This is a genomic window from Paracoccus albicereus (assembly GCF_024359525.1).
GTDB classification, from domain to species: Bacteria; Pseudomonadota; Alphaproteobacteria; order Rhodobacterales; family Rhodobacteraceae; genus Paracoccus; species Paracoccus albicereus.
The window spans coordinates 1-55155 of sequence record NZ_JAKZEU010000001.1 but is presented as its reverse complement, the minus strand read 5'-3'; the positions used below and the strand labels follow the sequence as shown (position 1 = coordinate 55155).

59 protein-coding genes, 2 tRNA genes and 1 pseudogene (1 of these 62 only partly in view) are annotated in these 55155 nt (G+C 64.6%); 43 read left to right on the top strand and 19 right to left on the bottom strand.

The features are described from left to right. Window positions 1-1607: the 5' portion of an aconitate hydratase AcnA gene (acnA, locus tag MLD63_RS00310; protein WP_255327843.1), read on the bottom strand. 1165 nt of this gene lie to the left of the window's left edge; the window shows 1607 of its 2772 coding nt (coding positions 1-1607); its start codon is at window positions 1605-1607; its stop codon lies beyond the left edge, outside the window. Between the two features lie 242 nt (window positions 1608-1849). Here acnA and MLD63_RS00305 point away from each other — a divergent pair, with 242 nt between their 5' ends. From MLD63_RS00305 to MLD63_RS00295, 3 genes are all read left to right on the top strand, one after another. Then, window positions 1850-2920 (top strand): DUF1223 domain-containing protein, encoded by a 1071-nt coding sequence (locus tag MLD63_RS00305; RefSeq protein ID WP_255327842.1) that lies wholly within the window; start codon window positions 1850-1852, stop codon window positions 2918-2920. A gap of 72 nt (window positions 2921-2992) precedes the next feature. Further along, a complete protein-coding gene (locus MLD63_RS00300; RefSeq protein WP_255327841.1) occupies window positions 2993-3892 on the top strand; it encodes an EamA family transporter in 900 nt (299 codons plus the stop codon). A gap of 20 nt (window positions 3893-3912) precedes the next feature. Continuing rightward, entirely contained in the window at window positions 3913-4506 is a 594-nt protein-coding gene (locus tag MLD63_RS00295; RefSeq protein WP_255327840.1) for an inner membrane-spanning protein YciB, read from the top strand. Here MLD63_RS00295 and MLD63_RS00290 read toward each other — a convergent pair. Together MLD63_RS00290 and MLD63_RS00285 are read right to left on the bottom strand one after the other, a co-directional pair. Beyond that, window positions 4503-5072 (bottom strand): retropepsin-like aspartic protease family protein, encoded by a 570-nt coding sequence (locus MLD63_RS00290; protein WP_255328463.1) that lies wholly within the window; start codon window positions 5070-5072, stop codon window positions 4503-4505. The two genes, MLD63_RS00295 and MLD63_RS00290, sit on opposite strands and share 4 nt — an antisense overlap. Window positions 5073-5077: 5 nt before the next feature. Continuing rightward, on the bottom strand, window positions 5078-5695 hold the full coding sequence (locus MLD63_RS00285; protein ID WP_255327839.1) for a MarC family protein: 618 nt from the start codon (window positions 5693-5695) through the stop codon (window positions 5078-5080). Between the two features lie 200 nt (window positions 5696-5895). On the opposite strand from MLD63_RS00285, the gene MLD63_RS00280 reads away from it, so the two are divergent. The 11 genes from MLD63_RS00280 (at window position 5896) to MLD63_RS00230 (ending at window position 12401) form a co-directional block, all read left to right on the top strand. Then, the gene (locus MLD63_RS00280; protein ID WP_255327838.1) at window positions 5896-6174 is read left to right on the top strand and encodes a twin-arginine translocase TatA/TatE family subunit; all 279 of its coding nucleotides are present in this window, start codon (window positions 5896-5898) and stop codon (window positions 6172-6174) included. 19 nt (window positions 6175-6193) lie between these two features. Next, entirely contained in the window at window positions 6194-6733 is a 540-nt protein-coding gene (gene tatB, locus MLD63_RS00275) for a Sec-independent protein translocase protein TatB (protein ID WP_255327837.1), read from the top strand. A gap of 1 nt (window position 6734) precedes the next feature. After that, a complete protein-coding gene (gene tatC / locus MLD63_RS00270; protein ID WP_255327836.1) occupies window positions 6735-7589 on the top strand; it encodes a twin-arginine translocase subunit TatC in 855 nt (284 codons plus the stop codon). After that, window positions 7582-8442 (top strand): ATP-binding protein, encoded by an 861-nt coding sequence (locus tag MLD63_RS00265; protein WP_255327835.1) that lies wholly within the window; start codon window positions 7582-7584, stop codon window positions 8440-8442. The genes tatC and MLD63_RS00265 overlap by 8 nt, the downstream gene beginning before the upstream one ends. Window positions 8443-8500: 58 nt before the next feature. Next, window positions 8501-9757 (top strand): FliM/FliN family flagellar motor C-terminal domain-containing protein, encoded by a 1257-nt coding sequence (locus MLD63_RS00260; protein WP_255327834.1) that lies wholly within the window; start codon window positions 8501-8503, stop codon window positions 9755-9757. A gap of 178 nt (window positions 9758-9935) precedes the next feature. Continuing rightward, entirely contained in the window at window positions 9936-10154 is a 219-nt protein-coding gene (gene infA / locus MLD63_RS00255) for a translation initiation factor IF-1 (protein ID WP_255327832.1), read from the top strand. Between the two features lie 4 nt (window positions 10155-10158). Beyond that, complete coding sequence (locus MLD63_RS00250; RefSeq protein WP_255327831.1) at window positions 10159-10749, top strand: Maf family protein; 591 nt, start codon at window positions 10159-10161, stop codon at window positions 10747-10749. Then, window positions 10746-11798 carry a ribonuclease E/G gene (locus MLD63_RS00245; protein WP_255327830.1) on the top strand — a complete coding sequence of 351 codons (1053 nt, stop codon included), beginning with the start codon at window positions 10746-10748 and terminating at the stop codon, window positions 11796-11798. Before MLD63_RS00250 ends, MLD63_RS00245 begins: the two co-directional genes overlap by 4 nt. Beyond that, window positions 11798-11968, top strand: a complete 171-nt coding sequence (locus tag MLD63_RS00240) for a DNA gyrase inhibitor YacG (protein ID WP_255327829.1) — start codon at window positions 11798-11800, stop codon at window positions 11966-11968. Before MLD63_RS00245 ends, MLD63_RS00240 begins: the two co-directional genes overlap by 1 nt. Before the next feature lie 79 nt (window positions 11969-12047). Further along, window positions 12048-12123: transfer RNA gene (locus tag MLD63_RS00235), tRNA-Phe, on the top strand. Between the two features lie 77 nt (window positions 12124-12200). Continuing rightward, the gene (locus MLD63_RS00230; RefSeq protein ID WP_255327828.1) at window positions 12201-12401 is read left to right on the top strand and encodes a hypothetical protein; all 201 of its coding nucleotides are present in this window, start codon (window positions 12201-12203) and stop codon (window positions 12399-12401) included. Here MLD63_RS00230 and MLD63_RS00225 read toward each other — a convergent pair. The 3 genes from MLD63_RS00225 to MLD63_RS00215 form a co-directional block, all read right to left on the bottom strand. Further along, complete coding sequence (locus MLD63_RS00225; protein WP_439957612.1) at window positions 12398-13825, bottom strand: UdgX family uracil-DNA binding protein; 1428 nt, start codon at window positions 13823-13825, stop codon at window positions 12398-12400. The two genes, MLD63_RS00230 and MLD63_RS00225, sit on opposite strands and share 4 nt — an antisense overlap. Continuing rightward, a complete protein-coding gene (locus tag MLD63_RS00220; protein WP_255327826.1) occupies window positions 13822-15051 on the bottom strand; it encodes a putative DNA modification/repair radical SAM protein in 1230 nt (409 codons plus the stop codon). Before MLD63_RS00220 ends, MLD63_RS00225 begins: the two co-directional genes overlap by 4 nt. A gap of 108 nt (window positions 15052-15159) precedes the next feature. Further along, window positions 15160-15654: a CAP domain-containing protein gene (locus MLD63_RS00215; protein WP_255327825.1), complete on the bottom strand. Its 495-nt coding sequence runs from the start codon at window positions 15652-15654 to the stop codon at window positions 15160-15162. 134 nt (window positions 15655-15788) lie between these two features. On the opposite strand from MLD63_RS00215, the gene MLD63_RS00210 reads away from it, so the two are divergent. The 3 genes from MLD63_RS00210 (at window position 15789) to MLD63_RS00200 (ending at window position 19245) form a co-directional block, all read left to right on the top strand. After that, on the top strand, window positions 15789-16607 hold the full coding sequence (locus MLD63_RS00210) for a TIGR00282 family metallophosphoesterase (RefSeq protein WP_255327824.1): 819 nt from the start codon (window positions 15789-15791) through the stop codon (window positions 16605-16607). A gap of 120 nt (window positions 16608-16727) precedes the next feature. After that, a complete protein-coding gene (locus MLD63_RS00205) occupies window positions 16728-18512 on the top strand; it encodes an SLC13 family permease (RefSeq protein WP_255327823.1) in 1785 nt (594 codons plus the stop codon). 7 nt (window positions 18513-18519) lie between these two features. Continuing rightward, window positions 18520-19245, top strand: coding sequence for a rhomboid family intramembrane serine protease (locus MLD63_RS00200; RefSeq protein WP_255327822.1), 726 nt, complete (start codon window positions 18520-18522; stop codon window positions 19243-19245). Here MLD63_RS00200 and mnmC2 read toward each other — a convergent pair. Next, complete coding sequence (gene mnmC2, locus MLD63_RS00195; protein ID WP_255327821.1) at window positions 19242-19940, bottom strand: tRNA (5-methylaminomethyl-2-thiouridine)(34)-methyltransferase MnmC2; 699 nt, start codon at window positions 19938-19940, stop codon at window positions 19242-19244. The two genes, MLD63_RS00200 and mnmC2, sit on opposite strands and share 4 nt — an antisense overlap. Window positions 19941-19981: 41 nt before the next feature. Between mnmC2 and MLD63_RS00190 the strand changes: the two genes are divergently transcribed. The 12 genes from MLD63_RS00190 to MLD63_RS00135 are packed head-to-tail and all read left to right on the top strand — an operon-like array spanning window position 19982 to window position 30938. Continuing rightward, window positions 19982-20983, top strand: coding sequence for an NAD(P)/FAD-dependent oxidoreductase (locus tag MLD63_RS00190; RefSeq protein ID WP_255328462.1), 1002 nt, complete (start codon window positions 19982-19984; stop codon window positions 20981-20983). A gap of 55 nt (window positions 20984-21038) precedes the next feature. Further along, window positions 21039-21608: a DUF4202 domain-containing protein gene (locus MLD63_RS00185; RefSeq protein ID WP_255327820.1), complete on the top strand. Its 570-nt coding sequence runs from the start codon at window positions 21039-21041 to the stop codon at window positions 21606-21608. Then, window positions 21605-22294, top strand: coding sequence for a sirohydrochlorin chelatase (locus tag MLD63_RS00180; protein WP_255327819.1), 690 nt, complete (start codon window positions 21605-21607; stop codon window positions 22292-22294). The genes MLD63_RS00185 and MLD63_RS00180 overlap by 4 nt, the downstream gene beginning before the upstream one ends. A 46-nt stretch (window positions 22295-22340) precedes the next feature. Further along, entirely contained in the window at window positions 22341-24626 is a 2286-nt protein-coding gene (locus tag MLD63_RS00175; protein ID WP_255327818.1) for a bifunctional salicylyl-CoA 5-hydroxylase/oxidoreductase, read from the top strand. Then, on the top strand, window positions 24623-25351 hold the full coding sequence (locus tag MLD63_RS00170) for an SDR family NAD(P)-dependent oxidoreductase (RefSeq protein WP_255327817.1): 729 nt from the start codon (window positions 24623-24625) through the stop codon (window positions 25349-25351). The genes MLD63_RS00175 and MLD63_RS00170 overlap by 4 nt, the downstream gene beginning before the upstream one ends. Next, window positions 25348-25791, top strand: coding sequence for a MarR family winged helix-turn-helix transcriptional regulator (locus MLD63_RS00165; protein WP_255327816.1), 444 nt, complete (start codon window positions 25348-25350; stop codon window positions 25789-25791). The genes MLD63_RS00170 and MLD63_RS00165 overlap by 4 nt, the downstream gene beginning before the upstream one ends. Continuing rightward, window positions 25778-26590 carry an enoyl-CoA hydratase family protein gene (locus MLD63_RS00160; protein WP_255327815.1) on the top strand — a complete coding sequence of 271 codons (813 nt, stop codon included), beginning with the start codon at window positions 25778-25780 and terminating at the stop codon, window positions 26588-26590. The genes MLD63_RS00165 and MLD63_RS00160 overlap by 14 nt, the downstream gene beginning before the upstream one ends. Next, entirely contained in the window at window positions 26587-27723 is a 1137-nt protein-coding gene (locus tag MLD63_RS00155; RefSeq protein WP_255328461.1) for an acyl-CoA dehydrogenase family protein, read from the top strand. Before MLD63_RS00160 ends, MLD63_RS00155 begins: the two co-directional genes overlap by 4 nt. Further along, complete coding sequence (locus tag MLD63_RS00150) at window positions 27720-28106, top strand: acyl-CoA thioesterase (protein WP_255327814.1); 387 nt, start codon at window positions 27720-27722, stop codon at window positions 28104-28106. The genes MLD63_RS00155 and MLD63_RS00150 overlap by 4 nt, the downstream gene beginning before the upstream one ends. Next, window positions 28099-28494 (top strand): RidA family protein, encoded by a 396-nt coding sequence (locus tag MLD63_RS00145; protein WP_255327813.1) that lies wholly within the window; start codon window positions 28099-28101, stop codon window positions 28492-28494. Before MLD63_RS00150 ends, MLD63_RS00145 begins: the two co-directional genes overlap by 8 nt. Before the next feature lie 9 nt (window positions 28495-28503). Next, complete coding sequence (locus tag MLD63_RS00140) at window positions 28504-30120, top strand: AMP-binding protein (protein WP_255327812.1); 1617 nt, start codon at window positions 28504-28506, stop codon at window positions 30118-30120. Further along, entirely contained in the window at window positions 30117-30938 is an 822-nt protein-coding gene (locus MLD63_RS00135; RefSeq protein ID WP_255327811.1) for a tryptophan 2,3-dioxygenase, read from the top strand. The genes MLD63_RS00140 and MLD63_RS00135 overlap by 4 nt, the downstream gene beginning before the upstream one ends. Before the next feature lie 284 nt (window positions 30939-31222). Here MLD63_RS00135 and MLD63_RS00130 read toward each other — a convergent pair. Continuing rightward, window positions 31223-31308, bottom strand: a tRNA-Leu gene (locus MLD63_RS00130). A gap of 105 nt (window positions 31309-31413) precedes the next feature. Here MLD63_RS00130 and MLD63_RS00125 point away from each other — a divergent pair. Continuing rightward, entirely contained in the window at window positions 31414-33438 is a 2025-nt protein-coding gene (locus tag MLD63_RS00125; RefSeq protein WP_255327810.1) for a catalase, read from the top strand. Window positions 33439-33468: 30 nt separating this feature from the next. Here MLD63_RS00125 and rocF read toward each other — a convergent pair whose 3' ends face one another. Next, window positions 33469-34392, bottom strand: a complete 924-nt coding sequence (gene rocF, locus MLD63_RS00120; protein WP_255327809.1) for an arginase — start codon at window positions 34390-34392, stop codon at window positions 33469-33471. After that, a complete protein-coding gene (metG, locus tag MLD63_RS00115; protein WP_255327808.1) occupies window positions 34389-36107 on the bottom strand; it encodes a methionine--tRNA ligase in 1719 nt (572 codons plus the stop codon). Before metG ends, rocF begins: the two co-directional genes overlap by 4 nt. Here metG and MLD63_RS00110 point away from each other — a divergent pair. Both MLD63_RS00110 and nudC read left to right on the top strand, forming a co-directional pair. Then, window positions 36106-36840 carry an AAA family ATPase gene (locus tag MLD63_RS00110; protein ID WP_255327807.1) on the top strand — a complete coding sequence of 245 codons (735 nt, stop codon included), beginning with the start codon at window positions 36106-36108 and terminating at the stop codon, window positions 36838-36840. The genes metG and MLD63_RS00110 overlap by 2 nt on opposite strands. Window positions 36841-36871: 31 nt before the next feature. Further along, window positions 36872-37840, top strand: a complete 969-nt coding sequence (gene nudC, locus MLD63_RS00105; protein WP_369696982.1) for an NAD(+) diphosphatase — start codon at window positions 36872-36874, stop codon at window positions 37838-37840. Here nudC and MLD63_RS00100 read toward each other — a convergent pair. After that, the gene (locus MLD63_RS00100; RefSeq protein ID WP_255327806.1) at window positions 37837-38280 is read right to left on the bottom strand and encodes an NUDIX hydrolase; all 444 of its coding nucleotides are present in this window, start codon (window positions 38278-38280) and stop codon (window positions 37837-37839) included. The genes nudC and MLD63_RS00100 overlap by 4 nt on opposite strands. A gap of 6 nt (window positions 38281-38286) precedes the next feature. Beyond that, a complete protein-coding gene (locus MLD63_RS00095) occupies window positions 38287-38913 on the bottom strand; it encodes a GcrA family cell cycle regulator (protein WP_255327805.1) in 627 nt (208 codons plus the stop codon). Between the two features lie 123 nt (window positions 38914-39036). Here MLD63_RS00095 and MLD63_RS00090 point away from each other — a divergent pair, with 123 nt between their 5' ends. The 4 genes from MLD63_RS00090 to MLD63_RS00075 all read left to right on the top strand — a co-directional run bounded on the left by MLD63_RS00090 (window position 39037) and on the right by MLD63_RS00075 (window position 44347). Further along, complete coding sequence (locus tag MLD63_RS00090) at window positions 39037-39852, top strand: ABC transporter permease (protein ID WP_255327804.1); 816 nt, start codon at window positions 39037-39039, stop codon at window positions 39850-39852. Window positions 39853-39987: 135 nt separating this feature from the next. Next, the gene (locus tag MLD63_RS00085) at window positions 39988-41160 is read left to right on the top strand and encodes an aspartate aminotransferase family protein (protein ID WP_255327803.1); all 1173 of its coding nucleotides are present in this window, start codon (window positions 39988-39990) and stop codon (window positions 41158-41160) included. 138 nt (window positions 41161-41298) lie between these two features. Beyond that, window positions 41299-42225 (top strand): ornithine carbamoyltransferase, encoded by a 927-nt coding sequence (gene argF, locus MLD63_RS00080; RefSeq protein WP_255327802.1) that lies wholly within the window; start codon window positions 41299-41301, stop codon window positions 42223-42225. Window positions 42226-42364: 139 nt separating this feature from the next. Next, window positions 42365-44347 (top strand): PhoX family protein, encoded by a 1983-nt coding sequence (locus tag MLD63_RS00075; RefSeq protein WP_255327801.1) that lies wholly within the window; start codon window positions 42365-42367, stop codon window positions 44345-44347. A 66-nt stretch (window positions 44348-44413) separates the two neighbouring features. Here MLD63_RS00075 and MLD63_RS00070 read toward each other — a convergent pair whose 3' ends face one another. Next, window positions 44414-46009, bottom strand: coding sequence for a phosphoenolpyruvate carboxykinase (locus MLD63_RS00070; RefSeq protein WP_255327800.1), 1596 nt, complete (start codon window positions 46007-46009; stop codon window positions 44414-44416). A gap of 210 nt (window positions 46010-46219) precedes the next feature. On the opposite strand from MLD63_RS00070, the gene MLD63_RS00065 reads away from it, so the two are divergent. From MLD63_RS00065 to MLD63_RS00040, 6 genes are all read left to right on the top strand, one after another. Continuing rightward, window positions 46220-46630, top strand: coding sequence for an HPr kinase/phosphorylase (locus MLD63_RS00065; protein ID WP_255327799.1), 411 nt, complete (start codon window positions 46220-46222; stop codon window positions 46628-46630). 17 nt (window positions 46631-46647) lie between these two features. Then, complete coding sequence (rapZ, locus tag MLD63_RS00060; RefSeq protein WP_255328459.1) at window positions 46648-47604, top strand: RNase adapter RapZ; 957 nt, start codon at window positions 46648-46650, stop codon at window positions 47602-47604. 31 nt (window positions 47605-47635) lie between these two features. Continuing rightward, window positions 47636-48055, top strand: a complete 420-nt coding sequence (locus MLD63_RS00055; protein WP_255327798.1) for a PTS sugar transporter subunit IIA — start codon at window positions 47636-47638, stop codon at window positions 48053-48055. After that, window positions 48052-48327: an HPr family phosphocarrier protein gene (locus MLD63_RS00050; protein WP_255327797.1), complete on the top strand. Its 276-nt coding sequence runs from the start codon at window positions 48052-48054 to the stop codon at window positions 48325-48327. The genes MLD63_RS00055 and MLD63_RS00050 overlap by 4 nt, the downstream gene beginning before the upstream one ends. An 11-nt stretch (window positions 48328-48338) precedes the next feature. Continuing rightward, window positions 48339-48953 (top strand): TetR/AcrR family transcriptional regulator, encoded by a 615-nt coding sequence (locus MLD63_RS00045; RefSeq protein ID WP_255327796.1) that lies wholly within the window; start codon window positions 48339-48341, stop codon window positions 48951-48953. A 93-nt stretch (window positions 48954-49046) separates the two neighbouring features. Then, a complete protein-coding gene (locus MLD63_RS00040; RefSeq protein WP_439957611.1) occupies window positions 49047-49442 on the top strand; it encodes a DUF2852 domain-containing protein in 396 nt (131 codons plus the stop codon). 21 nt (window positions 49443-49463) lie between these two features. On the opposite strand, the gene MLD63_RS00035 is transcribed toward MLD63_RS00040, so the two are convergent. Beyond that, complete coding sequence (locus MLD63_RS00035; RefSeq protein WP_255328457.1) at window positions 49464-51344, bottom strand: ABC transporter ATP-binding protein; 1881 nt, start codon at window positions 51342-51344, stop codon at window positions 49464-49466. Window positions 51345-51485: 141 nt separating this feature from the next. Here MLD63_RS00035 and MLD63_RS00030 point away from each other — a divergent pair, with 141 nt between their 5' ends. After that, window positions 51486-51989 (top strand): DUF892 family protein, encoded by a 504-nt coding sequence (locus tag MLD63_RS00030; protein WP_255327795.1) that lies wholly within the window; start codon window positions 51486-51488, stop codon window positions 51987-51989. Between the two features lie 69 nt (window positions 51990-52058). On the opposite strand, the gene MLD63_RS00025 is transcribed toward MLD63_RS00030, so the two are convergent. From MLD63_RS00025 to MLD63_RS00005, 5 genes and pseudogenes are all read right to left on the bottom strand, one after another. After that, window positions 52059-53420 carry a dicarboxylate/amino acid:cation symporter gene (locus MLD63_RS00025; protein WP_255327794.1) on the bottom strand — a complete coding sequence of 454 codons (1362 nt, stop codon included), beginning with the start codon at window positions 53418-53420 and terminating at the stop codon, window positions 52059-52061. Between the two features lie 188 nt (window positions 53421-53608). Next, on the bottom strand, window positions 53609-54007 hold the full coding sequence (locus tag MLD63_RS00020; protein WP_255327793.1) for a GFA family protein: 399 nt from the start codon (window positions 54005-54007) through the stop codon (window positions 53609-53611). Window positions 54008-54110: 103 nt separating this feature from the next. Beyond that, window positions 54111-54508, bottom strand: a pseudogene (locus MLD63_RS00015) ((R)-mandelonitrile lyase). 75 nt (window positions 54509-54583) lie between these two features. Then, on the bottom strand, window positions 54584-54982 hold the full coding sequence (locus tag MLD63_RS00010) for a VOC family protein (protein WP_255327792.1): 399 nt from the start codon (window positions 54980-54982) through the stop codon (window positions 54584-54586). 101 nt (window positions 54983-55083) lie between these two features. Then, window positions 55084-55155, bottom strand: a 72-nt coding sequence (locus MLD63_RS00005; protein WP_255328456.1) for an EF-Tu C-terminal domain-related protein, incomplete at its 5' end; no start/stop codon positions are given.

The window sequence follows — 55155 nt, the reverse complement described above, 5'->3', positions numbered from 1 at the left end:
CCGATGCAGGTCGTGCAGCCAAAGCCCACCAGGTTGAACCCGAGCGCATCAAGATCCTCCTGCAGGTTCGCGGCCTTCAAATATTCCTCGACCACCTGAGAGCCGGGCGCGAGCGACGTCTTGACCCAAGGCTTCCGGTTCAGGCCAAGCGCGCGGGCCTTGCGCGCGACAAGACCGGCGGCCATCAGGACGTAGGGGTTCGACGTGTTGGTGCAGGACGTGATCGAGGCGATCACGATCGAGCCGTCATGAAGCTCATAATCCTCGCCTTCTACAGGCGCGGTCGAGAAGCCCTGATGGCGGCCGCCAGGAACGTATCCCGGCTCACGCTCGCCGCCCTCGGCTTCCCAGCGGATCTCGGCCCGCTTCGATTCGTCGGGAACGCGTTGGCCCATGACCAGATCCCAGAACGACTTGGCGGATTCGTCGAGCGGCGTGTGATCCTGTGGACGCTTGGGGCCGGAGATCGCGGGAACAACCGAACCCTGATCCAGCTCCAGCGTCGAGGAATAGACGGGCGCGTAGCCCTTGCCACGCCACATTCCGTTTGCCTGCGCATAGGCCTTGACCAGCGCGATGCGATCTTCGTCGCGGCCGGTCTGCTGCATGTAGCGCAGCGTTTCGTCGTCGATCGGGAAGAAGCCGCAGGTTGCGCCGTATTCGGGCGCCATGTTGGCGATCGTCGCGCGGTCGGGCAGGGGCATGTTGTCCAGCCCGTCGCCGTAGAATTCGACGAACTTGTTCACCACGCCATGTTCGCGCAGCATCTGCACGACCTTCAGGACCAGGTCGGTCGCGGTCACGCCTTCACGCAGCGCGCCGGTGATCTTGAAGCCCACGACCTCGGGGATCAGCATCGAGATCGGCTGGCCCAGCATGGCGGCCTCGGCCTCGATACCGCCGACGCCCCAACCGAGAACCGCAAGGCCGTTGACCATCGTCGTGTGGCTGTCGGTGCCGACCAGCGTGTCGGGATAGGCGACGGTCTTGCCGTCCTGATCCTCATCCGTCCAGACGGTCTGCGACAGGTATTCGAGGTTCACCTGGTGGCAGATGCCGGTGCCGGGCGGAACCACGCGGAAGTTGTTGAACGCCTTTTGACCCCATTTCAGGAAGGTGTAGCGTTCCAGATTGCGCTCGTATTCGCGTTCCACGTTGAACTGGAAGGCGCGCGGAGTGCCGAATTCGTCAATCATGACCGAGTGGTCGATGACCAGATCGACCGGGTTCAGCGGGTTGATCTTCTGCGCATCGCCGCCAAGCGCCTTGATCCCGTCGCGCATCGCGGCCAGGTCCACGACCGCCGGGACGCCGGTAAAGTCCTGCATCAGCACGCGCGCAGGACGGTAGGCGATCTCACGCGGGTTCTTGCCGCCCTGCGCGGCCCATTCGGCGAAAGCCTTGATGTCGTCGGTGCTGACTGTCTTGCCGCCGTCTTCGAAGCGCAGCATGTTTTCCAGCACGACCTTCAGCGCGGCGGGCAATTGCGAGAAATCGCCAAGGCCCGCTTCGGTCGCGGCTTCGATCGAGTAATAGTCGACGCTCTGACCACCTTCGGTGAGCGTGCGGCGGGTCTTGGCGGTGTCTGTTCCGGTGACGATGGGCATGGTTGCCTCCCTGTCTGCGATGGATGGGTGCGGCGAAAGATCGGGTTTCTGATTGCCTGAAGCACCAGCTTTTCGCAAGGAGAGGCCGGGGCTCCGCGTTTGTATGCGATTGCATACATCCGATCGGGGCGTGGCGCAAGGATCACATCGCGGTGCCACACGGCAAATTACAAAGCATTGATTTGTCGAATCTCGCGGTCCGAGGCATTGATGATCGATCCTTCGCTACCGATGACGTGTCGATGCTGCCTCTGTTTACTTGTCTGCGCCTGCCGGGCCGGTCTGTCGCAAGCCTGCTGGCCGTTGCTGCGGCCATGACCCTGACAATGACCACCGTACCCTTCGCGCAGACGGCCCTGGATCCGGGTCCGCAAATAGAAATCGATACCGGCGATGCACCCGCCAGCATGAGCGCAACAGCGGGTGCTGCATCGAAGATCGAGAACTCGGCCCCAGGTTCGGAGAATCCGTATGGCGCGGTGGGCGCTGCGGCTTCGGCAAGCGGGGCAAACCCTTATGCGCCTGCAAGTGCCGGAAGCGGCGCCCCTGTCATCGCGGCTCCCAACGCGGCGGGTGGGGTCAACTTTCTGGCCGAAAGCGGCGGGCTGCCACGGTCTGCGATTCCCGCGCAGGCCATCGCGCCCGTCGTGGTCGAATTGTTCACCTCGCAGGGATGCTCTTCCTGTCCGCCCGCCGACATGATGCTGTCGGAACTTGCGGACCGGCCGGGTGTCCTGGCTTTGTCTTACCATGTCGATTACTGGGACTATCTGGGCTGGGCCGATGACTTCGCCGAGCCGGCCTTTACCCAGCGGCAGAAAAGCTATGCCCGCGTCGCCGGGGAACGCGCGATCTACACCCCGCAGATCATCGTGGGTGGTGACGAGACCGGGCCATCGCTGGGTCCGGTGGAACTGACCTCGCTAATCGACACCGATCGGATCGGGCCCGCCCTGATCAGCATCGCGCAACATCCCGATGGCGACAGGCGCCGCTTCGAATTGCAGCCGCAATCCGACCTGGGCGGGCGCGTCGGCGTGTTGATGGTGCGCTACCTGCCGCGCCGCACCGTCGAGATCGGCGCAGGCGAAAATCGGGGCCGCTCGATCACCTATCGCAACATCGTCGTCTCGGTCGAAAAACTGGCCGAATGGACGGGCAACGCGCCGCTTCGCATGACCGTCTCGGACGGCATGTCAGCCGCCGCGTCGGGCGGATTTCCTGAAGATACCCGCCACGCCATCCTGGTCCAGCGCATGGACGCACGAGGCGCCCTGGCAGGGCCGATCCTGACCGCGATCCGCCTGGACTGATCTCGCCGACGGGCGGCCCCGGTGCGGCCCAAGGCCCCTTGCCGCCGCCGGACGGGCGCGGCATGAGGCGCCATGACGCAATGGATCGACAGCATCACCGGCACGCCCGAAGGCGCGCGTGTCGCGACGATGCTGGCCCTGACCGCGGCGATCTTGCACGCGGTCTTCGGCGCGCTGCAGAAGGGCCGGCACGACCCCTGGATCAGCCGCGCCGCGATCGATCTGTGCTACGGACTGATCGCGCTGCCCTTGGCGATCTTTGTCGTGCCGTTCCCCGAACCGTTCATGTGGCCGGTCTTCGGGGGTGCGATGCTGATTCATATCGCCTACAAGCTGTCGCAGGCTGCGACCTATCAGCGCGGCGCCTATACCGTCGTCTATCCGGTGGTGCGCGGGACGGGACCACTGTTCACCGTCATCGCCGCAGGTCTGGTCTTTCACGAACATTTCAATGCGGTCCAATGGCTTGGCGTGCTGACGCTTGTGTCCGGCATCCTTGGGCTTGCCGCCTTCAACTGGCAGCGCCTGACCATCGGGCGCGACACGCTGCGGCCAGCACTGATGTGGGCGGTCATGACCGGCATGATCGTGGCGGCCTATACCACCTATGATGCGTGGGGCATCCGGCTTTCACCCGACCCGTTCAGCTTCCTGATCTGGTTTTTCCTGCTCGATTCGCTCTTCATGCCGATCATCCTTCATCGGCGTCTTCTATCGCTGTCCGGGGCCGAAGCCCGGCCGTTGATGGCACGTGGCGCCCTGGGTGCGGTCGTCGCCTATGCCAGCTTCGGTTCGATCATGCTGGCGACGCGCATCGACGACGTGGGCCGCGCGGCGGTCCTGCGCGAGACATCGACCGTGTTCGCTGCCCTTGTGGGCTGGCTGATCCTGGGCGAAAAGGTGGGGCCGGTCCGAACGCTTTTGATGGCGGCAATCGCCGCAGGGGCCGTGATCGTGGAATTCGCGTCCTGAAGGGGGCTCAAGCAAAGCCGATGAACGAACGCTATCCCTGGTTGAAGCCGGTGCTGGATTTCGGCCCGTTGCTGATCTTCTTCGTCGTCTACCTGCTGTATCGCAATGAAACGGTGACGCTGTGGGGTCAGGACTATTCCGGCTTCATCTTCGCCACGCTGGTCTTCATTCCCGCGCTGGTCGTCTCAACGCTCGGCCTCTGGGCGCTGACGGGCAAGGTCTCGGCGATGCAGATCGCGACCCTAGTGCTGGTGCTGGTCTTCGGGGGGCTGTCGATCTGGCTGAACGATCCGCGCTTCTTCAAGATGAAGCCGACGCTGATCTATCTGCTGTTCGCGGGCATCCTGGGCTTTGCGCTGATCGCCGACCGCAACTGGCTGCAGCTGGTTCTGGGTGAGGCGCTGCCGATGCGGGCCGAGGGCTGGCGCATCCTGACCATCCGCATGACCCTGCTGTTTCTGGCCATGGCTGTCCTGAACGAGATCGTCTGGCGCACCATGTCGGAAAGCACCTGGGTCTATTTCAAGACGTTCGGTCTGACGCTGATCCTGTTCGTGTTTCTGCTGGCCAACGCCAAGCTTTATCGCGACTACGCGATCGAGGAAGAGCGCTAGCGCTCTAGAATCAGCAGATCGCCCTCGAAGCCCACACGGGCGAAGCGGCGCAGATAGCTCATCCCCAGAAGCGAGATGCCCATGTCGCTTTCAGACACACTCGCACCCACGTTCCGATCCACGATGTCCCCGATGCGGAACTCCCCGATCGTGACGGGCGCGGTGCGGATCTGCCCGTTGGCGGTATTGGCGCGTCCCATATAGGCCAGCCTCGCAGGGTCCAGCCCGATGCGCTGCGCGTCGTCCTGCGACAAAGCCACCTCTGTCGCGCCGGTATCCACGACGAAGGGCACGTCGACGCCGTTCAACTGCGCCGTCAGGTAAAAGTGCCCGTCGCCGGACATGGGAACCTCGATCCGCCTGCCATCGAACACGGTTTGGCGGGCGCCCTGCCGCCCCTCCCACCACAAGGCGGCGGCGATCACGACACCAAAGATCATCGCCCAAGCCGCCATCTGCCGCAGGGCCTGGTTGCGGCGTCCGGCGAATTCGGCGAGCAATCCGCCGGCAATGGACACCATCAGCAGCGTCAGGTAGATCAGCCGCATCCAGTCGTCGCCGAACATCCCGTTCACCCGACGATCCCGGCATCGGTTAGACCATTGATGACGAACTGGACCGACAGCGCGGCAAGAAGCATGCCGAGAAGCCGAGTGACCACGATGATGCCGGTTCGTCCCAAGGCACGCGCCAGAAGTCCCGAAAGCTGAAACATGACCAGCGCGACCGACAGAACGAGCAGCATCACGACAAGGATCGCGGCAACGTGACCGGCGCCCGATCCCTGTCCCATCAGCAGGATCATTGTCGCGAGCGAGCCCGGTCCCGCCAGCAGCGGCATTGCCATCGGGAAGACGGACGGATCGTCGTGCAACGGCGGGGTCGACTGACCCTCGCGCCGTTCGGTTCGCCGCTCGAACAGCATGTCGAGTGCGGTCAGAAACAACAGGATGCCGCCGGCGATCGTGAAGGCCGGCAGACCAATGCCGATCGCATGCAGGATCTGCTCGCCCGCCAGACCGAACAGCGTCATCAGACCCGCGGCGACGGCGACCGCACGAAGACCGACCGCCCGTCGCTTTGCGGGGTCCATGCCCCGCGTCAGCGCGACGAACATCGGTGCCAGACCGATCGGGTCGACGACCACGAACAGCGTGACGAAGGCGGTGACATAGGGCGCGAGGTCCATGGCTCCTTATCGCCCGAGCGACAGTTCATGCCAAGACGGCGGCACGGTGTCGCGACCTCGCATTCCGAAAGCCCTTTGCAATCGCCGATCCGAAGACCTAAATTCGTGCCGCGGCGGGCGTAGCGCCCGCTAGCCTCCGTCGCGGGCCGGATGCCCGCTTGATACTGCCGCGGGCCTGGGCCCGCATGAGGGAGCAGGACATGCTGAACAACATTGGCCTTCCCGGCCTTCTTCTGATCGCCGTCGTGGTGCTGGTGCTATTCGGCCGCGGCAAGGTCAGCTCGCTGATGGGCGAGGTCGGCAAGGGCATCTCGTCCTTCAAGAAGGGCGTCAAGGACGGCAGCGAGGAATTTGAGCGCGCAAGCGACGAGGGTGCGGCAACGCGTCAGGTTCAGGGGCAGGTCCCCGGCCAGACCGTGAACCCCGTTCCCGGTCAGGACGCCCGCGACGTGACGCCGCACACCACCGACCGCAGCTGACAGCCAAGGGGCGCACCCCATGCTCGACATCGGCTGGAGCGAGCTTCTGCTGATCGGAATCGTCGCGCTGATCGTGATCGGTCCGCGCGACCTGCCGCATCTGTTTCATTCCCTGGGCCGCTTCACCGCCAAGGCGCGTGGGATGGCGCGAGAATTCACCTCGGCGATGGAGGATGCCGCCAAGTCGTCCGGTCTGGACGAGGCGACGGGCAGCCTGCGCGACATGAAGGCGCTGACCTCGAAAAAATCGCTGGGACTCGACGCGCTGGACCGTGCGGCGGACCGATTCGAGAAATGGGATCCGAAGCTTCCGAACCGTCCTTCGGGCAAGGCTGTGCCCGATCCGGGGGCCAAGGAGGCGTTGGCCGCAGATGCAGGCGCGACTCCGAAGGCGGCAGTGACCGCCGCAGCGGCGACCGCTGCCAAATCTGCCGCCCCAAAAACCGCGGCAGCGCCCGAGAAACCGAACAAACCTGACGATCAGGCTGAAAGTGTCGCCGCTGCGCCGGGAACCCGCCGCATCCACGCCGTGCGCCGCGCCGACATGAAAGAGGACTGACGTGGCCGCGACCAACCGACCCGACGACATTGACGACACGTCCGCACCCTTGATCGAGCATCTGATCGAACTGCGCAAACGGCTGATCTGGTCAATCCTCGCTTTCGTTCTGGCCATGATCGTCTGCTACACGGTCTGGAATCCGATCTACAATTTCCTGACGCGCCCGATCTGTCATGCGCTGGAGATGCGCGGACAGGAATGCGGGCTGATCCTGCTGAAGCTGCAGGAAGGTTTCTTCGTCGCCATCCAGATCAGCTTTCTCGGCGGCTTCATCCTGGCGTTCCCGATCATCGGCTACCAATTGTGGCGCTTCGTCGCGCCGGGACTTTACCGCAGCGAGAAGGCGGCGTTTCTGCCATTCCTCGTCGCATCACCGGCGATGTTCTTTCTTGGCGCGGCATTCGCCTATTACGTCATCCTGCCGATGGCTTATGACTTCTTCCTGGGTTTCCAGCAGGGCCCGCTCAGCCTGCCGGATGATCCCGATGCGGTCGTCGCCGACAACCCGATGGCGGGCATCGTCTTCCAGGGTTCTGTCAGCGAATACCTTGCGCTGACCACCAAATTCATCCTCGCCTTCGGCCTGTCGTTCCAGTTGCCCGTCGCGCTGACGCTGATGGGCAAGGCAGGGCTGGTCTCCTCATCGGGGCTGGCCAGCGTCCGAAAATACGCGGTTCTTGCGATTCTCGTCTTGGCCGCTCTGGTGACGCCACCTGACGTCATCTCGCAGGTCGTCCTATTCACCGTGATCTATGGCCTCTACGAAATCTCGATCCAGCTTGTCGCGCGGATCGAACGCAAACGCGAGGCGCAGATGCGTGCCGACGGAACCTGGATCGAACCCGATGAGTGAGGCCGCGCTGACCCGAATCGCCGAGGCGTTGGAGCGTCTTGCCCCGCCGCCCGCGCCGATGCCGGCCTTTGATGCGGCCGATGCCTTCATATGGCAGCCCGATCCAGACCGGTTGCAGCCGGTGGCACGCGTCGACCGGATCGATCTGGTTCAGCTGATCGGGATCGATCGCGCCCGTGACACGTTGCTGGCCAACACGCTGCAATTCGCGCGCGGCCACGGCGCGAACAACGCGCTGTTGTGGGGCGCGCGCGGCATGGGGAAATCCTCGCTGGTCAAGGCGGTCCACGCTCACGCCTTGGCCGAGGGTCTGCCGCTGGCGCTGGTCGAGATCGCGCGTGACGATTTGTCCACCGTGGACCGATTGCTGGCGATGCTGGGTCAGGTCCGTGACCGGCGTTTCCTCCTGTTCGCCGACGATCTCAGCTTTAGCCACGACGATGCGCAGTACAAATCGCTGAAAGCGGTGCTGGACGGCGGCATCGCGGGTCGGCCCGACAACGTGATCCTGTATGCGACGTCGAATCGTCGTCACCTTATGCCGCGCGACATGATCGACAACGAACGCTCCAGCGCGATCCATCCCGGTGAAGCGGTCGAGGAGAAGGTTTCGCTGTCGGATCGCTTCGGGCTGTGGCTCGGCTTTCACCCCTGCGGGCAGGACGATTATCTCGCGATGGTTCGAGGCTACTGCGACGCCTACGGGCTCGAGATCGACGACGACCGGCTGCGGGCCGAGGCCGTCGAATGGCAGGCGACCCGAGGCGCCCGTTCGGGCCGTGTGGCATGGCAGTTCTTCGTCGATCTTGCGGGCCGCCATGGGGTTTCGATCCATGCCAAGGACGCGGCTTAAGGCTTTATCAACCTCTCTCTGAAAGATTGCCTGTGCGGTTTTACGGGCAGGCTCTTGCATGGTTGATGATTCGGCAGCAGCGGACGGCGATGCAACGATAAGCGGTCAGCACGGCGTCACTTCGATCCAGCCCTCGGAAGGCGGGGTGTTGCGACGTCTGCTGCGTAACCGCCAGAACGCGCGAATGGATGCGGGCGAAGCGCCGGGGATGCCACAGCAGGTGCGCCGCAACCCCGCGCGGGCCGCCGCTACCGCGATCGCGCGTGCTGGCGAAGACCTCTACGGTCTTCCCGTGCAGCCGCTGACGGTCGTCCCGGACGGCATCACCCTTGCAGAGATGGCAGAGATCCTTCCCGATCAGGCGCTGTTTGCCGTGGTCGAAGGGCCGCAGGAAGCCCTGGGGGTGGTCGCGCTGGATCCGGAGGCCGTGACCGCGCTGATCGAGGTGCAGGCCTTGGGCCGCGTCACCGGCCGACCGGTCGAGACGCGTCGCCGCACCCGAAGCGACGCAATGATCTGCGCGGAATTCGTCAACCGCGCGCTGACCGAGCTTCAGGCGGAAATCGACGGTCTCGAGGGATTCGAGAATTACGCCGGCTTCCGTTATGCCAGCCATCTGGACGATCCCCGCCCATTGCTGCTGATGCTGGAAGATGTGAACTATCGCGCATTGCGGATGCGGCTGCGCGTCGGCGACGATCGGGCGCGACGCGAGATCGAGATCGTCGTGGCCCTGCCCGAACGCCGTGCGATCGCCGCGCTGCCTTCGCCGGTCACCGCAACCGCGAACGGGTTGGCGCCTGCTGCGCAACCGGCTGCCCGAGCGGGTGCCACCGCGCCGGAAAAGGCTGCGAGCAACGCATCAGGTCCGCTGGCCGCACAGCTGCAAGATGCCCCGATCGAACTTCTGGGCGTGCTGTGCCGGCGCAAGATTTCGCTCGGCGAGCTACGGACGCTCGCGCCCGGCCGGATGATCGCGCTGCCACGCGTCAGCCTGCACGATGCGCGGCTGGAGACTCGACAGGGTCAGGTCATCGCCCAAGGCAAGCTGGGAGAGGCCGACGGCTGTCATGCCTTGCGCATCCGCGCCCGCGCCGGATCGGCGGCTCCGTTGCCAGAGATGCCAAGCTTCGCGATCCACGATCTGGCGGCACCGCGACTGCGCGAGGCAGCCGGGCCGGTCTCGGCCTGGCAGGGCGGGCAGCGCAGCGGGCAGGAACCCCCCATGGGCGATCTGTCCCGCGCCGATGCGTTCCGCGCATCAACGGGCGACGGCGCGCAGATCATGCCGATCGAAGGTGGCCGCTCCGGCTGAGGCTGGCCCCCTTATCCATCCACCGCAAGTCTCTCGCCGTCCGTCTGCGGTCGTCTTCGCACCCTCCCATCCCGTTGACGCGCCGCGACGGGACTGCGCTTTTCCCTTGAAAAAGCCCGTCGTCCACCGCATGTAACAGCGGCTCCGCCGTTTTGCGGGGCGCCAATATGGAGTGACCATGGCCAAGGAAGAAATGCTCGAATTTTCCGGCGTCGTGAAGGAGCTCCTGCCGAATGCGACGTTCAGGGTCGAGCTGGAAAACGGCCATGAGATCATCGCGCATATGGCAGGAAAGATGCGGAAGAACCGCATCCGCGTCCTCGCGGGCGACAAGGTTCAGGTGGAAATGAACACCTACGACCTGACCAAGGGACGGATCAACTATCGCTTCAAGTGATCCGATGGTGCGCAGCGATGTGCCCCGGCTGATCCTAGGATCAGCCAGTCCGCGCCGTCTGGAATTGCTGGCACAGATCGGAATCCGCCCCGCCGAGATCCGGCCCGCCGACATCGATGAGACGCCGCGCACCGACGAACGCGCGCGCGATTATGTGCGACGCATGGCGAGCCAGAAGGCCGCAGCGCTGTCTTTGACGCAGGGTGAAATCGCACTTTGCGCCGATACGACGGTGGCGGTCGGACGCCGCATCCTCGGCAAACCCGCGGACCGCGCTGAGGCCGCATCCTTCATGCGGCTGATGGCCGGCCGCCGTCACCGAGTCCTGACGGCCGTCGCGATCCGCGAGGGCGAGCGCATTCGCGAAAGGCTGGTAGAGACCATCGTGCGGATGCGTCCGATTACGCCCACCGAACTTGACCGCTACCTCGACATCGGTGACTGGCAGGGCAAGGCTGGCGCCTATGCCATTCAGGGCGCGGCCGCCGCGTTCATTCCCTGGATCAGCGGCTCTCACAGCGCGGTCGTGGGGCTGCCGCTTTCCGAAACCGCTGCGATGCTGTCCGCATCGGGCATCCTTCCGGAGGCCGCATGAAAGGTCGTCACGTCGTTCTTGGCACCTATCGTGAGCGTCAGATCGCGGCGCTGATGACCGATGGAAGGCTGGACGATCTGTTCACCGATGCGTCGGGGATCGCCGCCTTTGCGCCCGGCGCAATTCTGCGCGGACGGGTCGAACGGCCCATGAAGGGTCAGGGCGGGGTCTTCGTGCGGCTCCCCGATGGTGCCAAGGGTTTTCTGCGCGATCGTGGCGGTCTGTCCGAAGGCCAGGCCGTGCTGGTCCAGGTCTCGGGCGTGGCCGAGGCTGGCAAGGCCATACCGCTGACCGCGCGACTTCTGTTTCGGGGCCGGTACGCGATCGTCACCCCCGGCGTGCCGGGCATCAACGTCTCTCGGCGGATCCGTGACGAAGCACGTCGAACGGTGCTGACCGCGATGGGCGCGTCAGCACTGGCAGGCGACGAGAGTTTTGGCCTGATCCTGCGCAGCGCGGCGGAAGCCGCGCCCGATGACGAGATCGCGGACGAACTTGGCCCGCTGGTCGAGATCGCGGGCAGCATAACGACCGAGCAGGAAGGTTCGCCGGAACTGCTGCTCGACGCGCCCTCGCCTTGGGAACAGGCCTGGATCGACTGGGCCGACCCGGCGCCCGACCAGATCGATCAGGACGACGCGGCGCTGACAGAGACCGGTGCGCTAGATCAGATCGAGGCGCTGCTGTCACCCGAAGTGCCTCTGCAAGGCGGTGCCTCTGCCGTGATCGAAGCGACCCGCGCGCTGGTGGCCGTTGATGTTAACACGGGCGCCGACACCAGCCTCGCCGCAGGCTTGAAGGCGAACATGGCGCTGGCCCGCGATCTGCCGCGACAATTGCGGCTGCGCGGGCTCGGCGGGCAGATCGTTGTCGACTTCGCGCCGATGCCGAAGCGGGACCGTGCGTCCCTGGATCAGGTGCTGAAGGCGGCGTTTCGCGGCGACGGGGCAGAGACCACGCTGGTCGGATGGACCGCGATGGGTCTCTACGAGATCAATCGCAAGCGTGACCGCGCGCCTCTGTCGCGCGTGCTGGGCGGGAAGCACTGATGGCCTGCCCGATCTGCGGAAAGGACAGCGTGCCTTCCTATCGCCCCTTTTGTTCGAAGCGCTGCGCCGATGTCGATCTGGCCCGCTGGCTGCGTGGCGATTACGTCATTCCCGGTCCGCCTGCGGACCGGATGCCGGACGATGACGACCCGGACGGCCAAGGGCGCTGAGCCACTGCGATTCGGGCTGGACATGCCCCGGCGCCACCCGTAAACACCCCCCACCCACGGCCCCTAGGGGACCGTAAGGGCCCGGATAGCTCAGTTGGTAGAGCAGCGGATTGAAAATCCGCGTGTCGGTGGTTCGAATCCGCCTCCGGGCACCACTTCTTCCAGATCGTCGCATCTTGCACGCCCATCGTCAGCGATGCAGACTTTCGGCGAACGAGAGCAGGGGTCTGACATGGCGAAATTCGTGATCGCATCGGGCGCAGCGCCGCATCTGCGGTTGGATGCGTCGGGTCGGGAGTTTTCCGGGACTTTGCCGCCGATGATGTTCGACAGCCATGACGACGCGCGCGACTATGTCTTGGCCCACACCGAACATGCGCCGCTGGACGGTCTGCGCGCCGAGGTGATCGAGGATAGCGAACTTTCGGCCTAGGCTGCTTCGGCCACTGCGCGGGAAAGATCTGCGCGTAATTGGCCGCGCGCATCTTCGGCTTGCGCGGCGTCGCGCAGCCGCAGCAGATAGCTTGGATGCCATGAGATCAGCACCGGCCCGCCGTCGCGTGCCGTCTCGATCGTGCCGCGGCGCGGGGTCAGCGGTCGCGCATTACCCGTCAGCGCATAGGCGGCCGAAGCACCAAGCGCGACGGTCAATTGCGGCTGGATGAAACGACGCTCCAGCCCCAACCACCACTGACAATGCTCGATCTCGGTCCGGTCGGGTGATTGATGCATCCGCCGCTTGCCACGCGGCTGGAATTTGAAATGCTTGACCGCGTTTGTCAGCCAGACCGGCCCGACCCCGGCATCGGCCATGATCTCGCGCAGAAGCGTTCCGGCGGGGCCGACGAAGGGCCTGCCCTGCAGATCCTCGTGATCGCCCGGCTGTTCGCCCACGATCATCAGGCGTGCATCAGGATCGCCCTCACCCCAGACGGTCTGGGTCGCCGCCTCGCACAGATGGCAGCGGGTGCAGGCGCGGGCGGCCTGACCGGCCTCTTCCAGGCTGTCCGGCATATCGGGCATTGGCGCCGCGGCCAAACGCTCCAGAATCTTGGCGCTGCGTTTCGGCGGGTCGGTCGGCATCGCCGCGCGCATGCGCTCGACCCGTCCCTCGGCATCCGCAAGCATTTCGGGGATCAGGCGAGTCTCCGGCAGGTTCTTCCAGTACTTGACCGGCATTTCAGACTTCATCGCTGATATCTTCACGCGTGCCGGGTTGAAGATGTTGCGGAAATAGGTCCCCCACAACGCCTCGCTCGCATCGTCAGGCAGATCGGGGCGCGTCTCGGGTGGCGGGGCGAAGCGCAGCGCACCGTCCTTGAAGATCGCGGTCGCCTGCGGCGTCGCGATCAGCCAATCCATGTCTCCGAAGCGTTTGGCGAAGAACGGTGTTCCGCGCTCGACGCTCCAATGGGTCGGTTCGAACCAGGCGGCAAAACTGCGCCGCTCGCCCTCGGCCTCCAGTTCCCGGAAGCGGACGAAGGCGTGCATCTTGTGGATGTCGCGACGCACCGACTTGGCCATGTCGTGCAATTTGTCGGTCAGCGGATCGGCGGGGTTGGCGATCGCGCCACGATCGTTCTGGTGCCGAGACAATGCGCGATAGGCCAGCGCCCGTGATTCCGGGTCGGAATGGCAGATCACCGTTTCCAGCAGATCGATCAGGGGCTTGGTCGCGACGACCTTCAGAGGACCGTCACCCTCAGGCAGTGGCTCGTGATCGAAGAGCCCGCCTCCGCCATCGCCGCGCAGCCACTCGATATCTTCGGGCGGAACATCGTGGCTTGCCAGATTTCGGGCCGCATCGCGCCAGACCGCCGCAAAGCCCAGTTGCGGCAGTGTGACCCGATACATCAGAACAGCGACATCTGTTCGGGCGCGGGCGCGAAGCGCGCGCGCAGCGTGTCGCTGTCGGTCAGTCCGCCGGGATGCCAGTCCGGCAGCGTGACGAATGGCTGAGCCTTGTTCATCAACGCGCCGATCCGAAGCAGGTCGTGATACCTAACTGGACCCGACCGGCGCGCCGCGATGATCCGGTCCACCGTCTTGGTCCCGAAGCCCGGAACCCGCAGCAGCATGTCGCGGCTGGCGCGGTTCACGTCGACCGGAAAGTCCTGACGGTTGACCAGAGCCCAGGCAAGCTTTGGATCGATCGCGAGATCCAGGTTGCCGCTGGGCGCGACATCGGCGATCTCACCCGCTTCGAACCCGTAGAAGCGCATCAGCCAGTCGGCCTGATACAACCGATGTTCGCGCATCATCGGCGGCTTGACCAGCGGCAGGGCCGAGGACGCATCCGGGATCGGGCTGAATGCCGAATAGTAGACGCGGCGCAGCTTGTAGCCGGTGTAAAGCCGTGAGGATGTCGTCAGGATGTCGCGATCATTGGCCCCATCGGCACCGACGATCATTTGCGTCGACTGACCGGCCGGGGCGAACTTCGCGGCGCGCTTGCCGGTATGGCTGCGATCCAGGCTGGCTTCACGCGACATCCGCACGCCCGCCATCGCGCCGCGGATCGTTTCAGGCTTCTTCTGCGGTGCCAGCTGGCGCACGCTGTCGTCGCGCGGCAACTCGATGTTGATCGACAGGCGGTCGGCATACAGACCCGCCTCGTCGATCAGCTCGCGGCTGGCTTCGGGGATGGTCTTGAGATGGATATAGCCCTTGAAGCCATGGTCCTGCCGCAGCATGCGGGCGATGCGGACCATGTCGGCCATCGTGTCGTCCGGGCTGCGGATGATGCCCGAGGACAGGAACAACCCCTCGATGTAGTTGCGACGGTAGAATTCCAGCGTCAGCGTGACGACTTCCTCGGGCGAAAACCGCGCGCGTTCGACCTGCGACGAGACGCGATTGATGCAATACGCACAATCGTAGATGCAGAAATTCGTCATCAGGATCTTCAGCAGGCTGATACAGCGTCCGTCTGGCGTGTAGGCGTGGCAAATTCCGGTGCCACCCGCACTGCCGATGCCTCCGCTGCGCGAATCCCTGCGGGATGTGCCGCTGCTGGCGCAGGAGGCATCGTATTTGGCCGCGTCGGCCAGAATCGCAAGCTTCTGCTGAAGGCTCTGCTTCATATCGGAACAAATAAGGAACTTGGTGCCAAAGGCAAGCGCGGGACAGATTGATATCTGTTTACAGACGCGCGCCGGCCCCAGCCGGTTCCGCTGTGCGGCCTTGGTGTGTTACCCGCTGGGAACCGACCGCTGTGCCATCATCTCGCAGGATGATGCGTAAAGCCCGACCCACCACAATCGACCCGCCGGATCGCGCGCGACGCCGAAGCCCATCACGCTGGCGCGGTGGTCATGATGATTCCGGGCGTGACCGGGCGAGGCCTGCCACGCCCCCACCGTCGCGCCCGCGCCGGGCAGGCCCATCGCGACATTCTCGGCCGAGAAGCAGGCGCGAAATCCGTCCTGCCGCAGCCGTTTCATAGGGCGTCGCCCCTGTGCATCCTGATGGGTGATGACCTGTCGCCGCGCGATGTCGCAGGCGTGACGCTGGGCGGTCCGCATCAGGGCCGGATCCAGACCCAGCGGCTTTCCGCCCTGCCTTGCCCGCACCACGTTCGTCGCCGCGGCGAGTTCCGAAAGCGTCGTTTGGCCGCCTTCGACGGAACAGGAAAGAACGGGTCCCGCCCACAGGGTCACCGTCACGACGGCCAACATCCTTAGCATCACGCCCTCCGCATCTCGGTTCCTCAAGGTAGCCTTGGGGGCATGACGCAGGGGTTAAGAGAGCCGCCCGAAGTGTCTTGCATTCGAGCTTTTCGGCTTGAGGCGCGACCGGCCTTGGCCTAGGCCCGTCGGTCATGAAAATCCTGTTTCTGGGCGATGTCATGGGCCGGGCAGGCCGCAAGGCGATCATCGAGCGCCTGGGCCCGCTGCGCGCACGGCTGAAGGCCGATGTTGTGATCGTCAACGGTGAGAATGCCAGTGGCGGCATGGGGCTGAGCGCGCCGCATGCGCAGGCATTGCTGGCTGCGGGTGCGGATTGCCTGACGCTGGGTGATCACGCCTTCGATCAGCGCGACATGCTGACTTTCATCGAAACCGAGCCGCGCATCATCCGACCCCTGAATTTTTCGCGCGAGGCGCCCGGGCGCGGCCATCGCGTGATCACCGATCAGCGCGGGCGCAAGGTCCTGGTGACGCAAGCTCTGGGGCAGGTGTTCATGTCACGGCCCTACGACGATCCGTTCTCGGCGCTGGACGCGGTGCTTCGCGCGCATCCGCCAGGCGGAATGGTGCAGGCGGCGGTGGTGGACATCCACGCTGAGGCCACCAGTGAGAAAATGGGCGTCGGCCATTTCTGCGACGGCCGTGCCAGTCTGGTTGTCGGCACGCATACCCATGTCCCGACCGCCGATGCGCAGATCCTCAATCGTGGTACGGCCTACCAGTCCGACGCTGGCATGTGCGGCGATTACGACAGTGTCATCGGGATGGAAAAGGACGAGCCGCTGCGCCGTTTTCTGACCGGAATGAAGCGCGACCGCTTCACACCCGCGCAGGGTGAGGCGACGCTGTCGGGCGTTCTGGTCGAGACGGACGATCGCACCGGCCGGGCGAGCGCGATCCGTCCCGTGCGCGACGGCGGACGGCTGGCGCCGGCAGGGCCGCTGGGCTGATCGGGCGACCACGGCGCCGGGCATGCGCCGGATGAACCGGGCCTTGCGGCATGGCGGCAAATCGGGAAAGACTGCGCCGTTCGGGCCTCAGCCCAGAACGGCCAGGGGGACAGACAAGCGATGTTCGGCTTCGAACTGACGGGCACTGTATCGGCGATCGCGACGCTCTTTCTGATCGCGGGAATGCTGACGCTGTTCATCCGCGAGACCTATCCGCCCGAGGTGACGGCGATCCTCGGCGCCGTGGCGCTGCTGGCCCTGGGCATTCTCAAGCCCGATCAGGTCGCGGGTGTCCTGGCGAACCCGGCGCCCTGGACCATCGCTTTCATGTTCATCATCGTGGGCGGATTGGTCCGGACCGGCGCGCTCGACTGGATCGGACAGCACGCCTCCAGCAACGCCGTCGCGCGGCCCGCGATCACGCTGGCGGGACTGTCGATCCTGGTGTGCGGCCTGTCGGCCTTCGTCAACAATACGCCACTGGTCGTGGTGATGATGCCGATCTTCATGCAGCTTGCGACGACGATGAACGTCGCGCCGTCGAAGCTGCTGATCCCGCTGTCGTACCTGTCGATCCTGGGCGGCACGATGACGATGATCGGCACCTCGACCAACCTGCTGGTGGATGGCGTCGCCCGCGCTGCCGGCCAGCCGCATTTCACCATTTTCGAGATCGCGCCCGTGGGCGTTCCCATGGCGATCGTGGGGATCACCTATCTGCTGGTCTTCGCACCCAAGCTGCTGCCTGATCGCGCCTCGATGTCGTCGCTGGTCGGCGGCCGCTCGAAAATGAAGTTCTTCACCGAGGTCGCGATCCCCGAAGATTCCTCGCTGATCGGCAAGTCGCTGGAAGAGACCGAGATCTTCACGGGCGACAAGGTCCGCCCCATCGACGTCCTGCGCGGCGACGCCTCGTTGCGCCGCGACCTGGCCGCCGTCAGGCTGGAAGCAGGCGATCGCGTCGTTCTGCGTACCCCCATGTCCGAGGTTCTGGGCCTTCAGGGCAACAAGGACCTGCGGATGGTCGACAAGCTGAGCTCGGTCCAGACCTCGACGGTCGAGGTGCTGATCACGCCCGGTTGCCACATGGTGGGCCGCAGCCTTGGCTCGATGCGCCTGCGCCGCCGCTACGGCGTCTATGTGCTGGCCGCGCATCGCAAGAACCAGAATATCGGCCGCCAGCTTGATGATCTGGTCGTCCGCGTCGGCGACACGCTGCTGCTGGAGGGCACGCCCGGCGATATCGGCCGTCTTGCCAGCGACATGGAGATGGTAGAGGTCAATGCGCCCTCGGACCGCGCCTTCCGCCGCGCCCATGCGCCCATCGTCGTTGCCGTCCTGATCGCCGTCGTGGCCCTGTCGGCATTCGAGGTCGCGCCGATCCTGCTTCTGGCGTTCATTGGCGTCTCGATCGTGCTGGGCACGCGCTGCATCGATGCCGACGAGGCGCTGAGTTTCGTCGATGGTCGCCTGCTGGCGCTGATCTTCGCGATGCTCGCCGTCGGCGCGGGGCTGGAGAATTCCGGCGCGGTCGAGTTGATCGTGACCTATGTTGCGCCCTTCCTGGAAGGGTTGCCAAGCTGGGCACTGGTTCTTTGCGTCTATCTGCTCGCGACATTCCTGACCGAGGTCGTGACCAACAACGCCGTTGCCGTCATCGTCACGCCTGTCGCGATCACACTGGCAGGGCATCTGGGCATCGATCCACGACCGCTGATCGTGGCGGTGATGATGGGCGCCTCGGCCGCGTTCGCGACGCCGATCGGCTACCAGACCAACACGCTGGTCTATGGTCCGGGCGGATACCGCTTTGCCGATTTCCTTCGCGTCGGTGCGCCGCTGAACCTGTTGATGGCCGTCACCGCGTCGCTGGTGATCCCGTTCGTGTTTCCGCTGCGCGGCTGACCGCCCTATGTTTCCGATCCGCGATCACAACCCGTCCAAGCGTACGCCCTTCGTCACGTACACGCTGATCGCGCTGAACCTGATCATGTTCGTGCTGACGATGCCCTGGGGCGGGAATATGGGCGGGCTGTGGCAGAACTTCGCGCTGTACGCGGCGGCAATCACGCAGGGCGAGTGGCTGTGGGGCCTGGTCACCCACATGTTCCTGCATGCGGGCTTGCTGCACTTGGGCGGGAATATGCTTTTCTTGTGGATCTTCGGCGACAATCTGGAAGATCAGATGGGACATCTGGGCTTTCTGGGCTTCTACCTCGCCTCCGGGCTGGTCGCGGCTGCCGCGCAGATCCTGGCCGCGCCTTATTCCGTCGTCCCGATGGTCGGCGCATCGGGCGCGATTGCTGGCGTGATGGGTGGCTACCTGCTGCTGTTTCCGCGCGCGAAGGTCGATGTGGTCGTCATCATCGTGATCATCTTCAAGGTGTTCACGCTGCCCGCCTGGGTGATGCTGGGCCTGTGGTTCGGCTTCCAGTTGTTTGGTGGCTTCACCGTCGCAGGCGACGGCGGCGGGGTCGCTTACTGGGCGCATGCCGGCGGCTTCGTCGCCGGCGTGGTGCTGGCCCTGCCGCTGTTCCTGCGTCGGGGTGGGGCCGGTTTCTGGCAGGCGACGCAGGGGCATCCGCCGCATCCGGCCGCGACCTATCAGCGCACGCGGATCCCGCAGGTGCGCCGCTAGGTCATCAGCCCTGCCGACATGTGACGCTTGCCGGCAAAGCCCGGCCGCCGCTCGACCGCGAAGCCCGCCGCCGCCAGTGCGCGCCGCACATGGCCCGCCGCTGTATAGGTCGCGAAGGTCCCGCCGCGCGGGGTGTGACGTCCAACCTCTGCCATCAGTGCGTCGCTCCACATCTCGGGGTTCTTCGCGGGCGAAAACCCGTCCAGAAACCAAGCATCCGCGCATCCGTCCCATGCTGACAGGGTGTCGCGGACGTCGCCAACAATGATTTCGGCCTCGATCAGTCCGACGCGCATCCGCCGCCCCGGCCAGCCCTCGCGAAGCTGGGCGGCAAGTTCCGACATCGCGGGAAATGCCGCGTGCGCCTGCGCCATCTGCGCCTCGCTCATCGGGAACGCCTCGAAGCTGGTGAACCGCACCGGAACCGTCGCTACCCGCGCCAAGGCCAGCAGATTCAGCCCGGTCCCGAAGCCCAGTTCCGCAACATGAAAGCCCGGCCGCAACCGTGCAGGCACATCATTGCCGGCCAAAAAGACGTGACCCGTCTCTTCCAGCCCGCCCGCGAGGCTGAAATACGGATCGTCGAACCGCGTCGAGACCGGCACCCCGCCCTCGCGCCATTCCAGTCCCGGCGCGGTCTCGTGCCATTCGGAAGCCGTCTGGCCGCCTGTCGCCTGATCGTCTAGATCGCTCATCAAGGGCAGCTAGGGGAAAGGCGCGCGGCTTGACAAGCGTCATGGTCATCGGCGGCGGCATCTTTGGTCTTTCATGCGCTTGGGAGATGACCCGCCGTGGCGCCCATGTCCGGCTGTACGAGGCCGATCACGTCGGTGCCGGCGCCTCTGGAGGTCAGGTCGGCGCGCTCGCCCCACACGCGCCCGACCCGTGGAATGAGAAGAAGCAGGTCCAGCTCGACAGTCTGCTGATGGCATCGGATTTCTGGGCGGGGGTCGAGGATGCGTCCGGCCAGCCCACCGGCTATGCCCGCACCGGACGTTTGCAGCCTGTGACCGATTCCGATGCACTGACACCACGCATCGCCGCTGCCGCACATCGCTGGCCCGATGGCATCGGCATGCGGTTGACCGATGCGCCCGCCAGCGTGCTCGCCGCGCCGGGTCTGTGGCTGCAGGATGATCTGACCGCACGGTTGAACCCGCGCGCCGCCTTGGCCGCGCTGGCCGCCGCGATCCGTGCGAAAGGCGGCGAGGTGATCGAAGGGAATCCCGCGCCCGCCGAGGACCTGCACCCGACGCTTTGGGCCACCGGCATCGACGGTCTCGCCGCGCTCAACGACGCGACGGGCCGCGCGATCGGCAAGGGCGTCAAAGGGCAGTCGGCGCTGCTGGACTTCGCGGCGCCGGACAGCCCGCAGATTTTCGCCGATGGACTTTACATCGTGCCCCATGACGACGGCACCACCGCCGTCGGCTCGACCAGCGAGAACGAGTTCAGCCATGACCAGCCCGACGCGCTGCTTGACGACCTGATCTCCCGCGCCCGTGAATTATGTCCGACGCTGGCGGATGCGCCGGTGATCGAACGATGGGCCGGCATTCGCCCGCGCGCCCGGTCCCGCGCGCCGATCCTGGGACCCTGGCCCGACCGCCCCGGTCACTTCGTCGCCAATGGCGGCTTCAAGATCGGCTTCGGCATGGCGCAGGTGATCGCCCGCATGATGGCTGATCTGATCCTCGACGGTCGCGACACGGTTCCCGACGGTTTTCGCGTGACCTGAACCACTTGCGACCGCCGATCGCGCACGCGATCATGCCGCAACAGAAAGGAGCGCTATGCCCAGTCTCGACGACGCCTTCGCCGCCATCGACGCGGCCAATGCCAAGGACCCGACGTCGGAGGACGGCCAGCCTGCCGCGCTGCTCTACGGCCAGCGGATGAGCGCGGAACAGGAACGGTTGTTTCCGGATGCCTCGGACGTGCTGCGCATCTGCTGTCGCGGCCAACACATCGAACGCTGGACGCTTCCGCGCGAGGATTACCCGATGGACCGCCCCGGCTATCTCCGCTGGCGGCAGGAACAGGGCCGCCGCCATGCCGAACGCGTGGCCGGGATCATGGCGGATGCGGGCTATCCCACCGAGGATCAGGACCGCGCCCGGACACTGTTGACCAAGCAGGGGATCAAGCGCGACGCCGAGGTTCAGGCGCTGGAAGATGTCATCTGCTTTACCTTCATCCGGTGGTATCTGGGCGATTTCATGGCCGAGATCGAGAATCAGAAACTGCCCCGCATCATCGAGAAGACCGCCCGCAAGATGTCGCCCGAAGGCCGCGCCCGCGCGCTGGAGGAGTTTCCGATGCCGGACGCGCTGGCGCAGCACTTCCGCGACGATCCGGCATGAAGGCGATCATCGTCTCCCACGGCCAGCCCGGCGATCCCGAGCCGCAGGAACAGGCGATCCGCGACCTCGCGGCACAGGTCGCCGCCTGCGATCCCGGCTGCGAGGTCGTCGGTGCGACGCTGGCGATGCCCGGCGCGCTGGGGGCCGCTGTCCGCAACGGCGATCTGGTCTATCCGATGTTCATGGCCGAAGGCTGGTTCACAGGCCGCCAGCTCCCGAAGAAGCTTGCCGAGGCCGGCGCGCCGGACGCCCGCGTCATGCGCCCCTTTGGCACCGATCCCGCGCTGCCCGATCTGGTCGCCACGAAAGCGCAGCAAGCGGCGGAGTCCGAAGGCTGGGCGCCGCAGGACACGACTGTCTTGCTGACCGCTCACGGCTCGCAGGTCAGCCAGGCCAGCTATACCATCACAAACGCCGTGGCCGATCAGCTTGCATCCCGTTTCGCCCGCGTCGTCACAGGCTTCGTCGAGCAGGAGCCGTTCGTCGCTGACGCCGCGCGTGGCCTGAGCTGGGCGGTGCATGTGCCCTTTTTCGCGCTTCGCGCCGAACATGTCAGCGATGATTTGCCCGAAGCGCTGGATGAGGCAGGCTTCACCGGCCCGCGCCTTGACCCGATCGGCCTCGCGCCCGAGGTCCCGGCGCTTGTCGCCGCCGCCATCGCGCGCGAAATTTCAAACTTGAAATAACGCTAACCCTGTGCCAGCCTCCCTTGGCATCGGAAGGGGGCGCGCCATGAAGATACTTTGCCTCGGCGGTGGGCCTGCGGGTCTTTACTTCGCGATCTCGATGAAGCTGCGCGATCCGTCCCACGATGTGACGGTGATCGAACGCAACGCGCCCGGCGACACGTTTGGCTGGGGCGTGGTGCTGTCGGACGACGCGCTGAAACGGATGCAGCGGAACGACCCGACCTCGACCCAGGCGATCCGTGACAGCTTCATTTACTGGGACGACATCGCCGTGGTCCGCGACGGCCACCGCGACGTCTCTGGCGGGCACGGCTTCGCCGGGATCGGTCGGAAGCATATGCTGAACATCCTGCAGGACCGCGCCCGCGACCTGGGCGTGACGATGCGCTTCAACACCGATTTCGAGGGCGCCGCGCAGTTTCGCGACGATTACGACCTGATCGTGGCCGCCGACGGCCTGAACAGCCGAGTGCGCCGCGAATACGAGACGACGTTCAAGCCCGACATCGACATGCGGCTTTGCAAGTTCATCTGGCTGGGCACGAAGCAGAAGTTCGACGACGCCTTCACCTTCATCTTCGAGAAGACCGATCACGGCTGGCTCTGGGCGCATGTCTACCAGTTCGACCGCGAGACGGCGACGTTCATCGTCGAATGCAGCCAGCAGACCTGGGACGCCTTCGGCTTCGAGCAGATGGCCAAGGAGCAGATCGTCGAGACCTGCCGCAGCGTCTTCGCCGATCACCTCGGCGGTCACGATCTGATGTCGAACGCCGCCCATCTGCGCGGTTCGGCGGTCTGGTCGAACTTTCCCCGCGTGATCTGCGAGCGCTGGTATGACGGCAATGTCGTCCTGATGGGCGACGCCGCCGCGACCGGGCATTTCTCGATCGGATCGGGCACGCGGCTGGCGATCGACAGCGCCATCGCGCTGGCCGATTACCTGCACAGCGAACCGACGCTGGAAGCCGCCTTCGAGCGCTATCAGGAAGAGCGTCGGCTCGAGGTCCTTCGCCTGCAATCCGCCGCCCGCAACAGCCTTGAATGGTTCGAGGATGTCGAGCGTTATTTCGATCTCGACCCGGTGCAGTTTACCTATTCACTGCTGACACGCAGCCAGCGGATCAGCCACGAAAACCTGCGCTTGCGCGATCCCGACTGGGTGCGACGGGCCGAGGACTGGTTTCAGGAGCAGGCCGGCGGCCAGCCCGGCCGCGCGCCGATGTTCGCGCCCTTCGCGCTTCGCGAGATGGCGCTCAAGAACCGCATCGTCGTCTCGCCCATGGCGCAGTACAAGGCCGTGGACGGCACGCCCACCAACTGGCACCTCGTCCATTATGGCGAACGCGCCAAGGGCGGCGCTGGGCTGGTCTACACGGAAATGACCTGCGTCTCGCCTGAAGGCCGGATCACCCCCGGCTGTCCCGGCCTCTATATGCCCGAGCATGAAACGGCATGGCGCGAGATTGTCGATTTCGTCCATGGCGAGACCGACGCAAAGATCTGCTGCCAGATCGGCCATGCCGGCCGGAAGGGCAGCACTAGGATCGGCTGGGAAGGGATGGACAAGCCGCTGAAGGACGGCAATTGGCCGCTGCTCTCGGCCTCTGCAATCCCGTGGTCGGCCGGGAACGCGACGCCTCGGGCGATGACCCGCGTCGACATGGACCGGGTGCGGGACGAGTTCGTCGCCAGCGCGCAAATAGCCGAGCGCGCCGGCTTCGACATGATCGAACTCCATGCCGCTCACGGCTACCTCATCTCCAGCTTCATCTCGCCCGTCTCGAACAAGCGCGAGGACGAATACGGCGGCAGCCTGCAGAACCGGATGCGCTGGCCGCTTGAGGTCTTTGTCGCCATGCGCGCCGTCTGGCCGGAAGCGAAGCCGATGTCGGTCCGCATCAGCGCGACCGACTGGGTCGAGGCCGACGGTGTGACCCCGGACGAAGCCGTCGCCATCGCGCGAATGTTCCACGACGCGGGCGCCGACATCATCGACGTCTCGGCCGGCCAGACAAGCACGGACGCCAAGCCCGTCTATGGCCGGATGTTTCAGACGCCTTTTTCCGATCGCATCCGCAACGAGGCGGGGATCGCCACGATGGCCGTGGGCAACATCTATGAACCCGACCACGTCAACTCGATCCTGATTGCGGGACGCGCGGATCTGGTCTGCCTCGCCCGTCCGCACCTCAGCGACCCCTACTGGACGCTGCACGCCGCGACCGCGCTGGGCGACGCCGCGACCGAATGGCCGTTGCCCTACTTGCCGGGGCGCGACCAGGCACGCCGCCTTGCCGAGCGGCAGGCCGAGGATATTCGCGCGTGACCGTGCGTGTCCTCATCACCGGCGGCGGGACTGGCACCGGTGCCGACATGGCGCGGGCCTTTGCGGATGCCGGGCATGAGGTCGTCATCACCGGTCGCACCAAGGCGACGCTGGACGCAGTTTCAGGCGGTCGCATTCGCGCCATCCCCGCAGATGTGACCAACGCGAACAGCCTGAAAGCGCTGTTCGCCGCGGCCGGCCCGTGCCAGATCGTCATCGCCAATGCTGGCGCAGCGGAGTCCGCGCCGTTTGGCAAGATCACTGTCGACCACTGGCAGCGGATGATCGGGTCGAATCTCACCGGCACATTCCTCACCTTCCAGACAGCGCTTGCGCAGATGCAGCAAGGCGGTCGCCTGATAGCGATCGCGTCCATCGCGGGCCTGCGCGGCGCAGCCTATGCATCCGCCTATGCGGCGGCGAAGCACGGCGTCGTGGGCCTTGTCCGCTCGCTGGCGTTGGAACTGGCCGCGAAGGACATCACCGTCAACGCGATCTGCCCCGGTTTCCTCGACACAGAGATGACGGCGCGTACGATTGCCAACATCGCCGAAAAAACTGGCCGTAGCGAAGCGGAGGCGCTGGCCTCACTGAACGCGATGAACCCGCAGGGTCGTCTCGTCGCGCCGTCCGAAGTGACGGCCGCCGCATTGTGGCTCGCCTCCGATGCGGCGGCGGCGGTGAATGGGCAGGCCATTGCTCTGGACGGGGGCGCCACCGCATGAGCGATCTCAGCAAGCGCCGCCTGAAGCTGTGGATCCGCCTGCTTGGCGTGACCCGAGGGGCAGAGAACCACCTGCGCGACTATCTCCGCCGCGAGCATGGCACCACGCTGCCACGCTTCGACGTGATGGCCGCGCTGTGGCGGCGGCGCGAAGGCGTGACCATGTCGGACCTGTCGCGGATGCTGCTGGTCTCGAACGGCAACGCGACCGCCGTTGTGGACAGGCTTGAAGCCGACGGGCTGGCCCGAAGAGAGGCCGAGGATGGCGATCGCCGCCGCATCCGGGTGCGGCTGACAGCCGACGGGTTCTCGAAGTTCGAAGCGTTGGCGGCAGGTCACGAAGCCGCGGTCGACAACCTATTTGCCGGTCTGGACGAGCGTGATCTGGACATGATGCGCGAGATGCTGGCACGCGCGGGGAGGGTTCATGAAACGTCATGAGATGGCCGGGCTGACGCCCGAACACTTCCAGTGGAGCGTCACCGACCGGATCGCGGTGATCCGGCTGAATCGGCCAGAGCGCAAGAACCCCCTGACTTTCGAAAGCTACGCCGAACTGGGTCGGACGTTCCGCGATCTCGCCCACGCTTCGGACGTGGACGTGGTCGTACTGGCCAGCAACGGCGGCAATTTCTGCTCGGGCGGTGATGTACACGAGATCATCGGCCCGCTGGTCGGAATGGAGATGCCCGAGCTTCTGGCCTTCACCCGCATGACGGGTGAACTGGTCAAGGCGATGATCCATTGCGGCAAGCCCGTGATTGCAGCGGTCGAGGGCATCTGCGTCGGCGCGGGCGCGATTATGGCGATGGCGTCCGACATTCGTCTCGCCGCGCCGTCGACCAAGGCCGCGTTCCTGTTCACGCGCGTCGGGCTTGCGGGATGCGACATGGGCGCCTGCGCGATGCTGCCGCGGATCGTCGGGCAGGGTCGGGCGGCGGAACTGCTTTACACCGGACGCGTGCTGCGCGCCGAGGAAGGCGAGCGCTGGGGCTTCTGGAACGCGCTGCACGACGATGTCGAGGCGGCAGCGATGGACCTCGCCCGGCAGATCGCCGCAGGGCCGACCTGGGCGCACGGGATCACCAAGACGCAGCTGGATCAGGAATGGAACATGGGTCTGGATCAGGCGATCGAGGTCGAGGCGCAGGCCCAGGCGATCTGCATGCAGACCCGCGATTTCGAGCGGGCGTATCGTGCCTTCGTCGCAAAGGAAACGCCCGTGTTCGAGGGCGACTGATGGACCGAAGCTTCCTCACCTGGCCGTTCTTCGAGCCGCGCCACCGCGAACTGGCCGACAGCCTGGACGCTTGGTGCGATGGCAACCTGCCTGTCGATCACGCCGACGTGGACGCAGCCTGCCGAAACCTCGTGTCGATGCTGGGCAATGGTGGCTGGTTAGAACACTCGGGCGGCGAGGCGCTGGATATTCGCAGCCTTGCCCTGATCCGAGAGACCCTGGCCCGCCACGACGGCCTCGCGGATTTCGCCTTTGCGATGCAGGGTCTGGGGATGGGCGCCGTCACGCTGTTCGGCAGCCCCGAGCAGCGTGAATGGCTGACACGGACCCGCGATGGCGCCGCCATTGCCGGCTTCGCGTTGACCGAGCCGGATGCAGGTTCTGACGTTGCCCGCACGGCTGCGACGGCACGCCGCGACGGTAACGACTGGGTTCTAAACGGCGAGAAAACCTACATTTCGAACGGTGGCATCGCTGACATCTACACGATCGTCGTCCGAACCGGGGATGCTCCCGGCGCCAAGGGTCTCTCTGCCTTCCTTATGCCCGCCGACACCACCGGCGTCGAAACGCTCGCCCGGATCGAAACCATCGCGCCGCATCCTCTCGCGCATCTGCGACTGACCGACGTCCGCCTTCCGGCATCGGCCCTGATCGGCGAACCGGGCGCGGGCTTCCGCATCGCGATGACCGTGCTTGACCATTTCCGTCCGACCGTCGGTGCCGCGGCCCTCGGCTTTGCCCGTCGCGCACTGATCGAGGCGAGGGCCCGCGTCACCGCCCGCCACCGCTTTGGTGCACCGCTGGCCGATTTGCAGATGGTCCAGTCCCACATCGCCGACATGGCGCTGAAGATCGATGCCGCTGCGCTGCTGGTCTATCGTGCCGCCTGGGCCAAGGATCAGGGGGCGGCGCGCATCACCCGTGAGGCCGCAATGGCCAAACTGTATGCCACCGAGGCCGCGCAGGAGGTGATCGACGCCGCGGTCCAGCTTCATGGCGGCGATGGCGTGCGCGTTGGCAGCACCGTCGAAAGCCTCTACCGAGAAGTTCGTGCGCTGCGCATATACGAAGGCGCCAGCGACGTGCAGAAGCTGATCATCGCGCGCAGCGTCCTTGGATCAGCAACATGACCTACAGCCGGGACATCGCAATCGAATTCGCCCATTGCGACCCCGCCGGGATCGTCTTCTACCCGCGCTATGTCGAGATGGCGCAGAACGTCGTGGAAACGTTTTTCACCGAAGAGCTGGACCACCCGTTCGCCAAGTTGGTCGCAGGGGGCGGGGGCGTCCCCGCCGTCAGCCTCTCCTTCACCTTCCGCAAGCCATCGCGGCTGGGTGACCGGCTCAGATGGACGCTCGACGTCGCGCGGATCGGTCGGACCAGCATCGATTTCGCGCTTGCAGCCGACGATCGGCTTACAGCCGGGATCACCGTTGTCTGGACCGAAGGCATGGCTCCTGCGCCGATCCCTGATCCCATTCGCCAACGACTGGAGGCGCATCATGCATGAGCAACTTCATCCAAGGGGCTGGGCGAAACCCAAAGGCTACGCACACGGCATCGCCGCACGGGGGAAGATGATCCTGACCGGTGGTCTCGTGGGTTGGGACGCCGACCAGAATTTCCAGACCGACGATTTCGCGGGTCAGGTCCGGCAGGCGCTGGAAAACGTCGTGGCCGTGCTGGATGCCGGCGGTGCGCGTCCCGAACACCTCGTCCGCCTGACATGGTATGTGACCGACAAGCACGAATATCTGTCGGCGCTGCCGCAGATCGGCGCCGCCTACCGCGAGACGATCGGCCGTCACTTTCCGGCCATGGCGCTGGTGCAGGTGGTCGCGCTGGTCGAGGATCGCGCCAAGGTCGAGATCGAAGCCACCGCCATCATTCCCGACTGAGAGGCAATCATGCAGCTTGGACCGACCGGACATCAGGACAGCTTCACCCGGGACAACCTGCCACCGGCCGAGCTTTGGCCCCGGATCGAGTTGGGCGATCACCAATATCCCGAGTGGCTGAACGCAGGCGTCGAACTGACCGACCGCATGGTCGAGAAGGGCTTCGGGGATCATACCGCGCTGGTCGGCAACGGCCGCGCGCGCACCTACAAGGAGCTTGCCGACTGGACCAATCGCCTCGCCCACGCGCTGGTCAGCGATTATGGCGTGAAGCCCGGCAATCGGGTGCTGATCCGGTCCGCGAACAACCCCGCCATGGTGGCCTGCTGGCTGGCTGCGACCAAGGCCGGCGCGGTCGTGGTCAACACGATGCCGATGCTGCGCGCAGGCGAGCTGACCAAGATCATCGACAAGGCGCAGGTCAGCCACGCGTTGTGCGACACCCGGCTGATGGACGATCTGGTGGCCGCGGCGAAGGGTTCGGACATGCTGGAAACCGTGATCGGCTTCGATGGCACGGCCAATCACGACGCCGAGCTGGACCGCGCCGCGCTGACCAAACCGGTGCGGTTCGATGCCGCGAAGACCGGGCGCGACGATGTGGCTTTGCTGGGCTTCACCTCTGGCTCGACCGGCGAGCCGAAGGCGACGATGCATTTCCATCGCGACCTGCTGATCATTGCCGATGGCTATGCGGCCGAGGTGCTGGGCGTGACGCCGGACGACGTCTTCGTCGGCTCGCCACCCCTGGCCTTCACCTTCGGCTTGGGTGGGCTGGCCGTCTTCCCGCTGCGCTTCGGTGCCTCGGCAGTGCTGCTGGAAAACGCCTCGCCGCCGAACCTGATCGAGATCATCCAGAAGCACCGTGCCACGATCTGCTTCACCGCACCCACCGCCTATCGGGTGATGCTGCGCGCGATGGAGGAGGGGGCGGACCTCTCCAGCCTGCGCGCCGCCGTCAGCGCCGGCGAAACGCTGCCCGCCCCTGTCTGGGAAGAGTGGCGCAGAAAGACCGGCAAGCCGATGCTGGACGGGATCGGTGCGACCGAGATGCTGCACATCTTCATCACCAACCGGTTTGATGACAGCCACCCCGGCACTACCGGCCGGCCCGTCGCAGGCTATCGTGCCAAGGTCGTCGGCCGCGATGGCGTCGAGGTGCCGCGCGGCGAGATGGGTCAGCTGGCGGTGATCGGTCCGACCGGCTGCCGCTATCTCGCCGACGACCGCCAGCGCGATTACGTCCTGGATGGCTGGAACCTGACCGGCGACAGTTTCGTGCAGGACGACGACGGCCGCTTTCATTTCGCAGCCCGGTCCGACGACATCATCCTGTCGTCCGGCTACAACATCGCCGGCCCGGATGTCGAAGCCGCGTTGCTTGCCCATGACGCGGTGCTGGAATGTGCCGTAATCGGCGCGCCCGATGAGGAACGGGGTCAGATCGTCGAGGCGCATGTCGTCCTGGCCGAAGGTTTCGCGCCCGACGAGGCCCTGATCCTGACGCTGCAAACCCATTGCAAGGCGGTTATCGCCCCTTTCAAGTATCCACGCCGGATCATCTTCACGGCGGCCCTGCCCAAGACGCAGACCGGCAAGATCCAGCGGTTCAGGCTGAAATCATGACCGAAGACCCGGAACGGGACGGCGCCCGCATGTCGTTCAAGGGCAGGATGGCCTACGGCGACTATCTCGGGCTGGGCGATCTGCTGACATCGCAACACCCGCTGTCGGATGCGCATGACGAGATGCTGTTCATCATCCAGCATCAGACCAGCGAGCTGTGGATGAAGCTTGCGATCCACGAACTGGGCGCCGCCCGGGCCGCCATCATCGCGGGCGACCTGCAACCGGCGTTCAAGATGCTTGCCCGTGTGTCACGGATCATGGATCAGTTGACCGGGGCCTGGGATGTGCTGCGCACGATGACGCCCAGCGAGTACACGCAGTTCCGCCACATCCTGGGCGAGAGCAGCGGCTTTCAGTCGCACCAGTACCGCATGATCGAATTCGTCGCGGGCAACCGAAACCTCGCGATGATCCGGCCGCACGAACATCGCCCGGCGGACGCGAAGGCGCTGTGGGACGAGGCCCTGCGTCCCTCGCTCTACGATTCGGTGCTGGGGCAGCTGCGCGCGGCAGGTTTCGACGTGCCCGCACGCGACCGCCTCGACCAGCCTCACCAGCCCGACCCTGCGGCGCGCGCCGCGTGGCTTGCCGTCTATCGTGACCCGGTGCGCCACTGGTCGCTCTACGATCTGGCCGAAAAGCTGGTCGATTTCGAGGATTACTTCCGCCGTTGGCGCTTCAACCATGTCACCACGGTCGAGCGGATCATCGGCTTCAAGCGCGGCTCGGGCGGCACCTCGGGCGTGGACTATCTGCGGCGTATGCTGGACGTCGTGCTGTTCCCCGACCTCTGGGAAGTCCGCACCGAGCTTTGAGGTCCTCGCAACGCCTCCGCCATTGCAGCATACGCCTAACCCCTTTCTTCTTCACAAAAATATCCCCCGCCGGAGGCATTCCGGCGGAGCCGGAAACCCTTAACGAAGTCCGAACCGCCCGTTCGCAGCCTGTGTACAGGCTGTGTACGGCCTGTGTACGCCCGGTGCACGGGCTGTGCGGTGCCAGACCCAGCAAATGCTGGCCAGAACCGGTCTCAGGGCGTTGCGCTGTTGCGCACCAGCGCACGCTGGTGTTGCCGTTCAGATCCGTTAACGAACCATCATGGTACGGGCGGCCGGACTCGAACCGGCATGGGCTTGCGCCCGAGGGATTTTAAGTCCCATGCGTCTACCATTCCGCCACGCCCGCGCGTCCCGACGGCTACCCAGACAACCTATATTAATCAAGCGGAACCTCCCTCGATACGCCGGGTTGGCTGGGGGACGACATCCCCCGAACAGCCAGGAGCACGCGATGAGCGACGGCAACGACAAGCGCGGCAATGCAGGTGAACTGCACCAGCGCGGCGGCGATACCCTGACCACCAACCAGGGCATCCCGATCTCGGACAACCAGAACAGCCTCAAGGCCGGCACGCGTGGCCCGACCCTGCTGGAAGACTTCGTCCTGCGCGAGAAGATCTTCCATTTCGACCATGAGCGCATCCCGGAGCGGATCGTGCACGCCCGCGGCTCGGGCGCCCACGGGTATTTTGAAACGACCGATCCTATCCCGGAGCTGACGCGTGCCAGCTTCCTTGCAAAGAAAGGCAAGGTGCCCGTCTTCACCCGCTTTTCGACCGTCGCGGGCGGGGCTGGCAGCGTCGACACCCCGCGCGACGTGCGCGGCTTCGCAGTGAAGTTCTATACGGAAGAGGGGAATTGGGATCTCGTCGGCAACAACATTCCGGTCTTTTTCATCCAGGACGCGATCAAGTTTCCCGACCTGATCCACTCGGTGAAGATGGAGGCGGACAAGGGCTATCCGCAGGCCGCGACCGCCCACGATACGTTCTGGGATTTTGTTTCTCTGATGCCGGAATCGCTGCACATGATCATGTGGGCGATGTCCGACCGGACGATTCCCCGCAGTCTGCGCATGATCGAAGGTTTTGGGATCCACACCTTCCGGCTGGTCAACGAGGAAGGCAAATCGACCTTCTGCAAATTCCACTGGAAGCCGAAGCTGGGTCTGCAAAGCCAAGTCTGGAACGAGGCGGTAAAAACCGCCGGCGCCGACCCCGACTATCAGCGCCGCGATCTTTTCGAAGCGATCGAGGCTGGCGACTATCCGGAGTGGGAACTGGGCATCCAGACCTTCGACGCCGAATGGGCCGAGAAGCAGCCTTACGACGTCCTCGATTCGACCAAACTCATCCCTGAAGAGGATATCCCCGTCCGTATCATCGGACGGCTGGTTCTGGACCGGAACCCCGACAACTTCTTTGCCGAGACCGAGCAGGTCGCGTTCTGCCCGGCCAACATCGTCCCGGGCGTGGACTTCACCGACGATCCGCTGCTGCAGGGACGTTTGTTCTCCTATCTGGATACGCAGAAATCCCGCCTTGGAACGGCAAATTTCCATCAGCTGCCGATCAATGCGCCGAAATGCCCGATGCACAATTTCCAGCGGGACGGTCAGTTTCAGATGGCGGTCCCCAAGGGTCGCGCGAACTACGAGCCGAACAGCCTTGCCGAAGTGGGCGAGGATGCAGGCCCGCGAGCGATTGACCGGGGGTTTGCGACGGTCAAGTCGATGACCGACCTCGGCAACGATCCGTCGGAAAAGCTACGGGTGCGGGCCGAGCTGTTCGGCGACCATTATAGCCAAGCGCGCCTGTTCTATCGCAGCCAGGCCAAGGCAGAGCAGGGTCACATGGCCGATGCACTGGTCTTCGAACTGTCGAAGGTCGCGATTGACCATGTCCGGCAGCGCATCCTTGCCCATCTGCGGGTGATCGATGAGGATCTGGCAGCGAAGGTCGCCGAAGGACTGGCCGAGGATCTTCCCAAAGCAGCGACACCCAAGCGCGACATCGTGGATATGAACCCCTCGGACGCCCTGTCGATCGTGAAGAACGCCAAGCATACCCTTGCGGGGCGTAAGGTCGGTATCCTCGTGGCCGATGGCGGAGACATGGCCAAGGCGGAGGCCATCAAGCAGGCTGTGAAGGCTGATGGCGGTATGGCCGTGATGATCGCGAAAGAGCGCGGCAAGGCTGAAGAGCAGCTGGCCGGGACGCCTTCGGTCACCGTCGACGCGATCGCGCTTGTGCTTGGTGCCGACGATGCGAAGAAGCTGTCGAAATACAAGCCGGCGGTGGATTTCGTGTCGGACGCCTTCGCGCATCTCAAGGCGATCGCGGCGGATGACGCGGCTAAACCGTTGCTCGACGCGGCCGGAGTCGAGGTCGACGAGGGTGTGACTGGGCTTGAGCCGGACGCCTTCGTCAAGGCGGCGCGGATGCGCTTCTACGATCGCGAGGCGAAGTTCTGGTAAGAGGGCAGGGGCGGACCTTCGGGTCCGCCCTTATCCGTAGCTGCGGGTCGGCCGGTCGAAGACTTTGCGGCCCATCAGGCTGCCGACAAGATCCACCATCAGCTTGGCGGTTCGTCCGCGCTCATCCAGAAACGGATTAAGCTCGACCAGATCGAGCGAGGTGACCAGCCCGCTTTCGTGCAAAAGCTCCATCACCAGATGCGCCTCGCGGAAGGTGGTGCCGCCGGGCACGGTCGTGCCGACGGCCGGGGCGATGGATGGATCGAGGAAATCGACGTCGAGGCTGACATGCAGCAGTCCATCGGCGGCGCGGACCCTGTCCAGAAACGCCCGAAGCGGTGCTACGATGCCGTGTTCGTCCAGCACCCGCATGTCGTTCACGGTGATGTCCGTTTCCTGCATCGCGGCGTTTTCCGCAGGATCGACACTGCGGATTCCGAACATGCAGATATTCTCGCCCGGGATCGGCGCAGGGAAGGGCGGGAACGGATCAAAGCCGTCACGACCCGCCGCATAAGCCATCGGCGTTCCGTGCAGATTGCCCGACGTGGTTGAAACGACCGTATGAAAATCGCTGTGCGCGTCCAGCCAGATGACGAATTGCGGCCTGCCGACCGACGCCGAGTGCTGCGCCACACCCGCGACAGTGCCCAAAGCCAGCGAATGGTCGCCGCCCATAATGATCGGCATCCCGTCAGCCAGGGCGGCGGCGGTCGCTTCGCGCAGGGCGTTGGTCCATGCGATCGTCTCGGGCAGCGCGTGGACCGCCGGGTTGTCGCAGGTCTCGTTACCCGGCGCGTCGGGGACAACGTCGCCGCGATCCTCTACCCCGTGACCAAGCGCGCTTAGTGTCCAAGCCAGACCGGCCGTGCGGTAAGCCGCGGGCCCCATAAGGCAGCCGGGGCGTCGCTGCCCTTCGTCCACCGGCGCGCCAAGAAGGATGCAATGGGTCATGCACGCAGTCCCTTGAAGCGGTCCTCCCACTCGGCGCGCTGGTCGTCGGTGATCTTGGCGAACAGATTTTCGGGCACTGTGAAAGCATGACCGGGGATCAGCGTTCGCAATGCAGCCTCGACATCGTCGGGCCAGCCGGCGTCCTTCGTCCCCATCGCTTCCGCCATCGTCGCTGCAGTGAAGGGAATGAAGGGCGCCGACAGCACCGCGTAGAGCCGGATCAGGTTCAGCCCCAGCCGGACCTGCATCGCCGCCTGCGCCTCGTCGGTCTTGAAGGTCGACCACGGCGCCGCGGATTGCAGGTATTCGTTGCCCAGCACCCAGATCGCACGCAGTTCGGCCGCGGCCTTGCGGATCTCGATGCGGCCCATCGCCTCTTCATAGGCGCGGATGCGGGTGGCCAGCGCTTCGGTCAGCTTCGCCTCGACGGGGCCGGGAGTACCGCCGTCCGGCACCGTCTCTCCGAATTTCGAGCGGCAGAATTTGGTGATCCGGCTGACAAAGTTGCCCAGGACGTCGGCGAGGTCCTTGTTCACCGAGGCCTGGAAATTCTCCCACGTGAACTCGCTGTCGCCCGACTCGGGCACGTGGCTCAGCAGCCACCAACGCCAGTAATCGGCAGGCAGCAGCGACAGCGCGTCATCCATGAACACCCCGCGTCCCTGCGAGGTTGAGAACTGGCCACCATCATAGTTCAGGTAATTGAACGACTTGATGTAATCGACCAGCTTCCACGGTTCGCCCGATCCGATGATCGTGGCCGGGAAGGACAGCGTGTGGAAGGGCACGTTGTCCTTGCCCATGAACTGCGTGTAGCGCACATCTTCGGCGCCTTCGTCATTGCGCCACCAGCGGCGCCAGTCGGCATCGGGCTTGCCGTTCTCGTCCGCCCATTCGGCGGTCGCGGCGATGTATTCGATCGGCGCATCGAACCAGACATAGAAGACCTTGCCTTCCATCCCCGGCCAGTCCCGATCGCCGCGCTTGACCGGCACGCCCCAGTCGACGTCGCGCGTGATGCCGCGGTCCTGAAGCCCGTCGCCGTCGCGCAGCCATTTCTTCGCGATCGACGTCGTCAGGATCGGCCAGTCGGTCTTGCTGTCGATCCAGTCCGCGATCTGTCCCTTCAGCGCGGACTGGCGCAGATACAGGTGCTTGGTCTCGCGCACTTCCAGGTTCGTGCTGCCGGAAATCGCGCTGCGCGGGTCGATGAGATCGGTCGGATCAAGAAGCTTGGTGCAGTTCTCGCACTGGTCGCCGCGGGCCTTTTCGTAGCCGCAATTGGGGCAGGTGCCCTCGATATAGCGGTCGGACAGGAAGCGGTTGTCGTCGATGGAATAGACCTGTTTCTCGCTGACCTCGCGGATCAGGTCGCCATCGGCCAGCCGTCCCGCGAAATGCTGCGTCAGCGCTCGGTTCCGGTCGCTCGACGACCGACCGTAATGGTCGAAGCTCAGCCCGAAGCCTGCGGCGAGCGAGGCCTGTTCCCGATGCATCCGGGCGCAATAATCGGCCACCGGCTCGCCGGTCTTGGCGGCGGCGAGTTCAGCGGGCGTGCCGTGTTCGTCGGTCGCGCAGATGAACATCACCTCGTGCCCGCGCGCACGAAGGTAGCGGGCATACAGGTCGGCGGGCAGCTGGCTGCCGACCAGGTTGCCCAGATGCTTGATCCCATTGATATAGGGCAGGGCGGATGTAATGAGGTGGCGGGTCATGAGAGCCTTGATGCGACGTTTGCGGCTGTATATCCCCGGCCAGCATCGTGCGAAACCCATACCGGTCGGCGTGACGCTGTGGCGCAGGATGTCCCACTGGACCGAGCCCCGCCAGATCGTGATCCTGACCGGGGCTTCGGGCGCCGGCAAGACCACCATTGCCCGGCTTTGCGGCGAGATGGCGGAAGGGCCGACCGTCTTTCACTTCGACAACCATCGCATCCCTGACGGGGGCGTGCCGCATACCGATTATACAGACAAGGTCGCGTGGCAGCACCATATGGTGACAATCTGGTTGCGCTGGCTCAAGGACCACGACGCCGCGCTGATCCTGCTCGAGGGTCAGATGCTTCTGCCGCGGCTGATCGAGGTTCTGAGGGAAGAGGATCTTCGCAACGTGACTGTAATACTCGTCGAGTGCGCAGACGCAGAGCGGGCAAAGCGTCTCTCGGGGCGGGGGCATGCCCACCTGATAGGCGCTGGTCTTGATAACCGTGTCCTGCAGTTCCGGGCGGACGCAGAGGCATTGGGTATCCCCGTCTTTCTGACTGACGACCTGCAGGGTGATGCCTTGGCGCAACTGGTGAACGATCGCTTCGACCGCTCACCGCTGCGGCGCCTGGGACGGGCTGTCGGCCGCTTGCGGCAGGGGGTTCGTCGCCGGATACAAGCCGTCCTGCTGGGGCTACCCTTGGCGGAAGCCGAGGCACTGCTTCCGCTGGCGATGGCCTGATGTGTATCGCAAGACATTTGGACAGCACGCCTTGATACCCGAATCCGATGTCACGTTCGCCGGCAGCTTTCTTGACCGCGCGGATCGGCTGCGCGCCGATGCGGAGGCGCAGGCACGCATGGCTACCGATCCGGCAAGTCGCGTTTCACCCTTCTGGTTCGGCAAGCCGCTATTCGACTTGGCCGATGAAGGCCCGCGTCTGTCATGGGTGTCAGCCGCCGACCCGCTGTTGGCCGCCGGGCCCGAGTCGATGGTGTTCATGGGTCTCGGCGAGGGCGGTTTGGCACATTTCGCGGAAGACGTGTCGCATATCGCCCCGCCGGATGAACGCCCCATCGATTTCGTGGACCGTCGCACGCTGGATCTGTCTGAGACGCGCAAGTTCATCGATCTCCGCGCGATCATGGCAGAGATCGATCATCGCGACGCGGGTATCGCCGCGGCCGCCAAGGGTATCTTCGAATGGCGCGCGACACACGGGTTCTGCGCGCGGTGCGGGGCGAAGAACGTGATCGCCCATGCCGGCTGGCGGTTTGACTGCCCGCAATGCGGTCGGGTGCATTTCCCGCGCACCGATCCGGTGGTCATCATGCTGGTGCTGGATGGTGATCGGGTTCTGCTGGGACGTCATCCTGCGTGGGACCCAAAGATGTATTCTCTGCTCGCCGGGTTCATGGAGCCCGGCGAGACGATCGAGGAAGCCGTGCGCCGCGAGGTGGCAGAAGAGACGGCGGTCAGCGTGGGCGAAGTGCGCTATGTCACCTCGCAGCCTTGGCCATTCCCGGCTTCTCTGATGATCGGTTGCGTCGCGCGGGCCGAAACGACGCGGATCGAGATCGATCCGGTCGAACTGGAGGATGCCCTTTGGGTTCCAAAAGCCGAGATCGCCGAAGCCTTGGAGGGCCGTCATCCGGACATCGCCCCTGCTCGGAAGGGTGCCGTTGCTCAGGTGATCCTGCGGGCCTGGGTCGAAGGGCGCATCGCGGAGTTCGACGCCTAACAGGTCGCGAGCCGCGCAACGAAATCCTGCGCCAGTCTCAGCACGTCGTCCACGTGATGTGATAGCGTCAACGTTCCGTCCAGCACCTGATCGATGTCGAACCACGCGGCCTCGATGGCGTCGTCGGAAGCCAGGGGCTCTCCGGCGACATGACGACACAGGACGGCGGCCAGCAGGAAGTGGTAATTCAGTGTCCCATCATCGGCGCGCTGGATCAGATCGACATTGCCGAGATACCGCAACGGGCGGGCGGCGACGCCCGTCTCCTCGGCCAGTTCGCGCGCCGCGGCATCAAGGGCGGTTTCGCCCGGATCGACATGACCGCCGGGAAAACCCCACAGGCCTGCATCGGGAGGGTTGCGACGCCGAACCAGCAACACCTGACCCCCGCGGATCGTCACTGCAAGGGCGGCGACGCGCGGAAAGTGCGGCGCGGCCATGGCCGATCAGCGGCGACGGTCGCGGCGCGAAGACATCGGCTGGAATGCGACGCCGACATGGGCCTCGCAATACGGTTTGCCGGGCTGGCTGGGCAGGCCGCAGAACCAGAACTTGTCGGTCGCCGGATCGCCGATGGGCCATTTGCAGGTCCGTTCGGTCAATTCCATCAACGTCAGCTTGCGGGCCTTCTTCTCGACCTCGCGGACCGAGGCGAGCGCTTCAGGGCTGATCTCGTTCGCGGAAGGCTGCGGCGGCAACGGCTGGCCCGCGGTGATCACCGGGCGGCGCGCCACGGGGCTGAAGGCGGGCTGTGCTGCGGGCTCTTCCTGCGGCTCTGCTGCCTCGGCCGCTTCCGGCTGCGACGACGCGGTCTCTTCGGTCTCGACGGCGGTGACAGCCGGCTTACGGGCTGGCTTGGGCGCGGCCTTCTTTTCAGCCACCGGCTCTGGCGCCGCCTCGGGGACGGCTGCCACGGGCTCGGCTTCGTCACGGTTCGACAAACCAAGACGGTGAACCTTGCCGATCACGGCATTGCGGGTCACGCCGCCCAGTTCCTTTGCGATGGCCGAGGCCGACTGGCCCTCGGACCACATCCGCTTCAGCGTCTCGACCCGTTCATCTGTCCACGACATCGGCACCTTTCCCGGGCTCGCTACCCCGGCATGCTTGAACCTGCCCGACGGACGGGCCACAACGGCCCCCGGACGGGATGCGTTGAAATAGACCCCGGCCCACGGAAATTCAAGGACCGCAACATGGCCGAGACCACAACACGAAGCCACGCGATGGGCGTGCGGCGGTTCGGCCGGATCAACTGGCTGGGTCTCGCCACGCTGACGCAACGTGAGATCATGCGCTTCATGGCGGTCTGGCAGCAGACCGTTTTCGCGCCGCTAATGACGGCCGGACTGTTCGTTCTGGTCTTCGCGCTGGCCTTGGGTCGCGAGCGGGGCGAGGTCATGGGCCTGCCCTATCTGGTCTTCCTGGGTCCCGGCATCCTGATGATGACGGTCATCCAGAACGCCTTCGCCAACACCTCGTCCTCGATCACTTCGGCCAAGGTGCAGGGCAACATCGTCGACACGCTGATGCCGCCCTTGTCGGCAGGCGAGTTGCTGACCGGCTATCTGGCCGGCGCGGTGGCACGCGCGGTGCTGGTGGCGATGGTAATCGGCACGGGCATGGCCTTGGTTGCGGGCCAGGGGGTGGTCCATCCGATCTGGGCCATCACCTTCGTCATTCTCGGCGCGATGCTGATGGGCGGTCTCGGGATCCTCGCCGGGATCATGGCGCAGAAATTCGACCAGATGGCGGCGATCACCAATTTCGTGATCACGCCGCTGTCTTTCCTGTCGGGTACGTTCTACTCGGTCCAGTCGCTGCCCGAGCCGTTTCGCACGTTGTCGCATTGGAACCCGATCTTCTATCTGATCGACGGTGCCCGCTACGGTTTCACGGGCGTCAGCGACGCGCCGGTCTGGCGTGGCCTTGCGGTCACCCTGGTCGCCGTCGCGGCAGTGGCGGCGCTGGCCTGGCGCTGGTTTCGCAGCGGCTACCGGATGAAGGCTTGACGCTGCGACAGGCGCGCTCTATCCGATTTGACATGATCGTCCGGACCGCAACACACGCCCGTCCCCGACGTTGATTCGTCAACGACCGATCACGCCTGCCTCTCCCACATTCTGTCTGCGCGAAGGGTATCCGCCATGATTTCGCCTGTCCTGCCGACCTATAACCGGGCCCCCATCGCCTTCGAACGCGGGGAGGGCAGCTGGGCCATCGCTACCGATGGCAGCCGCTACCTCGACCTCGGCGCGGGCATCGCGGTCAACGCGCTTGGTCACGCCCATCCCGATCTGGTCGCGACGCTGACCGGGCAAGCCAACCGTATTTGGCATGTCTCGAACCTCTACCAGATCCCGGAACAGCAGCGGCTGGCCGATCTGCTAGTGGAAAACACCTTCGCCGACACCGTGTTCTTCACCAATTCTGGGACCGAAGCTGCGGAACTGGCGATCAAGATGGTGCGCAAGTACTGGGACGATCTGGGCCAGCCAGAGCGGACCGAGATCCTGACTTTCGAGGGCGCGTTCCACGGCCGCTCGACCGGCGCGATCGCCGCAGCGGGGTCCGAGAAAATGACTAAGGGCTTCGGCCCGCTGATGCCCGGCTTCCGCCAGCTTCCCTTCGGCGATCTTGCGGCCCTGACGGCCGCCATAGGTCCACAGACCGCCGCCGTGATGATCGAGCCGATCCAGGGTGAGGGTGGCATTCGTGTCCTTCCCGAAGGCATGCTGCGCGAGATCAGGGCGCTTTGTGACGAGAATGGCGCGCTTTTGTCGTTGGACGAGGTGCAGTGCGGCATGGGGCGGACCGGCAAGCTGTTCGCCCATGAATGGGACGGCATCACGCCCGACATCATGATGGTCGCGAAGGGAATCGGCGGGGGCTTCCCCCTGGGTGCGGTTCTGGCGACCGAGAAAGCTGCAAAAGCCATGGTCGCGGGCACGCACGGTTCCACCTACGGCGGCAATCCCCTGGCATGCGCTGTCGGAGCGCGCGTGATGGAAATCGTCGCGGACGAAGATTTTCTGGCAGAGGTTCGGCGCAAGGCCGGACTGTTCCGGCAGAAGCTGGAAGGTCTGGTCGCGGCGCATCCCGATGTGTTCGAGGCTGTGCGTGGTACCGGGCTGATGCTGGGCCTGAAATGCAAGCTGCCGCCGATCGAAATGGTCAAGGCAGGCTATGACCAGCATCTACTTACGGTGGGCGCAGCGGATGACACGCTGCGGCTGCTGCCGCCGTTGAACATCGCAGACGAGGACATCGCCGAAGCGGTCGAGCGTCTGGACCGGGCGGCGGCGTCGATCGATGGCTAGGATCAGGCTTCGGACCGTGGGGACGCGCCGACGATAGGGGATAGCTCGGCGCGCGCGAACCCGCGCGCGTTGCGACCTTTCGCTTGACCCCACCACGTTCCGCAGGCTTGCTGCCTGAAAGCCCGAAAGCAGTCCGAAATGAACCACTTCCTTGATATCCATAAGACCGATCAGGCCGACCTGAGGCGGATCATCGATACCGGCATCGCCATGAAGCAGGCCCGGAACGGCCGCCCGAAGGGCACGCCCGACGACGACCAGCCGCTGGCCGGCCACATGGTCGCGCTGATCTTCGAGAAACCCTCGACCCGGACCCGCGTCAGTTTTGACGTGGGCGTGCGCCAGATGGGCGGCCAGACGATGGTACTGTCGGGGTCCGAGATGCAGCTGGGCCACGGCGAGACCATCGCAGACACCGCCCGCGTGCTGTCGCGCTATGTCGATCTGATCATGATCCGCACCTTCGAGGAACAGACCCTGCTCGACATGGCCGAACACGCGACGGTGCCGGTCATCAACGGGCTGACGAACCGCACCCATCCCTGTCAGATCATGGCCGACGTGATGACGTTCGAGGAACATCGTGGCCCGATCGCCGGTCGCAAGGTGGTCTGGTCCGGTGACGGCAACAATGTCTTTGCAAGCTTTGCCCATGCCGCGGGGCAATTCGGGTTTGACCTGACCTTCACTGGTCCGCCGACGCTGGACCCGGAACGCGAATGGCTGGACTATGCTGCCGACAAGGGTCACCCGATCACCATCGAGCGCAATCCCGACCGTGCCGTTGAAGGGGCCGATCTGGTCGTGACCGACACCTGGGTCTCGATGCACGATCCGCAATCGGCGCGCGAACGGCGGCACAATCAGTTGCGCGGCTACCAGGTGAACGAGGCGCTGATGGCGAAGGCCAAGGACGATTCGCTGTTCATGCATTGCCTGCCCGCCCATCGCGACGATGAAGCGACGAGCGAGGTTATGGACGGACCGCATTCGGTCATTTTCGATGAGGCCGAAAACCGTCTTCATGCCCAAAAAGCGATCATGCGCTACTGTCTGGGCATCTGAACCGGCAACGATCGGTCAGGGATGTGTGGCGGACGTGATTGTCACGCTGCCGTCATCCCGGCGTCACCGTGTCGTCACGCATCTGGCCTAACCGGTGGCTCGACCGCGCCAAGCGGCGCGCGAGCCAAGGAGCCAGCCGATGAACGATCAATCCACCCGTAATGTCTTCCGGACCAGCAAGCTCGAAGAGGCCGACGGCCCCGGCCTGAACCCCACCGCCAACCGTACGATGGGCGAGATCATCGCCGCCCGCTTTTCCCGCCGGGGGTTCCTGAAGGGCTCGATGGCGGCGACCGCGATCAGCGCGACGGTCAGCCCGATGGCGATCCTCGCCGCCGATCGCGCCGCGGCTCAGGTTGCCGGCTCGGCCTTCAACTTCCCCGAAGTGACGGCGGGCGTCGATGCCGACCACCATGTCGCCGAAGGCTATGACGCCGACGTGCTGCTGCGTTGGGGTGACAAGATCTTTGCAGATGCGCCGGACTTCGATCCCGCGAACCAGTCGGCGGCCGCGCAGGAACGTCAGTTCGGTTACAACAACGATTTCGTGGGCTTCATCCCGCTGGACGGCGCCGACGATCACGGCCTGCTGGTCGTGAACCACGAATACACCAACGAACACCTGATGTTCCCCGGGATCGTCACCATCGAGGGCGACGAGATCGTCGTGGCCGATGCGACCAAGGAGCGTGTCGCGATCGAGATGGCGGCGCATGGCGGCACCATCGTCGAGATCCGCAAGGCGGACGGCAAGTGGCAGCCGGTGCTGGATGGTGCGATGAACCGCCGCATCACTGCGACGACCGAGATGGAATTGACCGGCCCGGCGGCGGGCAGCGATCGCCTGAAGACCAACGCCGATGCGACCGGCACCAAGGTGCTTGGCACGATCAACAACTGCGCCGGCGGCGTCACGCCCTGGGGCACCTACATCATGGCCGAGGAAAACTTCCACGGCTACTTCATGGGCACCCTGCCGGAAGACAGCCGCGAGGCCGCGAACTATGAGCGCGTCGGCGTGCCGGACGAAAGCTATCAATGGGGCCGCTTCCACGACCGTTTCGACATCTCGAAGGTGCCCAATGAGCCAAACCGCTTCGGCTGGGTGGTCGAGGTCGATGCGATGGACCCGACTTCGACCCCGAAAAAGCGCACCGCTCTTGGCCGCTTCAAGCACGAGGGTGCCGAAAGCGTCGTCGCCCCTGACGGACGCGTCGTGTTCTACCTCGGCGATGATGAGCGGTTCGACTACGTCTACAAGTTCGTCACCAGCGGCACCTACAATCCTGATGACCGCGCCGCGAATATGGATCTGCTGGACGACGGCACTCTCTACGTTGCGAAATTCGCCGAGGATGGCAGCGTCGAATGGATGCCACTGACTCATGGGGAGGGCCCGCTGACCGCCGAGAACGGGTTCGACAGCCAGGCCGATGTGCTGATCGAGACGCGCCGCGCGGCCGACCTGCTGGAAGCGACCCCGATGGACCGGCCCGAGGATATCCAGCCCAACCCGGAAACCGGCCGCGCCTATGTCATGCTGACCAACAACACTCGCCGGGAAGAGGCCAACGCCGCCAACCCGCGCGTCGACAACGCGTTCGGCCACATCATCGAGATCGCGGAAGAGGGCGGCGATTTCACCGCGACGAGCGGGACGTGGGAAGTCCTTGTCCAGTGCGGTGATCCGAGCGTGGCCGAGGTGGGGGCGACCTTCTCGACCGAGACGACGGAAAACGGCTGGTTCGGGATGCCCGACAATTGCGCGGTCGATGCGCAGGGGCGGCTGTGGATCTCCACCGACGGCAACTCGCCTTCGGGCACCGGCCGGACCGACGGTCTGTGGGCGATGGACATCGAAGGCGCCGCGCGCGGCACCTCGCGGCTGTTCTACCGCGTACCGGTCGGGGCAGAGATGTGCGGCCCATGCCCGACGCCCGACATGACCACGTTCTTTGTCGCGGTCCAGCATCCCGCCGATGGTGGCGACGACTGGGAGGGCTTTGGCCGTCCGTCCTATTACGAGGATCTGTCGACGCGCTGGCCCGATTTCGACGACGCGATGCCGACCCGGCCGTCGGTCGTGGCGATCACCAAACAGGGTGGCGGCACGATCGGCTGATCGCGACAGGCAAAACGCGAAAGGCCGCGCCCAAGAGCGCGGCCTTTCCCATGTCTGCCGGCGGCTTCAACCGATGGCGGCGGCGCGCACATCCTCGTCGATGCCGGGCAGATATTGCTCGAAATTGTCGCTGAACATCTGCACCAGCTTCTGCGCCTGACGGTCATAGGCTGCGCCATCTTCCCACGTCCGGCGCGGGTCCAGCAGCACGTCCGAGACGTTCGGCACGCTGACCGGAACCTCGAAGCCGAAATTCGGATCGCGGCGGAATTCGACATCGTTCAGCGAGCCGTTCAATGCCGCGCTCAGCAGCGCGCGGGTTGCCTGGATCGGCATCCGCGAGCCGGTGCCGAATGCGCCTCCGGTCCAGCCGGTATTGACCAGCCAGCAGGTCGCGCCGCTGTCACGGATCTTCTGTTGCAGCAGTTTGCCATAGACTTCCGGACGACGCGGCATGAACGGCGCGCCAAAGCAGGTCGAGAAGGTCGGGATCGGATCGACGATGCCGATCTCCGTTCCCGGAGTCTTCGCGGTGAATCCGGACAGGAAGTGATACATCGCCTGCGCGGGCGACAGCCGCGCGATGGGGGGCAGAACGCCGTAGGCGTCGCACGTCAGCATCACGACATTTTTGGGCTGGCCCGCGACGCTGGTCGTCGAGGCGTTGCGGATCTGGTCCAGCGGATAGGCGCAGCGCATGTTCTCGGTCAGCGAGGCGTCGTCGAAATCCAGTTCCAGCGTGTCGGGGTCATAGACCATGTTCTCGATCACGGTGCCGAAATGCGAGGTCGTGGCATAGATTTCGGGCTCGGCTTCGGGCGACAGCTTGATGGTCTTGGCGTAGCAACCGCCTTCGAAGTTGAAGATGCCGCGATCCGACCAGCCGTGTTCGTCATCGCCCAGAAGCGTGCGCGAGGGATCGGCTGACAGCGTCGTCTTGCCGGTGCCCGAGAGGCCGAAGAAGATCGCCGAATCCTCGGGGTCGCCGGTCGCGTGGTTGGCGCTGCAATGCATCGGCATCACGCCCTTTTCGGGCAGCAGATAGTTCATCAGCGTGAACACGGACTTCTTGTTCTCGCCCGCATAGGCCGAGTTCGCGATCAGGATCAGCTTCTTCTGGAAGTTCAGCGCGATCACCGTCTCGGACCGGCAGCCGTGACGCGACGGGTCGGCCTTGAAGGTGGGGCAGTTGATGATCGTGAATTCGGGCGAGAACGTCGCCAGTTCCTCTGCCTCGGGGCGGCGCAGCATGTGACGGATGAACAAGCCGTGCCAGGCGAGTTCGTTCACCACGCGAACGTTGAGACGCAGTTCGGGATCGGCACCGGCAAACAGGTCCTGAACGAAGTAATCCTTGCCCTGCATGTGGGCCAGCATGTCCTGATGAAGCACATCGAAATGCCCCGGGCTCATCGGCGGGTTGTTTTCCCACCAGATCGAGTCCTCGACCTCGGGCGTGCGGACCACGAACTTGTCCTTGGGCGAGCGTCCGACATGCTTGCCGGTCTCGACCAGCATCGTTCCACCCAGACCTAGGCGACCTTCGCCGCGCGAGACGGCCTCATTCATCAGGGCTGGTTCAAGAAGGTTGTAATAGACGTTGCCCAGTCCGGTGATGCCTTGATCCTCGAGTTTGCGCTTGGGATTCACACGGGTTGTCATCGAACGAAGGCTCCTTGATGAAAGTTTTATGGCAGTCCGGTAGAGGTCGGTGCAGTCGCTATACCACGCGAATCAAAGGCGAAAAGACGGCCGGGTGGCGCTGTTAGCGAAAACACCCGATGTTATCGCAACCACGGTGACGCAGCGTCGGCTTGGCGCCGTCGATCAGTGTCCGTCACGGATTGAGACGACGAAAATGATTCGGGCGAAATGCTGATCCATGGTTCTTCGGTCACGTTCGGGGCTCGTGGCGTCCTGATTACTGGCGCCCCGGGCACGGGGAAGTCGTCGCTTGCGCTATCGCTGATGGCGATCGGAGCCGACCTGATCAGCGACGACCGGACGATCCTGCGTCGTGACGACTGCGATCTTTGGGCCGAGGCGCCCGAGGCCATCCGAGGCCAGATCGAGGCGCGGGGCTTCGGGATTCTGAACGCGCACGCGTCGGGTCCGGCGCGGGTCGTCCTTGCCGTCGATCTCGACCGGACTGAAGATCAGCGTCTGCCGCCAATGCGCCACACTGAATTTCTGGGTTTGGCGGTGCCACTTGTGCTGGGGGCCAACGCTCCGCATCTTCATGTTGCGCTGCGGCAATACGTGCTTGCGGGACGCCATGCATGACAATGAGCGATGCGGAGATGGCCGAAGACGGAATCCAGACACCAAGCGTCACCGGGCGGGTCGATAACGTGGTGCAGCGTCTCGTCTTGGTGACCGGGCCGTCGGGGGCAGGGCGCTCGACCGCGATCGACGTCCTTGAGGATCTGGGGTTTGAGGCGATCGACAACCTGCCGCTGTCGCTGATCCCGCGCCTTCTGGACGGGCCGGGCCGCCCCGCGCCGCTGGCCCTCGGGCTGGATGTGCGTAACCGCGACTTCTCGGCGTCGAACGTGATCGAACTGATCGATCGTCTGACCCGTGATCCGGATTTTCACCCCGAGGTTCTGTACCTCGATTGCGCGCCCGACACGCTGGTCCGTCGCTATAACGAGACACGGCGCCGTCATCCTTTGACGCCGGACGGCGCGCCCATGGCCGGTGTTCTCGCCGAGATCGATCTCTTGGAGCCGATCCGCGCCCGAGCCGATGTCCTGCTGGATACAACCGATCTTTCCCCGCACGATCTGAAGGCCGAACTGGCGCGCCTTTTCGACATGCGCACCGGTGGGCGCCTCAGCGTTTCGATCCATTCCTTTTCCTACAAGCGGGGGGTCCCGCGTGGTCTGGACCTGATGTTTGACTGTCGGTTCCTGTCCAATCCGCATTGGCAGGCAGACCTTCGTGCGCTGGACGGTCGCGACGCATCGGTGCGCCGTTTCGTGACCGCCGACCCGCGATATGACGAATTCTTCCAGCGCGTGCGCGACCTTGTCCTGTTCGTCCTTCCGGCCCATATCGAAGAGGGAAAGACGCACCTTTCCATCGGGTTTGGCTGCACTGGCGGGCAGCACCGTTCCGTTACTTTGGCTGAAAACATGGCAGACGCGCTTGCGAATGCCGGATGGCCGGTGTCAAAAAGGCACAGAGAACTTGAACGCCGCGCCGCGGCGCCGGTTCCCGTCCCCGATCAACGATCGGGAACGCAGGAGCGGTGAGGGCGCGCTTGACTGATCTTGGTAGGACGATTTGATCGGAATTGTCATCGTGGCACATGGGGGCCTGGCGCGGGAATATCTTTCTGCCGTCGAGCATGTGGTGGGACCGCAGCCGGGAATCCGTGCCGTCGCGATCGAGGACATCCATGACCGAAGTCTGAAACAGGCAGAGATCCGCGACGCCGCCGATGAGGTGGATCAGGGCGAGGGCGTTGTCGTCGTGACCGACATCTTCGGTGGCTCACCCTCGAACCTGTCGATCCCCGCCTGCATGATGCGCGATCGTGTGATCCTTTACGGCGCGAACCTTCCGATGCTCGTCAAGCTGGCAAAGTCGCGCAAGCTGCCGCTGGCCGATGCCATCGCTTACGCGAAGGAAGCTGGCCGGAAATACATCAACTCCTATGAAGTGCCCGCGATCCTGTCGGCCGGCGGCAAGGCCGCTTCATGAGCGGGATCACCCGCACGCTGGAGATCGTGAACGTGAAAGGGCTTCACGCCCGCGCGAGCGCGAAGTTCGTCGAGAAGGTCGAGCAGTTCGACGCCGAGGCTTCGGTCGAGAAGGACGGCATCCAGGTCTCGGGCGACTCGATCATGGGATTACTGATGTTGGCCGCGCCGATTGGCAGCGAAATCACCGTCACCACCTCGGGCCGTCAGGCTAGCGAACTGGCCGATGCGCTTCAGGCGCTGGTCGCCGATTATTTCGGCGAAGGCATGTGAGGGCCACGCCTGTGGCCGAACGCAGGGGCTATCACCACGGCAATCTGAAACAGGCCCTGGTGGATGCGACCGCCGACCTGATCGCCGAGATGGGACCGCAAGCCTTCACGCTGACCGAGGCCGCACGTCGCGCTGGCGTGTCGGCGGCGGCGCCCTACCGCCATTTCAAGGGTCGCGACGATCTTCTGGAAGAAGTCGCATATCAGGGCTTTCTGGATTTCGGCGACCGGTTGGAAGCTGCCTTCGACGAGGGCAGGCCCAATCCGCTGGCGGCCTTCACCCGGATGGGTGAGGCCTATCTGGACTTCGCGCGCGACAGACCAGGCCAGTACATGGCGATGTTCGAATCTGGCCTGTCGATCACCGGCCATTCCGAGCTCAGCCGGGCCGCGGACAGGGCTATGGGCATCATGTTGCAGGGTTCGGAAGCGATGTTCAGAGGAATCCCTACCGATCAGCGTCCACCAGCACGGATGGTCGCCAACCATGTCTTCGCATTGAGCCACGGCGTGGTGGAACTGTTCATGCGCGGCAAACCCGGCGGTCGCAGCGCCGTCTCTGCGGGCGAGATGCTGGAAAGCGGCGTGCTGATCTACCTGCGCGGACTGGGCGTTCTGGGCCGCTGATCCGAATTTTCGCTAGCATGGCTTGAACGCCAGCAATCGTCTCCCATCTATGTAAATGTGATTAACATTAACATGGAGAGTTCGATGCAAAGCATGACGCAGACCTGGCCGATGGATCGCGGTCAGCGGGCGCAGGGACGGCTCTCGGGCGCGTTGACCGCCGCTCGGGACTGGCTCGACGATCGCGGCCGACCCGCCTGGATCGTGGCGATGATCCTTGGCTTCGTCGCCTTCTGGCCTGTCGGCCTCGCCATTCTTGGCTACATGATCTGGAGCAACCGCATGATGTCCTGCAGCACGCGCACCCGCCGCAACCGCTATTCGATGACTTCGACCGGCAACACCGCGTTCGACGCCTACCGGTCCGAGACGCTGAAGCGGCTTGAAGACGAGCACCGCGATTTCGTCGCGTTTCTCGAGAAGCTTCGCGAAGCCAAGGACAAGGCCGAGTTCGACCAGTTCATGGAACAGCGCCAGCGCGAGAACTGAGCTGCCCGAACGGCGCGGCGGTCACTCCGCCGCGCTGGCCGACGGGCCGGTCTGTTCTTCGTCAACGCCGATGAAGCCGCCGGACTGACGCTGCCAGAGGCGCGCGTAGATCCCGCCTTGCGCCAGCAGTTCGGCGTGACTGCCTTCTTCGACGATCTTGCCCGCCTCCATCACGACCAGCCGGTCCATCGCGGCGATGGTGGAAAGCCGGTGCGCGATCGCGATCACGGTCTTGCCCTGCATCAACATGTCCAGCCGCGACTGGATCGCCGCCTCGACCTCGCTGTCCAGGGCGCTTGTCGCCTCGTCCAGCACCAAGATCGGCGCATCCTTCAGGGCGACGCGCGCGATGGCGATCCGCTGGCGTTGACCGCCGGACAATTTGACGCCGCGCTCTCCGACATGGGCATCCAGCCCGCGCCTGCCCTGACTGTCCGACAGGATCGGGATGAAGTCCTGGGCTTCGGCCAGACGCGCCGCCGCCATCACCTCGTCATCGCTCGCGCCGGGGCGACCATAGGTGATGTTGTCGCGGATCGAGCGGTGCAGCAGCGACGTGTCTTGCGTGACCACGCCGATCGCAGCCCGAAGACTTTCCTGCGTCACTTGGGCGATGTCCTGTCCGTCGATCAGGATGCGGCCACCCTCCAGATCATGGAAGCGTAGCAGCAGGTTCAGCAGCGTGGATTTTCCCGCACCGGAGCGACCGACCAGACCGATCCGTTCGCCTGGTGCGATCGACAGGTTCAGATCGTCCAGAACCGGCATCGGACGGTCGGCGATCTGGGCGCCGTAGCGGAATGTGACGCCTTCGAAGCGAACAGCGCCTTCTTTCGTGACAAGAGGAAGCGCCGCCGGATCGTCGCGCACCGCGCGGGGCAGGGCGAGCGAATTGATCCCGTCACGCACCGTTCCTACGTTCTCGAACAGGGCGGCGAATTCCCACATGATCCAGTGCGACATGTTGTTCAGCCGCATCGCCAGCGGGACCGCCACCGCGACCGCCCCGACACTGATCGCCCCGCGGGTCCACAACATCAGGCCGACTGCCGTCACCGCCGCCGTCAGGGCGACGTTGATCACCGTCAGCAGGATGTCCTGCAACGCCGACAGACGCATCTGCCCGTGCACCGTCTGCAGGAAACGGTCCATGCCGCGGCGAACCCAGGCCTCTTCCCGGTCGGAGTGAGAGAACAGCTTGACCGTCGCGATGTTGGTATAGCTGTCGACGATCTGGCCGGTCATTGCGCTGCGCGCATCGGCCTGCGCCTGTGATACGCGTCCAAGTCGCGGAACGATCTGCCACAGCATCACCGCATAGGCGATGCCCCACGCCGCGAAGGGCAGGGCAAGCCGCCAATCCTGGCTTGCCGCAAGGACCAGCGCGCCGAGGAAATAGACCAGAACGTAAGAGGCAACGTCCATCATCTTCATCGCCACTTCGCGCACGGCCAGCGCCGTCTGCATCAGCCGCTGGGCAATGCGCCCGGCGAACTCGTCCTGAAAATAGCCGACCGACTGGCGCAGCAGATAACGGTGTGCCTGCCAGCGGACGCGCTGCGGAAAGTTGCCGAGAAGCGTTTGGTGCATCACCATGCTGGTCAGCGCGTTCAGCAGGGGAAAGACGATCAGCAGCAGCGCGCCCATCGCAATCAGGCGCGTCCCCTCCTCCTGCCAGAACTGGTCGCGCGGCGTATCGGAAAGCCGGTTCACCAGATCGCCGAGATAACCGAAAAGGGCCACCTCGACGACCGCGATCAGGCTCGACCCGATGGCTAGCAGGATCAGCCAGCGCACCGCGCCGTGCGAATAGTGCAGCAGAAAAGCCCAGAAGCCGCGCGGCGGCATACCGGGAACATCCATCGGATAGGGATCGAGCCGGCGTTCGAACCAGCGGAACATCGAAAGACTCACGCATGTACGGGGCTGTGGACTGGTTGCCGGTGCGCGTCGGCCAAGTCAAGCGGCTGCCAACATATCGCAAAGGAACACCCGCCCACCCCTTGCGTTGACCTGCGAACCTGAAACGGAAGGAGCCTCAATATGGCCGTCAAGAACCTCAAAGACCTGTATCTGGACCAGCTGCGCGACCTCTACAGCGCCTGCAAGCAGTCGATGCCCGTCGTGACCGATCTGGGTCGTGCGGCGAAGTCGAAGGAACTGTCCGAGGCACTGATCGCCGGCAACGAAGGCATCGCCCGGGGAATGGACGTGCTGGCGTCGATCTGCGCGTCCCACGATATCGATCCGACCGGCGAGCATTGCCGCGGCATGGAAGGCGTCGTGCAGGAAGCGCGCAAGCATGCGCTGGAAACGGAATTCGCAGACGAAGACGCGCAGGATGCCGCGATCATCACCCAGTATCAGCGCATGGCGCACTATGCGATCGCGGGATACGGCTGCGTTCGCACCTTCGCCAACCGTCTCGGCATGAACGAAGATGGTGCCCAGCTTCAGGAATGTCTGGACAACACTTGGGAAGGCGACCGCCACATGACCAAGATCGCTGAAGGCGGCGTCAACGCGGCTGCCCAAGACGGTCGCTGAACCGGTCGTTTCCGAAACCGAAAGGCCCGCCCCGTTTAGAGGGCGGGCCTTATTCGTTTCGACGGCCGCTCAGCCGTGCTGCGTGGCGATCCCCGCCAGCCGCCCCTCGGCCGCCGGATCGATGCTGAGATCCTCGTCCAGCATGCCGGCCTCGGGATCGTTGTAGATCGACAGATCGATCTTGCCCTCGGACTTGGCGACGATCGTCGTGACCACCGCATCGCCGGTGATGTTGACCGCGGTGCGGATCATGTCCATCAGCCGGTCGACGCCTAGGATCAACGCGATGCCCTCGATCGGCAGACCGACCTGAGTCAGCACCATTGTCAGCATCACCAATCCGACACCCGGCACACCCGCCGTTCCGATCGAGGCGAGAACGGCCATCGCGATCACCGTCAGGTATCCGCCCAGTCCTAAGTCGATGCCGTAGACATTGGCCAGGAACACGGTCGCCACGCCCTGCATGATCGCTGTGCCGTCCATGTTGATCGTGGCGCCGAACGGGACCGAGAACGATGCGATCGAATTGTCCACGCCCATCCGTTCGGTAACGGACCGATAGGTGACCGGGATCGTGGCGTTCGAGCTGGCCGTCGAGAAGGCGAAGATCTGCGCCGGGCGGATCTTCTGCATGAAGGTGAACGGGTTCAGGCCGGTCAGCATCTTCAGCATCAGCATCAGCGTCACGAAGAGGTGCAGGAAAAGTGCACCCGTCAGCGTGGCGACGTAGGCCAGCACCGGGATGAACAGGTCGATCCCCTGCTGCGCGAAAACCCGCGCGATCAGGCAGAAGACGCCGATCGGCGCAAAGGCCATCACGATCTCCACGACCTTCATCATCAGGTCGTTCATGTATTCGCAGGCCTTCACGAAGGGCGCGGAAGCGTCGCCCAACATCAGACCGGCAATGCCGATGACGATGACATAGAAGATGATCTGCAGCATTTCGCCGCTCGCCAGCGCGGCCACCGGGTTGGTCGGCACGATGTTGGCAAAGACCATCCAGACGCTCGGCGCCTCTGCCGCGGTCACACCGGACGTATCGACGCCTTCCATGTTGAAGCCTACGCCCGGGCCCACGACCAGGGCGATGGTGATCGCCACCGCGATGGCGATGGCCGTGGTCGCGATGTACAGACCGAAGGCCTTCCCGCCGACCCGACCCAGTAGCCGGACATCGCTGATCCCGAAAACGCCGGTCAGCAGCGAGAAGACGACCAGCGGCACGACCAGCATCTTCAGCGCGTTGACGAAGGCAGTTCCGATCATGTGGAACAGCCCGTTGATGACGTAATCGTTCACGAAGCCCGAATTGATCGTATTCGCAAGTACGCCAACGATCAGACCGGCTACCATGCCGATCAGGATCTTGGTCGTCAGCGTCATTTTCCGGCTTGGGCCGCCCATGCGTTCTGTGGTGTCGCTCATTTCGCGATCTCCCTGTTTCACTGGGGCGCCGGGCGCACGCACCGCGGCATGATCTTCAGAGTAACACCCACGTGAAATCGTGCCAGTCTCTTGTGCCCGGCAACCGGCGATTGTGCGCGTTTGACAGGCAGCACGCTTGCTTTTGGGACGCAATCTGCCCGTTGCCGGCGCGCGGGACGCCGCTCGGTTTAAAGGTGCCGGGTTTCCGGCGCCGGATTCCACCAATCGTCATGTGCACCATCAGCGTAATGGATCGGCGCGGCGATTAGCTCGGCCTCGCTGATGTCATCGAGCGCCGAGACAACGACCTGAACGAAGCGTCCATCCATTTCTGGGATATTGCCGCTAGTCCAAAGCCGTGTGCCACATCGCGCGCAGAAGTAGTGATGCATAACGACGCCATCGTCCTGCTGGCGCGGAGTCTCGGCCAAGGAGTCTGCGCCACGGATCAGCGTGAAGCCCTCCGGATCGGGTAGCCGCATTTCCCAGTAGCGCATCTTGCGACAGAACCGGCAGTTGCAGCGCATCGTCCCCTCTGCAAGATCCTGCAGCTTCAAACGCGACGGTGCCGCAGAAGCATGATCCATGATACGTCTTCATCGACTGGCTCCCGCAACTGAGTGTGGACTGACCCAGCATGCGCAGAGGCCGATGACAGAAGCCGTCAGCAGCCGTTCCCAGCGGCCGTTCTTACCGCCCGTCGTAATCCTCGTCAGTGACAGGTTCGGCCCAGTCGGCGGTCTTGCCGCCATCGCTTTCCTGAATGGCGATATGGGTCATTGCGCTATCTCGCGTGGCCCATGCCAGTGACGCTCGCCGGCAGGAAATGTGATGACGTCGCCGATCGTGAGGGTCTCGATCTCTCCGCCCTCACGCTGCACGCGTCCCGCACCGTCCGTGACAATCAAAGTTTGGCCAAAGGGATGGCTGTGCCAATTGGTCCGCGCCCGGGGTTGGAAAGTGACGCTGGCGCCGACGGTACGGCCCGGTTGGTCAGTGCTGAAAAGTGGGGTTATCCCGACGTCGCCCGTGAAGTACTCGGCAGGGGCCTTCTCGGTCTTGCGGTCGGATTGGCGGGTGATCTTCATCGCTTGGCTCCTCGCGGTCAGGTCAGACCCAACCCGTCAGGCCCACCTTCCGGTTCCGATGGCCTGAACGCGCAATCACAGGAAGCGGCCACCGCGTTGAAGAACCTCGATCTGGTATCCGTCCGGATCGGCGATGAAGAAGAAGCGGGCGATCCGTTCGCCGCCGTCGGGGGCGAAGTCGACCAGCTTGCGCGGGGCAAATCCGTCACGTTCCAACCGCGCATGCAGCGCATCGACGTCGTCGACCGAAAAGGCGACGTGGCCGTAACCGTCGCCCAGATCGTAAGGTTCGGTGCGGCCCTTGTTCACCGTCAGTTCAAGCTCTGTGCCGCTTTCGCCGTTCGACAGGTAGATGAGCGTGAAATCGGCGAAGTCCAGCCTGTCCGCGACCGTCATGTCGAAGACCCGTTTGTAGAAATCGACTGAACGCGCCTCGTCCATCACGCGGAACATCGAATGGATATATTTGGCCATCTCGTTCCTCTGCTTTTCTGGATGTCTCTACGACAAGGCCCGCCCCTTCGGGACGGGCCTTTCGCCTTTGGCGACGCGGGATCGCTCCCGCGTGCGTCAGATCACTTCAGGATCTTCGCGACCACACCGGCACCCACGGTGCGGCCGCCTTCGCGGATGGCGAAGCGCAGCTT

What these genes read in the sequence shown, in the direction of transcription:
- MLD63_RS00065 (WP_255327799.1), top strand. Translation starts at nt 46,220, where the DNA reads ATGCTGATCCATGGTTCTTCGGTCACGTTCGGGGCTCGTGGCGTCCTG.
- MLD63_RS00140 (WP_255327812.1), top strand. Translation starts at nt 28,504, where the DNA reads ATGCAGCTTGGACCGACCGGACATCAGGACAGCTTCACCCGGGACAAC.
- MLD63_RS00185 (WP_255327820.1), top strand. Translation starts at nt 21,039, where the DNA reads ATGCCCAGTCTCGACGACGCCTTCGCCGCCATCGACGCGGCCAATGCC.
- MLD63_RS00010 (WP_255327792.1), bottom strand. Translation starts at nt 54,982, where the DNA reads ATGGCCAAATATATCCATTCGATGTTCCGCGTGATGGACGAGGCGCGT.
- MLD63_RS00075 (WP_255327801.1), top strand. Translation starts at nt 42,365, where the DNA reads ATGAACGATCAATCCACCCGTAATGTCTTCCGGACCAGCAAGCTCGAA.
- MLD63_RS00095 (WP_255327805.1), bottom strand. Translation starts at nt 38,913, where the DNA reads ATGTCGTGGACAGATGAACGGGTCGAGACGCTGAAGCGGATGTGGTCC.
- rocF (WP_255327809.1), bottom strand. Translation starts at nt 34,392, where the DNA reads ATGACCCATTGCATCCTTCTTGGCGCGCCGGTGGACGAAGGGCAGCGA.
- metG (WP_255327808.1), bottom strand. Translation starts at nt 36,107, where the DNA reads ATGACCCGCCACCTCATTACATCCGCCCTGCCCTATATCAATGGGATC.
- MLD63_RS00205 (WP_255327823.1), top strand. Translation starts at nt 16,728, where the DNA reads ATGTTCGGCTTCGAACTGACGGGCACTGTATCGGCGATCGCGACGCTC.
- MLD63_RS00180 (WP_255327819.1), top strand. Translation starts at nt 21,605, where the DNA reads ATGAAGGCGATCATCGTCTCCCACGGCCAGCCCGGCGATCCCGAGCCG.
- MLD63_RS00280 (WP_255327838.1), top strand. Translation starts at nt 5,896, where the DNA reads ATGCTGAACAACATTGGCCTTCCCGGCCTTCTTCTGATCGCCGTCGTG.
- MLD63_RS00285 (WP_255327839.1), bottom strand. Translation starts at nt 5,695, where the DNA reads ATGGACCTCGCGCCCTATGTCACCGCCTTCGTCACGCTGTTCGTGGTC.
- MLD63_RS00090 (WP_255327804.1), top strand. Translation starts at nt 39,037, where the DNA reads ATGGCCGAGACCACAACACGAAGCCACGCGATGGGCGTGCGGCGGTTC.
- MLD63_RS00160 (WP_255327815.1), top strand. Translation starts at nt 25,778, where the DNA reads ATGAAACGTCATGAGATGGCCGGGCTGACGCCCGAACACTTCCAGTGG.
- MLD63_RS00085 (WP_255327803.1), top strand. Translation starts at nt 39,988, where the DNA reads ATGATTTCGCCTGTCCTGCCGACCTATAACCGGGCCCCCATCGCCTTC.
- MLD63_RS00175 (WP_255327818.1), top strand. Translation starts at nt 22,341, where the DNA reads ATGAAGATACTTTGCCTCGGCGGTGGGCCTGCGGGTCTTTACTTCGCG.
- mnmC2 (WP_255327821.1), bottom strand. Translation starts at nt 19,940, where the DNA reads ATGAGCGATCTAGACGATCAGGCGACAGGCGGCCAGACGGCTTCCGAA.
- MLD63_RS00295 (WP_255327840.1), top strand. Translation starts at nt 3,913, where the DNA reads ATGAACGAACGCTATCCCTGGTTGAAGCCGGTGCTGGATTTCGGCCCG.
- MLD63_RS00150 (WP_255327814.1), top strand. Translation starts at nt 27,720, where the DNA reads ATGACCTACAGCCGGGACATCGCAATCGAATTCGCCCATTGCGACCCC.
- MLD63_RS00050 (WP_255327797.1), top strand. Translation starts at nt 48,052, where the DNA reads ATGAGCGGGATCACCCGCACGCTGGAGATCGTGAACGTGAAAGGGCTT.
- MLD63_RS00220 (WP_255327826.1), bottom strand. Translation starts at nt 15,051, where the DNA reads ATGAAGCAGAGCCTTCAGCAGAAGCTTGCGATTCTGGCCGACGCGGCC.
- tatB (WP_255327837.1), top strand. Translation starts at nt 6,194, where the DNA reads ATGCTCGACATCGGCTGGAGCGAGCTTCTGCTGATCGGAATCGTCGCG.
- MLD63_RS00070 (WP_255327800.1), bottom strand. Translation starts at nt 46,009, where the DNA reads ATGACAACCCGTGTGAATCCCAAGCGCAAACTCGAGGATCAAGGCATC.
- MLD63_RS00200 (WP_255327822.1), top strand. Translation starts at nt 18,520, where the DNA reads ATGTTTCCGATCCGCGATCACAACCCGTCCAAGCGTACGCCCTTCGTC.
- MLD63_RS00210 (WP_255327824.1), top strand. Translation starts at nt 15,789, where the DNA reads ATGAAAATCCTGTTTCTGGGCGATGTCATGGGCCGGGCAGGCCGCAAG.
- MLD63_RS00125 (WP_255327810.1), top strand. Translation starts at nt 31,414, where the DNA reads ATGAGCGACGGCAACGACAAGCGCGGCAATGCAGGTGAACTGCACCAG.
- argF (WP_255327802.1), top strand. Translation starts at nt 41,299, where the DNA reads ATGAACCACTTCCTTGATATCCATAAGACCGATCAGGCCGACCTGAGG.
- MLD63_RS00020 (WP_255327793.1), bottom strand. Translation starts at nt 54,007, where the DNA reads ATGGATCATGCTTCTGCGGCACCGTCGCGTTTGAAGCTGCAGGATCTT.
- infA (WP_255327832.1), top strand. Translation starts at nt 9,936, where the DNA reads ATGGCCAAGGAAGAAATGCTCGAATTTTCCGGCGTCGTGAAGGAGCTC.
- MLD63_RS00290 (WP_255328463.1), bottom strand. Translation starts at nt 5,072, where the DNA reads ATGTTCGGCGACGACTGGATGCGGCTGATCTACCTGACGCTGCTGATG.
- MLD63_RS00040 (WP_439957611.1), top strand. Translation starts at nt 49,047, where the DNA reads ATGACGCAGACCTGGCCGATGGATCGCGGTCAGCGGGCGCAGGGACGG.
- MLD63_RS00305 (WP_255327842.1), top strand. Translation starts at nt 1,850, where the DNA reads ATGCTGCCTCTGTTTACTTGTCTGCGCCTGCCGGGCCGGTCTGTCGCA.
- MLD63_RS00025 (WP_255327794.1), bottom strand. Translation starts at nt 53,420, where the DNA reads ATGAGCGACACCACAGAACGCATGGGCGGCCCAAGCCGGAAAATGACG.
- MLD63_RS00245 (WP_255327830.1), top strand. Translation starts at nt 10,746, where the DNA reads ATGAAAGGTCGTCACGTCGTTCTTGGCACCTATCGTGAGCGTCAGATC.
- MLD63_RS00110 (WP_255327807.1), top strand. Translation starts at nt 36,106, where the DNA reads ATGAGAGCCTTGATGCGACGTTTGCGGCTGTATATCCCCGGCCAGCAT.
- MLD63_RS00100 (WP_255327806.1), bottom strand. Translation starts at nt 38,280, where the DNA reads ATGGCCGCGCCGCACTTTCCGCGCGTCGCCGCCCTTGCAGTGACGATC.
- MLD63_RS00145 (WP_255327813.1), top strand. Translation starts at nt 28,099, where the DNA reads ATGCATGAGCAACTTCATCCAAGGGGCTGGGCGAAACCCAAAGGCTAC.
- MLD63_RS00265 (WP_255327835.1), top strand. Translation starts at nt 7,582, where the DNA reads ATGAGTGAGGCCGCGCTGACCCGAATCGCCGAGGCGTTGGAGCGTCTT.
- rapZ (WP_255328459.1), top strand. Translation starts at nt 46,648, where the DNA reads ATGGCCGAAGACGGAATCCAGACACCAAGCGTCACCGGGCGGGTCGAT.
- MLD63_RS00030 (WP_255327795.1), top strand. Translation starts at nt 51,486, where the DNA reads ATGGCCGTCAAGAACCTCAAAGACCTGTATCTGGACCAGCTGCGCGAC.
- MLD63_RS00165 (WP_255327816.1), top strand. Translation starts at nt 25,348, where the DNA reads ATGAGCGATCTCAGCAAGCGCCGCCTGAAGCTGTGGATCCGCCTGCTT.
- MLD63_RS00240 (WP_255327829.1), top strand. Translation starts at nt 11,798, where the DNA reads ATGGCCTGCCCGATCTGCGGAAAGGACAGCGTGCCTTCCTATCGCCCC.
- MLD63_RS00230 (WP_255327828.1), top strand. Translation starts at nt 12,201, where the DNA reads ATGGCGAAATTCGTGATCGCATCGGGCGCAGCGCCGCATCTGCGGTTG.
- MLD63_RS00300 (WP_255327841.1), top strand. Translation starts at nt 2,993, where the DNA reads ATGACGCAATGGATCGACAGCATCACCGGCACGCCCGAAGGCGCGCGT.
- MLD63_RS00135 (WP_255327811.1), top strand. Translation starts at nt 30,117, where the DNA reads ATGACCGAAGACCCGGAACGGGACGGCGCCCGCATGTCGTTCAAGGGC.
- MLD63_RS00250 (WP_255327831.1), top strand. Translation starts at nt 10,159, where the DNA reads ATGGTGCGCAGCGATGTGCCCCGGCTGATCCTAGGATCAGCCAGTCCG.
- MLD63_RS00260 (WP_255327834.1), top strand. Translation starts at nt 8,501, where the DNA reads ATGGTTGATGATTCGGCAGCAGCGGACGGCGATGCAACGATAAGCGGT.
- MLD63_RS00215 (WP_255327825.1), bottom strand. Translation starts at nt 15,654, where the DNA reads ATGCTAAGGATGTTGGCCGTCGTGACGGTGACCCTGTGGGCGGGACCC.
- MLD63_RS00190 (WP_255328462.1), top strand. Translation starts at nt 19,982, where the DNA reads ATGGTCATCGGCGGCGGCATCTTTGGTCTTTCATGCGCTTGGGAGATG.
- MLD63_RS00035 (WP_255328457.1), bottom strand. Translation starts at nt 51,344, where the DNA reads ATGTTCCGCTGGTTCGAACGCCGGCTCGATCCCTATCCGATGGATGTT.